This is a genomic window from Christiangramia aestuarii (genome assembly GCF_009735585.1).
GTDB classification, from domain to species: Bacteria; Bacteroidota; Bacteroidia; order Flavobacteriales; family Flavobacteriaceae; genus Christiangramia; species Christiangramia aestuarii.
Genome location: NZ_VJVW01000002.1, coordinates 461,190 through 518,860 on the forward strand (window position 1 = coordinate 461,190; position 57,671 = coordinate 518,860).

Genomic DNA, 57,671 nt, shown 5'->3' on the forward strand with positions numbered 1-57,671 from the left:
ATAACCAAGCTGGTCTACGGTCTTGGAATACATCTTATTGATACCCCCAATAACATTGGAGATATTTTCTGAAGTTTCAGAAGTGATCTCATTGATCGTGATGATGTCACTCTTTTTAAACCTCTTTTTGGTCTTCTCCTCTTTTTCTTTTCTTGAATGTAGTATGCTGCTTCTTACTACTAGCACCAAAGCAACGATTATTAATACTACAAGTGCGATGGTTCCGCCATAATAAATAATAGAGGCAAAAATAGCCGCGGCAGTAAAGGCTACGATCGCGGTCACGAACCAGCCTCCTACAACATTAAGCACCCCGGCTACACGGTAAACAGCACTTTCCCGATCCCAGGCACGGTCTGCGAGAGAAGTACCCATAGCCACCATAAAGGTGACATAGGTTGTGGAGAGCGGAAGTTTCATATTTGTACCGATAGAAATCAACACACTGGCAACTACGAGGTTTACCGAAGCTCTTACCATATCGAAGGCGGGAGCATCTATTCTTTTACTTCTGAAATGTTGCGAAGGCTTATCGAACTTATTTTCGATCCTATTTTTCATGCCTTCGGGAAGTACGGTCGTTATCGCATTTCCGAACAGGACTGAATATCTAACGATCCCACGGGAGAGCCAGTTAGGCTCAAAGCGCTCCACACCATCTCCCTGTCTGGCCAGGTTGATCCCGGTATCTACGACCGAGCGGGCTTTGCTGGAAAACCAAAGCGTAACTACCATGATTCCCCCAGCCCCTATCAGTAAGATTTCTGGAGTGGGTACACTACCCGACAGGCCGGTCATGGAAAATTCTGAAGGCAGCACCCCTGTAGCCGCATTGGCCGATTGCCAGAGGTCAAAAGACTGCCAGGCTGCGATTGGCACCCCGATGAAGTTCACCAGGTCATTGCCCGCGAAGGCGAGGGCTAGTGCGAAAGTTCCAATAATGATGATGGTCCTTAGAATATTCAGTTTTAATACACTCATCACGAACTGGGAAATCCCGGTAAAGACCACCAGGCCAATTAGCACGATGGTAAGTGTATGAGTATTGATATATTCCATCATCTCTGCCGAGATATAGGGAACAGATTTCATGCCTTTGATAAGGATGAAATAAAGAATGGCCGTTAGGGAGATCCCTCCAAAAACAGCCCCGAAATATTTTATTTTCTTTTCGAACTGAAAGGTAAAAACAAGTCGTGAAACATACTGCACTATCGTACCCACCAGGAAGGCGATGACCACCGCCATGAGTATACCCACAATTATTTCGGTCGCCTTTGCTGTATTGATATATCCTGAAAGGGATGCCAGGTCACCATCACCCTGTGTATAGATCTTGATCGCGGCCATACAAACCGCTGCACCTAAAAGTTCAAAAACTATGGAAACCGTGGTGGAGGTTGGAAGGCCAAGGGAGTTAAAAAAGTCCAGCAGGAGGACATCTGTGATCATGACGGCCATGAAAATGATCATGATCTCATCAAAATAGAACTGCCCGGGCATAAAGATACCTTTACGTGCAACCTCCATCAAACCACTTGAAAAGATTGCACCTACAGCTACACCCAGACTGGCAACTATCATAATGGTTCTCATGGAAACCGCTTTGGAGCCTATAGCAGAATTCAGAAAATTGATCGCGTCGTTACTAACTCCAACCACAAGATCTGTAATCGCCAGAGCAAAGAGCGCCACGAGCATTACGATATAAATATCCTCCATAAATGTTTAATTTTCAACCCGTAAAATTGGCTCTTTTTTGATTCTTTGGTCGACTTTTTAAGTTATTAAAAGATTAATAATACAAAATGCGGGGCAGTTTTATTTTGATATTATAGTAAATTTAGGCTTTAAGCTAATTTTCATCTCCCGCCAAACCTTTGAAGAACTCATATTTTGAAAGAAAACAAAACAGAAAAACATACCAACGAACTTATTAACGAGAGCAGCCCTTACCTTTTGCAGCATGCGCACAATCCGGTGGACTGGAAAGCCTGGAACGACCGGGTGCTGGATGAAGCCAGGGAGAAGAATAAACTTTTACTGATAAGTGTTGGATATTCTGCCTGTCACTGGTGCCACGTAATGGAACATGAAAGCTTTGAGGACGAAGCTGTGGCCGAGGTGATGAATTCCAACTATGTATGCATTAAGGTAGATCGTGAGGAAAGGCCAGATATAGACCATGTGTATATGAATGCCGTACAGGTAATGACAGGCATGGGTGGCTGGCCTATGAACGTAGTGGCCTTACCAGACGGCAGACCGGTCTGGGGCGGGACCTATTTTAAAAAGGAACAATGGAAAGACGCTCTTCAACAAATAGCCCATCTTAACGAACAGCAACCGGAAAAGCTACTTGAATATGCGGGTAAACTAGAAAAAGGCCTGCGGGATATCCAGATCATAGAACCAGTGAAAGAAGAGAAAAAATTTCACAGCGATTTTTTCATCCTCATACTCGAAAAATGGAAAAGCCAGTTCGACCATAAGAACGGAGGCTACCAAAGGGCACCAAAATTCATGCTGCCCAATAATTTTGAATTCCTTCTGAGATACGCTCATCAGAATTCAGATAAGGAGCTAATGGAACATTGCCTGCTCACCTTGGATAAGATCTCCTGGGGCGGAGTATTCGATCCTGTTGAGGGAGGTTTCTCAAGGTATTCTGTGGACGAAAAATGGCATGTGCCCCACTTCGAAAAAATGCTCTATGACAATGCGCAGCTGGTAGAATTATATTCGAATGCATTTAAGATAACCGGGAATGAATGGTACAGGGAGGTAGTTGAAAGAAGCCTGAGTTTTGTGGCCTCAGAACTTACCGACGAGACCGGCGCATTCTACTCTGCACTGGATGCCGACAGCGAGGATAAAAACGAAGAAAATAAGGAAGGTGCTTACTATACCTGGAGCAAAGAAGAACTACAGGAGCTTTTACAGGATAATTTTCCCGTTTTCGAAAGATTCTATAATATCAATAACTTCGGAAAATGGGAGGCTAACCAATATGTGCTTATTCGTTCTGAAACCAGGAAGAAGATCGCCAAAGACCTGGGGATTTCAGAAAATGATTTACATGATATCATAAATGACTGCCATAAAAAACTAAGGTCCGCGCGAGGTCAAAGAAAAAAACCGGGACTGGACAACAAATCCCTTACCTCCTGGAACGCCATGATGATAAGTGCCTACGTGAAAGCCTTTAATACTTTCGGCGAAGATTCCTATCTCAAGGCCGCTAGGAAAAATGCTGAATTCATTCTCAACTATCAATTGCAGGAAAATGGCAGACTTTTGCATTCTTATAAAAATGGAAAGACCAGCATCAACGGCTATCTTGAAGATTATGCCTTTGGTATAAAGGCATTCTTAGACCTGTACGAAGCAACCTTTGAAGAAAATTTCCTGAATAAAGCAGAAGATCTTATCAGTATTGTGGAGGAGGATTTCCTGGACACGGTCTCGGGCATGTTCAGCTTCACTTCAAAAAAAGACCGGCCCCTTATCACCAAGACCATAGAGATAAGCGATAATGTGATACCGGCTTCAAATTCAGTAATGGCTAAAAACCTGTTCCGATTTGGGAAACTAAGGGAAAACAGGCACCACCTGGAGATCGCCGGGCAAATGCTAAAAAGCATTCTGCCTAAGATTCAGGATTACCCTCAATCCTACTCCAATTGGCTGGACCTGCTGATGAATTTCACATTTCCGTTCTACGAAATAGCCATAACCGGTGAAAACTGCATGAAAAAAGCAGATAGTTTCAGAAGAAAATATCTCCCAAACACTGTCTTAGCAGGCACTTCGAGTGAATCCAGGCTTCCACTTTTGGAGCAGAGACTGGTTAAAGGAAAAGATCTCATCTATATTTGCGAGGAAGGTTCCTGCCAGCTTCCAACAGAAGCTGAAAGCGATGCCATGCAGCTCATATCGCAAGTTTAACATAAATTAAACAGGAAATAAAGTCTATTTTTTTACAATTAAACCAAATTAACAACTAAAAAAAAGTATGGAAAAGCTTAACAATTGGGGCGAAATCGCCAAAGAGTATTCTGAAAAATTCATTGATTACTTACCAACCCTAATCGGGGCGATTGTCCTCCTGATCGTAGGACTATGGGTAATTAAACTAATTGTAAAATATCTGAACAAACTATTCGAGAAGAAGGATTACGATCCTACACTGGAAAAATTCACCGTGAATGCTGCCAGCTGGGGATTAAAGATCATTCTTTTCGTATTGGTAATTACGCAACTGGGAGTAGAGAGTGCTTCACTTGTTGCCGCTATTGGTGCCGCTGGTTTGGCTATTGGTCTTGCTTTGCAAGGTTCCCTGGCTAATCTTGCTGGTGGGGTCCTTATCATCGTTCTAAAACCGTTTAAAGTCGGTGACTGGGTCGAAGCTCAGGGTGTTTCTGGTAGTGTAGTTGAAATTTCTCTTTTTTACACCAAGATCAATACTTTCGGAAATCAACGAGTAGTAGTTCCAAACGGCCAGTTAAGTAATGATAATATTACCAACTATAGCTATAATAATACCAGAAAGGAGAATCTCACCTTTGGGATTTCATATGATGATGATATCAAGAAAGCGAAGGAAGTACTTACCAATATGGTAATGGAACAGGAAAATGTATTAAAAGATCCAGCACCGCAGATTATTGTACATTCTCTTGGTGACAGTTCGGTAAATTTCTCTGTAAGGTACTTTGCTGAATTGGCTCATTTCTGGGATCTGCACTGGTATATGATCGAGGAAGGTAAGATTAGGCTGGAAGAAGCCGGAATGACCATCCCTTATCCACAAAGAGACGTTTATCTATACGATCAAACCAAAATGAAAGGTACGGTTAGAGATAAGCAGGCATAAATTGCAGCTTAACCGGCAATAAAATCCTTTAAGTAATAAGGTTCGAAATAAGCGACATCCTCGATGTCGCTTATTTTGTATTTATATTCAGCGATAGCTGCCATTTCTTTTGCTGAAGGAAACTTTTGAACATGAAAAACGGCATTTGGATGTTTGCAGATATCTTCAAATTTAGCAACGCCGTTGCCAATGAAATGGACCTTGGATTCTTCAAGATATTCGGCGAAAGAGTTCTCCTCAAGTATCTGGGCCCTGGTATCGCGCACCTGTTTGAAATCTGAATCATACACCGCAGAATAAACTTCCATCCTGCGTGCATCCAGCATGGATACAAAATAAGCTTGCTCACCTTTTAACTGAAGTGCCAGAAGGTCCAGCGTAGGCACAGAGATCATTGGGATATCCAGCGAATAACACAGGCCTTTGGCCGAAGAAACACCAATCCTAAGACCGGTGTACGAACCGGGACCTTTACTAATGGCTATGGCATCAAGATCTTTTGAAGTAACTCCCGCCTCTTCTAAAACTTCATTTATAAATACATGAAGCTTCTCTGCATGAGAATATCCCTTACTGTTATCTTCCCTAAGGGAAAGCAGCTTTCCATCTTTCGCTAGACCCACCGAGCAATTAGTGGTCGCGGTTTCAAGACATAAGATTAGTGCCAAATTGCCTGATATTTATTCTGTTTCTTTCTCTTCTTCCTCTTCCTTCTTCACCTCGATCTCATCGCCCGGATCTAGGCTTTTGGTAACGGTACTGTAGGGTCCGGTGATCACGACATCCCCATCTTTAAGACCTTTTTTGATCTCGATATGGGAGTCATCCTGTATCCCGGTTTCCACGACGCGAAGTTTAGCTTTTCCGCCATCTTTTACAAATACACACTCAAATTTTTCTTCGTCCTCATCTACTTTTTTAGCCGTAAAAGATTTTTTCGTGGCCGTAGTGTCGTTCTTAATTACGATAGAACTAATTGGCACCCCTATCACGTTCATTCTTTTATTGGTGATAATATCTACCGTAGCGGTCATTCCCGGTCTAAATGGCGAATAGTTCTCTGGTTTCCCTTCCATCAGGTCCTCATAAGAATCTTTCAGGATCCTCACCTTCACCTTGAAATTCGTTACCTGGTCTGTGGTTAGAGAATTATCTGCAGTATTGGAAATCTCGGTAACGATTCCCTTGAATTCCTTGCCCAAATATGCATCTACCTCAACGATGGTAGAGTCACCTACAGATACTTTAACAATATCATTTTCGTTCACATCTACCTCTACCTCCATATTCTCAAGATTAGCCACCCTCAAGATCTCGGTTCCTGCCATCTGCTGTGTTCCCACTACTCTCTCTCCAAGTTCAGCATCAAGTTTAGAGATAGTCCCGGTCATTGGAGCATAGATATTGGTACGGCCAAGGTTATCCTGTGCTTCTGTCACCGTTGCTGCGCTGCTTTGCATACTAAAATATGCCGATTCTTTATTGGCTTCGGCCATTTCATAATTAGATACTATGCCATCCCATTCGGCTTTAGAGATCACCCCTTTTTCGAAAAGGGTCTTGTTTCTTTCAAAATCTGCTTTGGCCTGTTTTAGGTTAGCCTGGGTTTGCGCGTAATTAGCCTTGGAATTCTGATAACTTGCCCGTGCTCTTTGTACGCTAGACTGGTAGATATCAGGATTAATACGAACTAAAAGATCACCTTTTTTTACCGCCTGACCTTCCACCACGGGTAGCTCAATGATCTCTCCGGAAACTTCCGAAGAAAGCTTTACCTCAACTTCAGGCTGTATCTTCCCGGTAGCTGAAACGGTTTCGGTAATATCTATAGGTTCAATTTCTGTGATCTCGACCTCCTTAACATTTGCCGAGCTTCCAAACCAACCTGCTTTTTTACCAATTACCAATACAATGATCAGGGCTACAACTACACCCAGGATAATAAAAAGTTTCTTTTTGTTCATTTACTTAGAATTTTAAATCCCTTACCGGAATTCCAAAATAGAGTTCTACTACTTTTATTTTAAATATATAATCGTACTTGGCTCTAAGAGCCTCTCTTTGCGTATTTTCATAACGAATCTTAGCCTGGCTAAAGTCGAAAGCATTGGTTAACCCGACATCATATCTTTCTGTAGCATATTCAAACGCTCTTTCCTGGGCATCTGCAGCGACCAGTGCAGCTTCATAAGCTTCGAAAGCCCCCTTGGCATCGGTATAGGCCTGGTAAACATTGGCTTCAAGATCAAGTTCTGCCTGCTTCAGTTCAAATTCGGCGCGCTTAACGTTCACCTCATTTCTCTTTACCTGGTTCCTGGTGGCAAAGCCATTTAGAATGGGAACATTCAATTGGAATCCATAGGTAAGACCGTCGTTGATATACAACTGGTCAAAAAACGGACGAGGCGACCCGAGTACCGGGATAATATTTTCTGCAAGCACCTCTTGATTGGTTCCTTGTACAAAACCAATTCTTTGAGTTGGGTTGTTAGGATCTATTTCTCTTCCAATGATCCTGTCCTGGCCAGTTTCCCTGGTATTATAGTTGAAAAATGCGCTTAATGTTGGCATATAGGCTCCTCTTGAGATCTCTACATCCATCTCGGCCAATTCTTTATTCGCTTCAGCGATCTTGATTTCTGAACGCTCTTCTTTGGCCTGCTCGATCACATCATACACCGAATTGGCGAGGATCTCGTTCCCAAAAATACCATAATCCCGGTCTACGATATCGAAATTTTGGTAGTCGCGAATTCCTAAAGTTTGTGCCAGGCTGATCAGTGAGATCTGGATCTGGTTTTCTGCCAGGATCATACGTTGTTTTTCATCGGCCATGGTCGCTTTTATTTCCAGCAGGTCTCCTTCGGGAAGCACCCCGGCATCTACCAGGTCCTGTGTTCTCTGGATCTGCTCTTGGGTCACCTGGTTTTGCGCTTTAAGCACTTCCAGGTTCTGCTTATTGAACAACACCTGTAGATAGGCGTCTGCGACAAATAAAGCGATATCATCCTGCATCTTGTCCAGAGAATATTCACTGGCAAGACGAGACATTTTCGCTCTCTGTAACTGGTTAAAATTTCTCAATCCGTCAAAAAGAGTGAGCGCAGCGGTCACATTTGCATCAAAGTTCCTAACGGTTTGATTCACCAGGATCCCGGTGGTCGCACTTTGAGTAAGACCCGTGTTCCATGAGTTTCTTGCCTGGGCATTCAGGCTTGGGATAAGGTTCCCGATAGCATCACGTTTTTCGATCTCGGCCAGCTCCAGGTCGAGCTCGGTGCGTTTCACCTGAAGGTTGTTTTCCAATGCGTAATTAACACATTCTTCTAGCGTCCATTCCTTCTGCTGAGCCGAAAGCAGGCTTGAAAAAAGCAAAAGGGTGACTATAAAACTAAAGTTCTTCATAATTTAATTCTGTAAGATATGTCTGTAAAAGGTGCAGGTTGTTACACCGGGAATAAATTTTCTAGTTCTGGGCAATGTTCATAGGTGCTTTTATCTGGTTCCATACCTTGATCTTGTCACCTTTCTCCACACCGCTAAGTACTTCTACATTGATCCCATCGCTAACGCCAAGCTCCACTTCCTGTCGCTCGAATTCCTGTTCGCCGGTCATGATCTCCACGAAAGGTTCCTTGGTTTCCGGATCGAACTGTACAAGTGCTTCCTTAATGGCCAGAACGCTATCGGCGCGGGCAAGTATTATCGAAGCATTGGCACTAAGCCCTGCACGAATAAAGGTGGTATCAGATTTGTTCAGGGTTCCCTTGATCTCGAACTGTATAGCTCCGTTATCTTCTACTCCCTTCGGGGCGATATAGTCAAGGACCGCATCGAAAGTTTTATTTTCTATGGCACCTACGGTAACTTCTAGAGGAAGGTCTTCCTTTATTTTTCCTACTTCGCTTTCGTCCACCTTTCCTTCAAAGATCATTTCGTTCACATCGGCCAGGGTGGCGATGGTGGTTCCATCATTAAAGTTATTACTTTCAATAACCTGGTTACCGGTTTTCACGGGTACATCCAGCACCATTCCTTGAACGGTAGAACGTATAAGGGTATTAGCAGCGCTTCCAATCCCGCTGGTAGTACCCGTCCTTACGATCTCGTAGTTCTGCTGGGCAGATTTAAAGTTCTGCTCCGCTCTTTTAAAAGAAACCTCTGCTGCATCATAATCGTTAGCAGAAATAACGCCTTTATCATAAAGTTCTTTTTGCCTTTGGTAAACCTTTCTTTCATTCTCAAGATTTATTCTTGCAGTAGCCACGGCATCTTTCGCGCTCTGCAGCGAAGAAACATTCGGGATGACCCTGATCTTGGCGATAAGGTCACCAGCCTCGATTCGGTCTCCAGCCTCGATATAGATCTCATCGATGATTCCGGAAATATTAGGTTTGATAAGCACCTCTTCCTTGGGCACTATCTTACCGGTAGCCACGGTCTTTTTGATGATGGTTTGCTCTGTGGGTTCTTCGGTTTCATAAACTACGGGATCCTCTTGGTTTTTCTGGTAGAGATAGTATAAAGCCCCGACAAATGTCACCGCTATGAATACTAAAATTCCGATGGTTACAAATTTTTTCATTTTTTGATTGTATTAGTGTTTAATATTATTCAGTTCTCAGGGCGTCTACAGGTTTCACTTTTATGGCCTGTTGCGCCGGAATTAACCCGGCCAAAAGACCAGAAATAATCAAAATGGATAATGCGATCATGACCACCCCCAGGTTTACCGAGGGATTTAAGAACATCATTTCTGAAGTATCCATTCCGCTAAGCTGCAGATTCACCAGCCAGATGACTCCTGTCGCCAGGATGATCCCGGCCATACCCGAAATTATGGTCAAAAAGATAGATTCCATAAGGATTTGGCCCCTTATAGACCAGGGCGTAGCCCCCAGCGCACGACGTACACCTATCTCATTGGTCCTTTCTTTCACCACGATAAGCATGATATTGCTGATACCGATGATCCCGGAAAGCAGCACTAGCACGCCTACAAAATAGGCTACAGCTTTAAGGGCCACGAAGAGTCCGTTTACCTTGCTGAATTCCTGGTAGAGATCAAAATTCCCGACAGCACGGTCATCTTCGGGATGAATGGTATGCCTGGTTTTTACGATATCGATTATATCTCCCTTTAAGTTGGTGATAGAGTTTCCATCTTTGGCCGTAATGGCCATCCAGCCTACCTCGTTTCCTTTGTTGAAGGCCTGGGAAAAGGAGGTAAAGGGAACATAGATCTGTTTCTGAGCTTCCTCAGCATCCCCTCCCTGGCTCTTTTTCTTATAAGTCCCAATGACCATAAAGTTTACCCCGTTGATCTTGATATAGGTACCAAGAGGATCTTCTCCAATGTCATAAAGCGCGGTTTTGACTCCCTCCCCAATGATGGCTACTTTTCTTTTTTCGTTGATATCGGAATAATTGATAAAGCGTCCCGAGGTAATATCCATGGGTTCCTGCTGAATGATCTCTGGATAATCGCCGTATACATTGAAAGCACCAGTATTAAGGCCACGAACCACATTATTCGCTCCACCAAATCCACCTAGTTGGTTTCTGGGGGATACAAATCGCAAGCCCGGCACCTGCTCCTTTATTGCCCTAACATCCTCTATTTCGAAATTATATCTTCTACCCTTAGGCATTCCTTTATAGGGTTTGGAAGCCACCTGGGTCCACATGAACATGGTATTGGTAGCTATTCCACTAAAACCCTGTTTAACGCCATTCTCCAGGCCTTTCCCGGCTGCAAGCAGGATCACCAGGATAAAGATCCCCCATAGTACTCCAAAAGCGGTTAGAACGGTTCTGAACCAGTTCGAGGTAAGTGCCTCTATAATTTCACTCCAGCGATCTCTACTAAACATACTATTCGTCTCTTAAAGCAATTATCGGTTTTATCCTCGCGGCTCTCCAGGCCGGAAAAAAGCCAGCAATGGCGCCGGCCAGGACTAATATTACCACTGTATTGATAGCTACAGTAAAGTTCACGGTGGGGTTATATATGTACTGGGTTTCAATGAGCGGACCCACAAATTCAAGCAGGGCCAGGCTAAAGATTAGCCCCAGGAATCCGGCAATTGCCGTAACAAAGATCGATTCATGGAGTATCATAGCTATAATTGAAAGCGGTTGAGCACCAAGGGCCTTCCTGATCCCGATCTCACGGGTTCTTTCCTTTACGATAATTAGCATGATATTACTTACTCCTACTACCCCGGCGATAATGGTACAAATTCCCACTCCCCAGAAGAACAATCTTATCATGTCCATCAGGGTAAAGAAGCGCTTTGCATTCTCAAGGGTATTGTTAATATGGATCGCACTATTATCATCTGGAGCAATGGTATGTCTTGACTTCAGGAACTCGTCCAGTTCTTTAGAAAACTGGGTAGAGGCTGCCACTGAAGCATCAAAGCTATCCTCAGGTTTTAAGGTGATGTACAGCCTGTCTACATTTGTGCCACCTCCAAATGCTTTCTGAGCCGTGGTAATAGGGATCACCACCCTGCTCTCTTCCCTTTCCCCACCGGGATCTGTATAAACTCCAACTACCTTAAAATTCACTCCAGATACCTGAACCATTTTACCAATAGGGTCCTCATCCTTAAAAAGGTCTAGTTTCACCCGGTGACCAATGACCATAGTCTTTTCAGAATTTTTAAGGTCGTTAAGATCTATGAACCTTCCTGAGGTAAGCGATATATTTTCAAGTTCCTGATATGCGGGAAAGGATCCTCTTACATCATAAGAACCATTTTCTTTGCCATAGGTTAAAACCATTCCCCAGTTCTGAAAGGTACCTGCAGTTTTATCTATTCTATCCCCGAACAATAACAGCAGCTGATTATAATCCTCATTTTTCATCTGTATACGTCGGCCTGGATTAAGGCCTTTGTATTCTTTTGAGGTCACCCCGGGCCAGACAAAGATAAGATTAGAAGCATCCTGCTCGAATTCCCTGGCGATACCATTGCGCATTCCTTCACCTATCCCAAGTAGAACCACAAGAATAAAAATCCCGGAAGCTACAGAAAGGCCGGTAAGAAAGGTCCTTAATTTATTTTTTCTGATGGTTTCGAAGATCTCGTTCCATCTGTCAAGATCAAACATTTTCTAAAGCTCTAACCTGTGAAACTACGGTATCCTCTATTATAACGCCATCCTTAAGGTTAACGATCCTTTTGGTCATTTGGGCGATATCATGTTCGTGCGTAACCACAAGAATGGTACGGCCTTCGTCATTGATCTCCTGAATAAGATCCATCACCTCGTAAGAGGTTTTGGTGTCCAGGGCTCCGGTGGGCTCATCTGCCAGCAGCACCTTGGGGTCGCTGGCCAGCGCCCTCGCTATGGCAACTCTTTGTTTTTGACCGCCAGAAAGTTCATTTGGCAGGTGCCCGGCCCAATCAGCAAGGCCAACCTTTTCCAGGTAGCTCATGGCTCTGTCCATCCTTTCTCCGCGGGCAAGTCCCTGATAATATAGCGGCAGGGCTACGTTATCCAGGGCAGATTTATAGCCTATAAGATTAAAGGACTGGAAAATAAAGCCAAGAAATTTATTACGATACTTTGCCGCCTGTTTTTCGCTGAGATTTTTGATGGGCACCCCATCCAGCACGTACGAGCCTTCGTCTGCCTCGTCCAGCATTCCAAGGATATTTAGCAGGGTAGATTTTCCCGATCCTGAAGATCCCATAATGGAAAGCAGTTCCCCTTCAGCGACACTAAAGTTGATCCCCTTTAAAACGTGCAACGAGTTCGCGCCCATTTTATAGGATTTGTGAAGATTTGAAATTTCAATCATGATTGATGGTTATTAAACAGGGAAAATGACTCCCTATTTAATAAGACTGCAGAAAAAAGGAAATGTTACAGTCTTCGACTAAAAACCACGATTTCTTTACCTAAACTTTACAAAAATCAAGGATTTTATGAGTTTTTAGGTTTGCTTTTTCTGGATCTGTAAATAAAGTAGCCAAGTCCTCCAATCAATAAATAAGGGAAAATCATAAGATAAAGAATACCATCATTAATACCTTCCGCAGTGCTTTGATCGGCTTCACTTTCCAGTACCGCACGGCACATGGAACACTGGGCTTCAGCAAAATCGGGCAAAAACAGAAGGATCAATAAGATAAATCCTGTGAATCTAATATTCCTCATCTTCATTTTCATCTGACTTAATCTTTTTAAAATTAATCAATTATATCCAAACCTAATAATAAGGCAGCATAAATAGAAAAACCAAAACTCCGGTGACCGCTACATAAAGCCAGATAGGAAAGGTCCAGCGTGCGATCTTCGCATGTTTGTTATACTGTCCGCTAAGTCCGCGGTACATGGTGAACAGCACCAAAGGCACAATAATCCCTGAAAGTACGATATGGGTAATAAGAATAAAGAAGTACAGGTATCTTAATAAGCCCTCTCCACCGTAAGGAACCGGCTCATTACTGATCTTGGAAAGCACATAGCTTACCAGAAAAATTACCGAAAGTCCGAAGGCCGCGATCATCGTATTCCTATGTTCCAGGTATTTTTCAGCCTTCATAAAAAAGTAACCAATGATCAATAGAATGGCGGTTAGAAAATTCAGGATACCATGGAATAAAGGGAAGGTAAGTGCGTCTGTTCCGAAAATATTATATCGTTCGGGTAACAGCATGAGCACAAGTACGATCACAGGCACGGCAATAGACAGGCCGATAATTACCGGCACCGCTACTTTATCTGAACTTTTTATGGTCGTCTTCACAGTAATTTATTTATATCTTCAATTAATATATCTATTTGTGGCTCTTCCTCACCACGAGCTACGCTTTTGTTTCTTTCCACAGACCCTCGATAAAATATCAAAGGATTCCCGAACTGGTCTTCCCTGGACCTGATATATCCTTCCTGGTCTACCAGGATGAACATTCCCTGATGGGCAAATCCTCCTGGAACGCTAGCATCTTCCCCAGCATAAACGCCAAACTCCTTATTGGCCAGGTGATATATCTTCTCCCTGTCTCCCGTTAAAAGGTTCCAGTTGGGATGGTCTATCCCATATTTTTCTGCATACTGGCTAAGCACTACAGGGGTATCGTGAGAAGGATCTATTGAAAAAGAGGCGATCCCAAAGTCATCCTCGTCCTCAAATTCATTCTGTATCTCTACCAGATTCTTATTCATGATGGGGCAAATGGTAGGGCAGGTAGTAAAGAAAAATTCTACCAGATAGGCCTTGCCTTTATAATCTTCATTAGAAATGGTATCCCCGTCCTGATTTACAAGTTCGAACTCAGGAGCTTTCTTCCGCTCCCCGTTAATTTCGATATAAGAAAGAGGCTTACCGTCGTCCTTGATCTTCTTCTGTCTTCTCTGGTTAAGCCTGTCTGAAGAAACCACCTCATCATCATTAATCCTGTCCACGATCTTCGGAATAAAGATGATTCCGAAGATAAGGATCACCAGTGAGATTCCTACGTATGAATAATTCTTCATCTTATTAATTTCTATTGGCCTTATTCCTTTTTAATGCAAGACGATACTCGGCCAGAATCACCTTTACATCATCGTTCATTTTATTGCTAAGTTCGGCCACATCCCGGGAGTCGTAGCCATAAAGTTTACCATAATCCTCGTCATCATCCCTTCCACGAAGATTAGCCTCCTTATCTACGATGAAAACATAAGGCGTATGACCACTTTCGTCCAGTTTATGAGGAGTTTTAAAACTTTTAAAGACTTCTTTTATATTTTCCTGGCTGGCATAGACGATCTTCCACTTGGATGACTCCGTGATCTTTTTGAATTCTTCAACGTACTCATCGGTTTCGGTCCTTGCCTCCTTCGGAAGCACGATCACGAATTGAAAGTCATTAAAACCATAATATTTTTCAAGGATCTTCTGGTCCAGGTTGAAGGTATTTCCCTTGATGTTCTCAAGGTCTGAACCGAAGAATGCAACCACGTTAATGTGGTCTTTAAAGCTTACCAGGCTGTCTGAATTAGTTTCGAATCCAGTAACATCTTTCACATTTTCAGTAAGAACCGGAAGCCTGGCAAAATTGTTCTTTCCGGAAGCAAAAAACAAGTATGCGGTAATAGGCAGGGCAAAGAGAATTCCAAGTACCAGAAACTTTTTCATCTGTCTTAAATATTCATTTTATGGTCAGATGCAATTTGCGATTAAGGTTTTAATATACTTTAAGCGCTAGCAGCACTGTTCATTTCATAAGTAGAAAATCCTATTTTACAAGGGGCTACAAAAATAAAAAGACGGTTTAACAAAACCGCCTTTTCCATTGTTTTTAACTTTTTTAGAAGTCCCAGGCAACATAACCTGATTTATAGACATCGTAAATATAACCTCCCTCGGTTAAAAGAATAAATATCAAATAAGAGATGAGGAATATCGAAGTCCAGACGATCGCCCTTCTAAGACCCTTGGTCTCATGCTCAAGGTGCATGAACGCCCAGGCAATATAATATGCTTTATAAATAGTTAGGATAATGAAGATCCAGTTAAGCAATCTCATTCCTAACAGGAAGGTATCGGTAAGGAAAACGGGTTTTATAATCCCCAGTATAACTTCAACAATTGTTACTACTGAAAGTATTCCGAAAACCGTCCAGATCCTTTTAGATGCCGATCCGTGTTGATGTGTAGTATCGTGAGCCATAATAGTTTATTTCAGAATTATACCAGGTAAAAGAATGTAAATACAAATACCCATACAAGGTCTACAAAGTGCCAGTAAAGACCAACTTTTTCAACCATCTCATAACTTCCTCTTCTCTCGTAGGTACCAATGATCACATTAAAGAAAATAATGATATTGATGATCACTCCAGAGAATACGTGGAATCCGTGGAAACCGGTGATAAAGAAGAAGAAATCTGCGAAAAGTGGAGACCCGTACTCGTTCTGTACCAGGTTTGCTCCTTCTACAGTTCCTACCGCTTCGTTATTAAGCTTAAGCAAGGATTCTTCCCTGCTTAGAATGGTTTTATCACCATCTTCGGTAAGTTGCTGAGTTCTAATTAAAAGATCCTCGTTCTGGATAAAACCTGCTTTCACCTCTTCAAGACTATACGTAGGAAGGTCTTTTCCTTCATCGAACCAGATGCCGTTATTGGCTTCATGTTCCACCCTGTCTCCAGCAATTGGAACAGCGATATCTGCAAGTCCAACTCGGTGACCTTCACCATCTACGAATTGAAGCACATTACCACCTTTAGTAGTAACGGCACCATATTCCCCGCTAATGAAATTTTTCCACTCCCATGCCTGGGATCCAACGAAAACAAGACCTCCAATAATGGTTAGGAACATATAGGTAGTCACCTTTCCCTTTTTCATGTGATGTCCCGCATCTACGGCAAGAACCATAGTTACAGAAGAGAAAATAAGGATAAAGGTCATCAGGGCCACGTAGTACATTGGAGCATCCACTCCGTGTAAGAACGGGAAGTGATTGAACACCTCATCGGCAATTGGCCATGAATCGATGAATTTAAATCTTGAAAAACCGTAAGCGGCAAGGAATCCTGAAAATGTTAAAGCATCGGAAAGGATGAAAAACCACATCATCATTTTTCCGTAACTAGCTTTTAGTGGTTCATTACCACCACCCCAGGTTTTTCCTTCTGTGCCTGTTCTAACGACAGTAGCCTCCATAGAAGTATTTTAATGTTAAAGGATGCGCAAAAATACGCATTTTTATTATCTATAGAAATAGAAAAACAAAATCAAAAATATCCAAAGCACATCCACGAAGTGCCAGAACGTTTCACCAAGCTCGAAACCAAGCATTTGCCCCGGTTTATAGCGTTGTTTAAAATGGTTATAAATTAAGACCAGGAGTACGATGATACCCGCGATTAAATGGGCCAAATGCACACATACTAGGATATAAATGAACGAAGTGGTCACCGAACTTTCGGCACCGGTGAACCAGTATCCCTGGCTAAGTATCTCGCTGAACCCATAAAACTGGAAAACGATGAACAGAATTGAAAGTATAAGCGTCCCGATCATTAAAGCGCTCGCGTTTTTCCTGTTTCCGTTCAGGATCATTCTTTTACTCAACCAAAGCGTGACACTGCTGGCAATGATCACTATGGTACTCCATAGAAATGCCAGGGGTAGCTCAAAATCGTTCAGCCAGTCTGGCCTGCTTTTACTAACCACGTAAGCACTGGTAAGACCGGCAAAGGTCATCGCCATACTCACAATACCAAACCAGAGCATCATCTTTTTTGCTCTTTCGTGTTTCTTTTTGTCTGATCCCTGAGTTAAATCCATTCTCTGATAAATTTATCTAATACGTATACAATTTGCAGCAATGTGATATAAGATACACTGGCAAACATTAATTTTTTAGCAGCCTCGGCTGTTTTTTCCTTGAATAGTCTTACCGCATAGTATAACATCCCGATGCCCAGCAAAAGAATGATCGCACCTGATACAGGCGTTAGGTAAAGTTTCCCGGTTACCCCGAAAACAGGGATAAGCGAAACAAGTATGGTCCAGCAGGTATAAAGAATGATCTGTATGGCCGTACCTCGATCCCTTTTTCCTGTAGGCAGCATAAAGAAACCGCCTTTTTTATAATCATCGAACAACCACCAGCCAATTGCCCAGAAATGCGGGAATTGCCAGAAAAACTGTATCATAAATAAAGTGCCCGGCTCTATACTGAAATTACCTGTAGCGGCAACCCAGCCTAACATAAAAGGGATAGCTCCCGGAAACGCACCAACAAAAACTGAAAGCGGCGTCTTGGTCTTTAAAGGAGTATAGATGCTTACGTACAAAAAGATACTTATCGCCCCGAACATTGCCGTTTTAGGATTTATTACATAAAGCACGATAAGGCCTAAAACTGTGAAAATACTGGCTATGGTGAACGCGACCGGAATACTCATTCTCCCTGCAGGCAATGGCCTGTTCTTTGTCCTGTCCATCAACGCATCAAGGTTCCTCTCAATGATCTGATTATAGGCGTTGGAAGCCCCTACCATTAAATAACCACCTATCGCCAGCAAGGTTACCACTACAAAATCTATATTATCGGCACCAAGAAAATAACCAGCAACAGAAGAGAAGACCACGCTAATAGCCAGCCTCATTTTGGTTATCTCCTTAAAATCTGACAGAATGGAAGCGTTGGAAGTATGTACGCGCGTGTTGCTCAAAAAAAGCTTTTTTTTTAACTGGCGCAAAGATACTCCTTAATTAGGTTTTGGCAAGGAAGGCAATATGTTAATTTTCAGACCCGGAAATCACTAATAATCAAAATACCAGTTAAAAATATCTGTTCTTAAACCAAAGTTGATCCAGGTAGTGGAATTATCAAAATTCGCTGGCGTATCTACCTGAGTATTAAAATCCCGGTAAATAAAACTAGCGAACAATTTCAGGTTGGTGGTCGGGTTTACGATATACCCGGCTTCGAGTTCAGTAAAAAAGGAACTGGTAGTATTTCCCTGCCCTATTTCTACCCCGGTATCGAATGGTCGATCTTCTTCGTTCCGGTAAATATCCTGCCCGTAATAATCTCCCTTTTCATTAAAATCGAAACCTCGCTTACCGTAGATAAGTTTAGCCATCCCGTACCAGCGATCTCTTTTATACCTGGCAATACCAATGAATTCCCGGAAATTCGCTCCCCATAGATGCGCCATCCCCTGGTTATTGTGGGCGTAGTTCAGGGTAATTGAGTTATGCGAATAGGTATAGGGCCTCACCTGGTTATATTCTGCCTGCAGGTAAAGATTATTTACTTTGAACGCATTAAAATACTTAAGCCCTAACTGGAAACCCAGCTTGTTCTTCCAGCTGCCTTCTCCACCGAACACATCTCCAGAAGAGAACTCATCTATAAGCCACTGCCCATAGGCATACATCTGGTTGGAAAACTTATATTTCCCGGTAAGACCTATGATGGCATTTCCGCCATCTGCCCCAGTAGCAAATTCTATCGCACGATAAAAGATCACCGGGTTCAGGTAATTCAGATCGAAGCCGCGATCATTATCGTTTTCCCACATCACAGACTCAAAAAACCCAAGATTCAAACGATTTGAAACGTTCCAGCTCAGGTAATGATTGGCGATATATTTAGTTCGATAAGAACCACTGTTCACCACTTCAGGTCTAACGTCCCTGAGGGACATCCAGGTATTGGTATATTTCAGTTTCCAGAAAGTGGTATTCAGTTTAAGGTATGGATATGGCGAGGGATTATCACTCAGCAATAACGATCGGTAGCCATCTCCTATAAAATTATCTCCATGCCCGAATTGGATATTAATAAACTTTGCCGGAGTAAAGGAAAGGTACCCTTCAGCAACTGGGTAATCATAACCATCGTTCATAAAGGTTTTGGCAACTCCACGACCGGGAATTATTGCCGGGTCTCCCCCATCTGGCTTAATAGATTCAGCAAACCTGTTGTAATATTCAGCGAACCTTCCCTGGCTCTCGTAGACCACCGAGTAGAAATTAAATTTCTTCCCCAGGCCTCCCTGAACAATGAATTGCCTCCCGTTGTTATAGGTAAATTCATGATCGGTCTGATCAAAATCCTTTCCTATTTGCAGGTCGAACCCAGGATCCAGGGTAAACCAGTAATCCTCTGTCTGGAATCTCACCAGGTGCTCGTTCCATAATTTCCTGCCTGCGTAGGTAGACCTGTCCTGAAGCATATCCCTGCGCTGCTCCTTGAAATCATAATATTTATTCACTTCACTAAACCTTAAAGGCTTGGAAGCTGAATGTGAATTATTCCCTACCTCGTTTAGCTCAGCATCGAACCTACTATAAAATTCATGAGATAACGGAATATTGATCTCACTGGAATATCTAGGGTTGGTAAATTTTTCAGATTTTATCTGCTCCAGCTCGGTAAGCTCATTAGAATCTTCCAGGACCTCTGGAGAAACTTCGGATTCGGATTTTAGGCTAATTTCATTTTCCTCTTCTACCTGATGAACCACCGTGTTACTGGAAAGCGGTATTCTTAGAGGCATCTTGAACTGCATATGTATAGCACGGCCGTTATAAGTAGCCGGCTTTAACCTGGGAAGAGCATCAAAAACCCTCCTGGTTTCCTCTTTCAATTCATCGTAAGCGGCATCCAGATAAATTAACTGAAATTCACCTTCTTCGTCCACCTCGAAAATAATGGTAAGCTGGCCCTTGTAATTTTCCTGCTGAACGATCTCGGGCACCTGAAAATTCTGCCTTATATGATTTATCAGGCTTGTATTAAAACAACTAGCCTGGTTCGAGAAATCTACATTTTCGCATTCAGGGAATTCAGGATAAACTTCAGAAGAGAGATTAGCATCCTGAGCAGTGATCTTAAAACTAATAACTATAAAAGAGAGAAGTAAAATATACTTCATACACTAGGGGGGCTATGGTTTTAGGCCTGTAATATACAGTTTTTCCGAAAGTGAATTTACATAAAATAAAAAATCCCCCGCTAAAAGCGAGGGATTTGAATATTATTCAAGCAACTATTAGTCCTGAACCTTGAACGCAATAGGAAGGGAGTACATTACCCCTACTGGCTTACCACGTTGCTTACCTGGCTTCATCTTAGGCAAGCTATTAATAACCCTTGCTGCTTCCTGCTCAAGTCTTGGGTGTGGAGCACGAGCTCTCACCTGACCAATGTTTCCTTTCTCATCAATTCTAAACTGGACGATCACACGGTTAATACCAGTTAGTCCAAGTTCTGCTCCAAGATCTGTATCGAACTCCTTGTTCACATACTTAGAGATCTTTTCACTCATACATTTCTTACGCTCGTCGTTATTCCTAAGGTTCTCACAACCTGGGAAGATTGGCACATCTTCAATAACCGCAAATGGAACATCTTCTACCTCTTCCTCTACAGGAGCCTCAACAACTTCTTCCACTTCTACGATCTCATCCAGATTGGTTTCAGTAGACTGGATCTCATCCTCTTCTACTTCTTCCTCATCTTCCACAACCTCGATCACTTCCGGTGCCGGAGGTGGTGGTGGCGGTGGTGGCGGAGTATTTTGCATTTCAGTAATCGGCACATCCTCTTCATCAAGGGCGTCCATGTTTACCTGTCCTATATCTATATTTTCAGGGTCATAAGTTTTCCACTCAATCGCCCTCCAGGTTATAAATAGAACTACAACAAGACCAAGCTGAAGAAACAGGGTCCTGTTTCTGTTCAAATTAGCCTTTGGATTTTTCTTAGGTTCCATAATGCGTTATATTGTTAAGGGTTGCTAAAATAAAGATTTTTTCTAAAAAACTAAATTTATCTGGAATAATAAGTCAATTAAAATAGGCTATTTCCCTAAACTACTCAGAATCATTCCTGAACTCTGAATCTAATCGGGATCGTGTAAGAGACGGGTACGGGTTTTCCTGCCTGCCTGCCCGGTCTCATTTGAGGTAATTTGGCTATTACTCTCCTGCCTTCTTTTTCCAGTTCCGGATGTGGGGCCCTGACTTGAATTTGCTCTACCAGGCCATCCTTGTTCACTACAAACATTACCACCACAAGTTTTGTACCACTGAGCCCAAGCTCAGCGCCTAATCTCGTGTCGAATTCCTTATTTACAAAGTTACTGATTTTTGAACTCATGCATTCTTTTCTTTCCGGGTTGGCTGTTAGCTCTTCACAACCCGGAAAAACAGGCACCTCTTCTATAAAGTCGAAAGGTACTTTCACCGGCTCCTCGTCATCGTCTGGCTCAACTATATCTGCCGGTTCCGGGAGGTCTTCCAGGTCCAGGTTTGGATCTACCACCGCATCTTCGGTGACATCCTTATCATCAGGGACGGTTTCTACCTTATCTATGATGGTTTTTGGAGGCGGCGGCGGGGTGATTTCGGGCACTATAGTAACCGGCGGAGTTTCCTCGACGGGATCATCGATTTCTACCTTAGTTTTTTCCTTCGGAATCACTTCATAGCTTTTCCAGTTGAAGGCCTGCAGGGTTAAAAAAAGTACTAGTACGAGTCCAATCTGAAGAAATAGGACCCACTTCCGACGAAGGTCGGCTTTCGGGTTTTTCTTTGGTTTCATAATAAGAGTGGTTAATAAAGGTTATAATTTAGCTAAGCTACTTTCTGCTTCAGCTTCTTTACCGTCGGCGCCATGACCGTAAAGAAAATAACAGCAAGTACTACCCCAGTTGAATTGGCCAGAACATCCCACCAATCGGGCGTTCTGTAACTGGTTAGGGTTCCCTGCAAAACCTCAATTAACATACCAAATAAAAAACAAGCGAGAGCAACCCATAATAAATTGGATGTATATCGCTTAAAATCAGCCTTATGAAAAACAAAGAACAATTTCCACAAAAAGGCTAAAAACAAATATGCTCCGGCATGGAGCATTTTGTCTGTGGGATCAAATCCCGCCACGCTGACTTTAAAGTCCATTACTATCAAAGAGAAGTAGGTAATGGCACCGGTATAAAGCAGCGCAAAAAATAATGTTATTCTAGCTACCAACAACTTCCTTATATTCATCTGCAGATAAAAGATCGTCTACCTCTGAAGCATCGCTAAGCTTGATCTTTATCATCCATCCGTCACCGTAAGGATCTTCATTTACTTTTTCAGGCTCATCTTCCAGGCTGTCATTAAATTCAATGATCTCTCCAGAAAGTGGCATATAAAGGTCTGAAACTGTTTTCACCGCCTCAACGGTACCGAAAACCTCTTCTTTTTCAAGGGTCTCATCCAGAGTTTCAACCTCAACATATACGATATCCCCAAGCTCGCCCTGGGCAAAATCTGTAACTCCAATAATTGCGGTGTCGCCTTCAATCTTAACCCACTCGTGGTCTTTAGTGTACTTTAGTTCTTGTGGAATATTCATAATAATGGTTTATAAGACCGCAAAGTTAGTTTTTTAGACGAATTGTTCAAACAAGGGGTCGTTAATTTCCGAAATTATATATAAGCGTAAACCCAGACCTGATGGTTGTTTGCGGGAACGCGGTAGAAACTGCATATTCAGAGAAAGTATGATCGTAATAGAACCTGGCCGTTAAATTCCTGGTAAAGGCGTAATCTGCTTTGAAATTGATAGACCAGATATCCTGTCCTGAAATGGTTTGAGCATTCGCCAGGTCAAGGTATCTCACGATTGTGCGGTTCTTCCTGTAAGAAACATCGGCCCTGAAGTTTAGGTCACTGCTCAATATCCTCCTTCTTCCGCCAATTGCCGTGGCGATCTTAAGGTCCTTGATACGGTACCCTGCGCCTAAGGTATATTCATTCCCACTGTATTCGGTTAATAGGTTATTATCGAAACTAAAGGCCAGGGAACGATCTTTCGCCACCTCAGCCAGGATCTGTATACTTCCCTTGGTCTCGAAATCTACCCTCGCCAGCGGGGTGAACAGTTCGGTTAGAACCAGGTTAGAATAAAGGATAGGATTCTTAAAATCTCCCGCCTGGTTCAGTTCTTCCGGGTTCGCGGGATCGTAATCCAGGTTGGTCTGGAACTGGTTGAGCGTATAATCTGCACGGTAACCGTGTAGAATGGAGAACCTCCTGAACTTTTCCTTGAACCAGTCAAGGCGCATTAGCCCGGTATATTTCACGTTCCAGTTAGGAAGTGGAAAATCCCTGAATGCTCCAAGGCGCACATTTCCAACATCTTTACCCGAATAGGCCGCGATGAAAGCAGGAAGCAATACCGCCTGATTGGTTTTGCCGATTCCGCGAGGATAGCCCTCTTCATCCACATCATTAGGATCTAGGCCTCTTTCGGCCGCCACCCTCCTGGCCACCTCCAGCCTGTTACTTCTAAAGGTCTCAAAGGTTTCTGAACTGGCCTCGCTGGAGTTACTGAAAGCTGTTTTCAGCAGGATCGTGGAAATTCCAAAATTACCATAGGTGTAAGGCGTAAGCGACTGATATTCGAGGTCTACCGGATCTATCCGGTAATTTTCTGAATAGTTCTCAGAAAAGTTCTTTCTACCTGTAAGCTCGATGGTTAGATCTGGAAGAAAATCCAGCCCGGCCTGGTAATCCAATTGTTCGTTTTTCAGGGCAGAATACTGCTGGTTAAAATTCTGGAACAGGGTTAACCAGCCTCTTTCGGCAGCCATATTCCTTATGTCGCTCTGGGAACCAAAAGTGAATCCAGCGGTAGGCCTGAAAGTACCCATAAAACCAATACTTTCAGTATAACCTGGCAGGAAGATCCCGCGGCTATTGCGGTAGTTCACCTGTACGGTCTTGACCCCGGTCACTATATTCACAAAAGTATTATACCCTTTATTTCCTTTTGGCTCGGGTTCTGCCTTTTGCTCCTCCTCATTTTCTTTAGGTCCCAAAGTAGGCACGCCACGACTTCTTTCCTGTATGCTCTTACCGGCACTTTGAGGTTTCTTTTCTACCAGCCCAATATAATCATACAGGTCCTGCATATTAAGATTGGCATTTATCTGGTGGGTATTAGAGTTCTGAACCGAATTCCCGATATCTGGAATTCCTTCTAATTGCTGGAAGATCCTGGAACCTCGCTGCCACTGGAAATCACCGGTATAGGAATAGGTGGCTTTCAGGAACCTAAGCGCAGGTATCTTTTCCAACGGTAACTGGTAATTCACCTGCAGGGTCTGGAAATGCAGGTTTGGCTCTCCAACATTGAAGAAATCATCCCACAGGCCAATACTGTTATCGGCAAACCCCTCCTCGTCTATATAATTACGAATAATCCGGTTGTTGCTGGCATTAAAGGAGAAATTCAGGGAACGGGTAAGATTATAGTTCACCCCGTATTGCCAGTCGAACAAATAATTTCTTTGATAAAGTGTTGGTATACCTATATCATTTTCGGAAAGCTCCAGCGATCGGAACTTCTGCTCGTTATACTGCCTGAAAATGTTCGAACTCGCATTGATATTCGTTGGCAGGTAATTAAAATTGAAATCCCTCAGGATCGCAAAATAATCACTGCTATCCAGCACGGCGATATTTTTTAAGGGCTCCACAGATTTTTCACCGAAATTGTACTCATAGGTACCTCCAACCCTAACACTTTGATCCAGGCTCTCTTCGATCTCGAAATCACGGTGATCTACCTGGTTGTAAGAGGTTGAAAAAGCAAAATTCTCAATATCGTATGGCATAGGTTTTTTCTCACCCACCCGTTCTTTCCGCAAGCCAATCACATTTATGCTCTGTCGCTTGGTATAAGACTGGGATTGTTTTTCTACCCGGTCCCTTTCTTCGGCATCCTGGATATTCTCCAGCCTGGTGTCCAGTTCAACATCCAGGAATTCCTGGTCGTATTTCGGGGTAATAAGCTCTTCCCCCCTGCTGTAGTTCACGGGCACTTTTACCCCCCATTTCTGCGGAAGCAGCTGCCCCATGTTGACGTTGGTTACCACTTCATATTGCTGAAGGTCTTCCAGGCTACGCTGGTTAGGTCCCTGGTCCAGACTACCAAATCCTGTGGTACTTCTTCTTCCCGTGGCTGAAACATTCGCGAAATCTGCCAGGTTAGAGTCCATGCTCAGCACCCCGGCCCATCCGCCTTCATTTTTAAGATCGGAAAGCCTAAGCTCATTGAACCATACTTCCCCGCAAAGATCGGTCACCCCATCTATACGGGTACCGTTCTTTACCCCAAGCATCAGCAACCTGATATTTCCAAAACTTGGATTTCCCTTTACCCCGATTCTCTGCCTACCCATTTCGTATGGAGCTTCGGCATCTATTTGCTGTAATTCTTCCGTAAAAAAGTTAAGTTCTGTAGAGTTAAGTGTAGGATCTCCAAGTACGGCCGTCTTGATCTGCTGAAGCAGTTCCAGGTCGATATTCAGCCTGTTAACTTCTGGCCATATCTCCTCCGGGGTCGTAGCTCCGAACATGGTTGGCGAAAGCGGGATCTCGATCTGGTAATAGTTATCACTGAAGTCTATACCCATTCTAACAAAGGCCACCAACTGGCCATCCTTCAACGGCTGACGGTTCACAAATGACTCGGCATGTACGAACATTTCCAGGTTCTTATACTGTCGCATATCTATCTGGAAATTCTTATATACCGCACGGGCATCCTGCGGCTGGAGGTCACACACCCTTAATGAGAGGGACTGCTCGTTCTGCCTGATATTCGAATTATTTTCATAAAGTTCTTCCCGGGTCACTCCTGGTGGAAGCACATAAGGTATAGGCTGACGATTCTCATTTTCTTCAATATTAACCGCGTTCACCTCGAAAAGCGTGTTCGGGTTCTCAATCTGCCCTTCGTCTTCAAAAAGGCTTTGGTTATACCTCCTGTAATCCCCTCTAACCAGGTCCATGGTACCAAACCTTAAAATGGTAGGATCCTGAAAGTCTGAAAGGAACATCCTTACGAACCTTATCGACCTGAAATCGGCAATCCCACCAATAGCCTCGGTAGGTTCAAAGATCGGGATCTTGAACTGAATCCATCTTACCGGCAGCTCCTGACCGTTCCTGAGCGTGGTAGTAAGTTCCTTGACATCGGTGATATACCGGTTATTATCAATATTCATCCCCTGGAAGAACGGGATCTCATACTGGAAATAACTATTAATAGTGTTCATGGTATTGTCACGGTTCATATCCTCCGCAGTAGGCAAGGTAGAATTCCCGCGATTGGTATCGGTAACCTGTGTAGGGGAGTTCCCCTCGGTACCGTTATAATTGCGGTAACGCTGCACGATATCCCCGTCTGTATTCAGAAAGTACTGGTAATTATCTGCAGATGGATCTGGAAGCCCAGCAAAATTTGGGAATTTAACGGCCTCATCTCCGTCAAGCAATCCGTCGAAACCGGCATCCTGCAATGTCCTGGCCGCACCTTCCGAATCGAAGGCGTATACCAGTGAATTATCTGCAGGCACCGCACCAAAAGCAGTATTTATCACGTTGGCTTCTCCTTCACCCTCTGGCAAGCCATTCTCATATTGTTTTCTACCATCCTTCAATACATCTTCAGAAATATTCCCCAGGTTGAAGTTGATGGTTCCGGCAGAATTTCCGGAGTTTTCTGGATAGATATACGGGTCCATCACCCAGAACTGGATGTACTCTACGTTAGACTGTTCAAAATTGGTGGTATTGATAGATCGCATGATGCCACCGAAATTCCCCTGCGGATTAGGCAGGCTGTTGCCGCCATTGGCTGCAGGGTTATAATTATAAGGGCCTCGCTCTTCAGGGTTATAGACCACATCCATGGTATAAACCACCTGCGGCTGACCGGTTACTATATCTACATTAGGAAAGATCTCGTCTATGGCTACCCTTCTCGCCGCATAGGTTGAAATATCTGAATCTGTGATCCCCGCCGGGCGGTTATTGCTATAGAAAATAGGATCTATGGTATACCAGGACATTTTCGCCCTTTTATATCCTGCGGCCAGGTCACCGTTACCAAGCTCTCCACCATAACCAATCGGTACACTGGAAAGCTCCCAGCTAAGCGGGTTATTGATATCTATGGCGGTTTGGGCCGCCTCAAAATCGTCTATATAGGTAGTGGCCTTACCATCGAAATCATCTGATGCCGGGGTTCCCGGAAGTAAGTATGCGAATTCTCCCCTTACCGAAACATTAGATTTAACATCTGTATCTATGTTAGGCAGTTTGTTCACCAGCCTGGTAAGAAAAGGAACTTCTGTGCTGTAATTGAAATTCAGACCAAGAATGGTATTGTTTATCGGCTCATAGCCGTAATTCGCTTTTTGGGTGAGCGGTCTTTCCTTAAGGTTAAGAAAGGTACCACCAATCAGGAAATTCTCATTGAACTGGTGCTCTACATTGATACCTGTAAAACGTTTGGTCTGCTGGCCAAATAAAGCATTGTTCTCGGTATTCACCTGGATGGGAATATCTGAAGCCAGCAAAGCTTCATCCAGGATCTGCACCCGGCCCAGCTCATAGTTCACCACATAATCTACACCTTCCTGCAGGATCCTTCCACCGGCAGTCACGGTCACGGAGCCTGGCGGAAGGTTAAACCCGATAGGGATACCTTCAACCTCAGCAGATTTATATCGCCCCTTTAACTGGAACTTGTTCTTATCTGCTTCTTCCTGTTCTGCCTGTATCTTGGTGGTGCGATAAAGCGCCCTGAACACGTACCTCTCCTGGTTCTCGTTCCAGGTTTCGGGAATATTATAATCTTCTGGCCCGCTATTGGGCGTATTGTCAAGTTTATCGAATAAGTGACTACCAAATGGCTCTACCGTGGTAAAGATGATATTCCCGTTCTGCGGATCTATGGTTATCTGCGGGACATAATCAAAAAACCCATCCCCGCCATTAATGGGGTCCCCGTTATTATTCAGTTTATCAACGCTGAAAACACGCAAAAGGGGAGTTTCGGTAACATCATCAGGAAAAGTGGTACCCTCGACAGGCCTGATATAGTTTAAAGGCTGTGGATCTGTATAAAGAATGTTCATTCTGAAATCATCCCTTTCCAGCTGGTAGGCACCCAGGCTGTAAATATTCTTCATCATCAGGTCCCAGATAGGCTCATTTACGTTGATGATGGTACTTTTCAGCATTTTCACCACCAGGTTCTGGCTGGCGCGCGGGTTTGTACCCGTATCTGGTATCTCACCGGAAACATCATTATTGGCATTTACCCCGTCATTGGCAAACTCCCCCACCTGGTATACTTCTCCGTTGATGGTATACTGAAAAGCAACCCCAAGCACCTCATCGTTGGCCAGGCGCTGGTTCAGGGAAATATATCCCAGCTGGGTATTCACGGTATATTCTGAAGGCCTTAACTGTCGTGCATTTTCCAGAATCCCGTAATCGATACCTTCAGAAACCGGGATCCCTCCAAAGCCCTGCTCTACGGTAGCGATATCGCGAATGGCAGGAGTAAGAACCGATTGCCCGTTGCCGGTAATTCCGAAGGGGTTAAAATCGTTCACCGTGTTATCGGGGAAAGCACCGGCAGGCTGGTTGAAAAAACCTCCCGGAGGGTTGTCCAGACCTATATTCCCGGGAACGTTCGTTTCCCCCAAATCCTGAATCGCCACGATATTTCTGGTATCCTGGATATTCTGAATATTGTTGGTACGGTTGGTCACCCAAACCTGTATCCTTTTAATCTGGATATTAGTATTGATGAAAGGATAATTTTCCAGGGCCTCGTCGTAGGTATCCCGGAAATAATGCGCAAGGAAGAAGTGCCTGTCCTGGTCATAATCCAGGGCGAACTTTTCAAAATCCTCCACGGTAGCACCTCCCTCAACATTCACAGTCCTTCTTTCAGATTTCTGCTCAGAAAAGACACCGGTGATTCGGGTTTTACCAAACTGAAGCTCGGTCTTAAAACCAAAAAGGGCCTGCGCCCCCTGGATTAGGGCATTGTTCAGAGGCATATTGATGTTACCAATCTCGATCTTCTGAACAATATCATCTTCGTTTGGAGTATATTCAAGTTTTAACTGGTTCTGGAAGTCGAAGGTGGACTCGGTATCGTAATTGGCGGTTATCTGCAGTCTTTCACCCACCTGCCCTAACAGACTCAGGCTGATCCTCTGGTCAAAATCGAAGGAAAGGTTCCGCCGGTTCCTGGGAGAAAAAGCCGGGTTATCCTGCTTGGTATAAAGCAAACCGAGGTCCAGCTCTACAGATCCCTGAGGCACTACATTAATCTCTGTGCCTCCAAAGATGGTCTCAAAGAAATTACTGTTCACATAGAAATCTGGAAGCAGGTCTTTCTGAATCTCTTCTGAACCTTCCTTTCTCCCGGAAAGCGCATCATTTTTCAGTTTAAAATAATCACGCATCTCCTCGGCGAGGACCAGCTCTTCGAATTCCTCCGGGGTAAGCACTAAAGGCAGACCAAGATTGAGATCGCCCAGATTTTCTTTATAGAAATAACGATCCAGGACAGGATCGTATTCGTATTTGGAAACAATACTTTCAGGATCGGGAAGGCTGATCTCCCCCATCGAATAGCCAGTAGCCGTGGTATCCTGCGGCGTCTCCTGAGCCGCTGAATCCACTGAAAACACCAGTATGAACAGGATGCATAGGTATACCGGTACAGACAATTTAGAGTAATTGTTCCTCAAAGTAACTTAAAGCTTTTTAAGAGCAAGTTTAATAATAGATTCTACGGTGGATTCAGGATCTTCCTTCAGGATCTTATCTACAACTTTCCCGGCCTGTCGCCTGCTATAACCTAAAGTCTCTAAAGCAGATAACGCTTCTTCCTTGTTAGTATTGTTCTGAGAGACAAAAACTTCATCGTCTCCAAGCACTTTCAGCACTTTATCTTTCAGGTCCAGGATCACTCTCTGCGCGGTCTTAGCTCCTATTCCCTTCACGCTTTGTACCGTAGGCACATCTCCCGTGGCTATTGCTTCGCTCACCTCTTTTGGTTGAAGAGAGGAAAGCATAGTCCTGGCCGTGCTTGTTCCTACTCCCGAAACAGAAATTAGCAGTTTGAAGATCTCCCTTTCAGATTTTTCCATAAAACCATAAAGCGTATGAGAATCTTCCTTTACCTGAAGGTAAGTATACAGACTAATAGCTTCAGAATCTGGGATTAGCGAAAAAGTGTGCAGCGAAATATTTACGGTGTATCCAATTCCGTTGCATTCTATTACAACGTAGGTTGGATTTTTTTCAATTAATTGGCCCTTTAAGTGATGGATCATGAAAAAAACTTGTGTTCAGTCTCAAATGTAGTAAAATAAACTAAAGGCAGAAATCGTGTTTCTGCCTTGCATCTAAAACCTGATATGTTATTATTTTTTGAGTCTCTTCTCTTTTTCCTGTGCATCTACCACGGCAACGGCGGCCATATTCACCATCTCCTCCACACTCGCTCCCAGCTGCAGTATATGTACAGGTTTTTTCATTCCCATCATGATTGGCCCTATGGAATCTACATCGTTCAACTCCTTGATAAGCTTATAGGTACTGTTCGCCGAGTCCAGGTCTGGGTAAATTAACGTATTTACCTTCTTACCTGCCAGTTTTGAAAACGGGAACTTATTCTGAAGCATTTCACGGTTGAGGGCAAAATCTGCCTGCAGCTCTCCGTCCACACTAAGCTCAGGATGAAACCTATGCAGATAGGAAACCGCTTCTTTTACTTTTTTCGCTCTCGGGTCTTTTGAAGATCCAAAGTTCGCATAAGAGACCATAGCCATTACCGGCTCCATACCGAATAATTGCACCACCCTTGCGGTCATCTGGGCGATCTTGGCCAGGTCTTTCGCCGGCGGATCTATATTTATGGAAGTATCACTTATAAAAAGTGGTCCTCTTGAGGTATTCATTACATTGGTGGCAGCCACCCTGGTAACTCCCTTAGCCATCCCAATTACTTCCAGCATTGGCTTTACCACCGTAGGGTACGCCCTGGAATAACCAGAAAGCAAAGCATCGGCATCACCCTCGTTCACCATCATGGCTGCGAAATAATTGCGTTCGCGCATCAGCTTTTCGGCGTCGTATTTAGTAACCCCGTTCCTGTGCCTGGTTTCCCAGTATTTATGAGCATAGTTATTACGGTGATCCTCTTCTTCATCAGATTTTGAATCGATGATCAATACATCATCCTCCTCAAAATCTATCTCCAGCATCAGTTCCTTGATCACTTCCCTTCTTCCTAAAAGAATCGGGAAACCGATTCCTTCGTCCCTAACGATCTGGGCAGCCTTTAACACATCCAGGTGATCTGCTTCAGCAAAAACGATTCGCTTGGGATTGGTCTTTGCGCGGTTAATGAGCATTCGGGTAATCTTATTCTCATTACCCATTCTCTCCAGTAATTCTTCTTCGTATTTATCCCAGTCCTGAATATCCTGACGGGCAACACCACTTTCCATAGCAGCTTTGGCCACGGCTGGCGGAACCTTAGCGATTAGCCTTGGATCGAATGGTTTCGGGATGATATAGTCCGGACCAAAATTAAGTCGGGTTTCCCCGTAAGCGATATTTACCTGTTCCGGCACTGCTTCCTTGGCAAGTTCAGCAAGGGCCTTTACCGCCGCCTTTTTCATTTCCTCATTGATCTTGGTCGCCCTAACATCAAGTGCGCCCCTAAAGATGAACGGAAATCCCAGCACGTTGTTCACCTGGTTAGGATGGTCACTACGGCCGGTTGCCATGATAATATCCTTTCGGGTCTTCATGGCCAGTTCGTAATCTATTTCTGGATTCGGATTCGCCATTGCAAAGACAATGGGCCTCTTAGCCATGCTTTTCAGCATTTCGGGAGACACTATATCTGCGATAGAAAGACCCACGAACACATCGGCATTCTTCATGGCCTCTTCCAGGGTATCTATCTTCCTGGCAGTCGCGAATTCCTCTTTCTCGCCGGAAAGGTTCTCGCGATCCTTACGGATCACTCCTTTACTGTCCAGCATCACGATATTCTCTGCCTTGGCACCAAATGCCTTATATAATTTTGTACAGGAAACGGCTGCCGCCCCTGCACCACTTATCACGATCTTTACTTTTTCGATCTTCTTTTTGGCCAGCTCCAGCGCATTCAACAATGCTGCTGCCGAAATGATGGCTGTACCATGCTGGTCATCGTGCATCACCGGAATATCCAGTTCTGCCTTTAAGCGCTGTTCGATCTCAAAAGCCTCGGGAGCCTTGATATCTTCCAGGTTGATCCCTCCAAAGGTTGGAGCAATATTCTTTACGGTCTCAATGAACTTATCAACATCCTTGGTATCTACTTCGATATCAAAAACATCTATATCGGCGAAGATCTTGAACAAAAGGCCTTTCCCTTCCATTACCGGCTTGGAGGCTTCGGGACCAATATCTCCTAAGCCCAGCACCGCGGTTCCGTTAGAAATTACGGCTACAAGATTTCCTTTGGTAGTATATTTATATGCGTTCTCCTTATCCTTTTCAATTTCGAGACAGGGTTCGGCCACACCTGGCGAATAAGCGAGAGATAAATCTCTTTGGGTCGCGTATTTTTTGGTAGGTACAATCTGAATTTTTCCCGGCTTTGGTTTCGCGTGGTAAACCAGTGCCTCTCTTCTCTTCCTGGAAGTGTTACTCATAATTCAATTTTTTGGCTGAAAGCAAAGGTAGTAAGGCTAAGGTTAAATAGAAATCTATTCTTTCAGAAAACTAATATTTCTTTTCAAACCCTCGTACTTCGTCCTTTTCACGGCCGATTTCCTGAATATCTCGTTGAAGGTTTCCCGGGTGATCTCTTCCCAATCCTTTTTATCATTTTCCAGCAGGTTTGGAAGCGGATTGAAAAGAGGTTCGTTATGAGGTTTTGAAAAGCGGTTCCAGGGACATACATCCTGACAAACATCACATCCAAACATCCAGTCATCAAATTTATCTTTATATGAAGAAGGTAATTCATCCTTTAACTCGATCGTAAAATAGGAAATACATTTACTGCCATCAACCTTATATGGTTCTACGATGGCATTAGTAGGACAGGCATCAATACAGGCAGTACAACTTCCACAGTGATCTGTTACCGGGGTATCATATTCCAGGTCCAGATCAACGATAAGTTCAGCTATAAAATAAAAGGAGCCGGTTTGTTTTGATAACAAATTGGAATGCTTTCCTATCCAACCCAATCCGCTTTTAGCTGCCCAAGCTTTATCCAGAACAGGAGCTGAATCTACGAAAGCCCGCCCATGGAAATCTCCAATTTCATCCTGAAGGGTCGAAAGCATCTCCTTCAATTTATCTTTTATCACAAAGTGATAATCACGCCCATAAGCATATTTACTGATCTTATAAGAATCTTCATTCTGAAATTCATGGGGATAATAATTAAAAAGAAGGGAGATCACACTTTTGGAGCCGGGCACCAGCCTGGTTGGATCGAGTCGTTTATCGAAATAGTTTTCCATATAACGCATCTCCCCATGCATATTATTAGTCAGCCAGTTTTCCAGCCTGGGAGCTTCCTGCTCTAGAAACTCCGCTTTCGAGATTCCGCAGGAAAGAAAACCAAGGCGCTTGGCTTCAGCTTTAATTAAATCTGTATACTGCCGTGTTTTTTCCACGACTCAAATCTAAGATTTTTTAAATGGAATCTATTCTTGATTAATCGGAGCCAAATGCTCATGCACAATTTTCCACCCTTGGTCTGTTTTTACAAATAATAGTGTTCCCTGCATTTGCATATTATAATCTTCCTTATCTCTCGAAAATTTAAAATCGGAATGGAAAGTCACATTCGCCACATCACCCCCAAAAACATTAATTTGAAGGTCATCCCAATTCCATTTCTCAACTTCGGTGATGGTACCGAGAAAATTTCTTTCAAAATCTTCATTTTCCTTTGACCCCTGTCTCATTCCTCCCACTTCAAATTCTGTGAATTTAGGTCCGTATGCGTGCATTGCTATGAGGTTATCTGTTTCATTGTTCCGAATGTAGTTCTCAATATCGTCTAAGGCCTGCTTCACTTCCTTTTTAGCTTCAGGATATTCCTTAAAGGCTTCTGATTGATTGTTGTTTTGCCCCAGACCGATACCTACCTGGAAAAAACAAAACATGATAACTCCTACTATCGTTTTCATAATGTATGATTTAATGGTTATACATTATAATAGCGATTATTGCTCATTTTTATAATAGAGGAAATCCCTTGAATTTATTTAGGTAATGCTATAACCACTTTAATTTCACATAACAAGCTCTAGTTATGGGAATCAAGATTTAGCATCAGTACTGAACCGGAAACCAAATTGGATGCAAGTCGTTTATTGAATTAGTTTTTGTCTAAAGGGGAAATTAATTCAGACTTACTGGTCTATACATCCAAGATCTTCCATTGATTGAGGATCGGCATTCGGAAAACAATTTCCGCTAGGTAAGCTTTCCGGAACAAACCTGGATAAACGATCATCATAAAGCGAATTTTCAATAAAATAGGTAAGCTTATCTATTTCAGAATCGGTTAGATCAAGAGGCTCAAATAAAGGTGAAAGATTATCGACAGGAACCGCAGCATTCTCTGGAACTGCTTTATTCTTATATTCTATAATTTCACGCAAAGTTCTGAAGCTTCCTCCATGACCATAAAACTGCACATCTTTTAAATTATATAATTGCGGAGTCTTAAATTTAAAATCGTCTTCCGGATCAAGAGTAAATCCTCCTCTACCCTTTTTGGTAATTTCATCTATTGGCTTATGAACATTCGCCCCCTGGAGATCTTTCATCCCCAGCGCATGAAATCCCATTCCATTCATCCCTGGTCCTGAATGGCAGGTATAGCATTTACCTTTAGTATAGAAAAGCAGGGCTCCTTCTTTTTCTACCGTACTCATGGCGTTCTTATTCCCTTTCAGCCATTTTTGAAAAGGAGCTTCATTGGGCAATAAAGTTCTTTCGTAAGCAGCAATAGCCAAACCCGCGGTAATCTTAGTATATCTTTTATCCTGAGGAATCTCAGGAAAAGCTTTATCAAACAGCTTCTTGTAGGTCTTATTAAATACCAGATCTGATTCTATCACCTGTCGGTGCACAGTTAATGCCGCTATAGCCTGGGTTTCCACACCTGAGAAACCGAGATGATTATTCTCTTTAGGAGTGCCTGATGTCCATGATCCTTCTGTTCCCTGATTTATACCCAAAGCACCAAACTGACCATTCCAAAGCATTACTTCCTGAAAAGCCACATTTAAGGCACTAGGTGTTTTAATAGGTTGCACATCCAGCAATTCCTCAGGATAATCACTACTGGCATGCCTAGACTCGCCTTTTATTCCAAATCCTACCCCGCCTTCTCCTATACCCTGAATAATTCCGCTTTGAAAACCAGCTTTGAAATGGTGACAACTTGCACAGGAATAGGTTTCTTTTCCAATTTCCATTTCCGGAGCAAGTCCGAAACCTGTTTCATGAAATAGCAACTGACCTAATAAGACTTTATCCTTGGTTAAAGGATTTCCTGGATCTGCCGGTATATTTTCAAGATCTGAAGAAGAAGGAAGAAGCAGTTGTTTCCTGGCTCCATGTAGTTCCTTAATCCTAAGCTCCAGAATTTCATCAGGAAGATCTGTATAATAAGACTCTTCCCCCAGGGAGCAGCTGAATAAAATTAGTAATATGACTAAACCCAAACTGTATTTTAAGGATCTTGGTTTCATGATTTAAAAATGGAATGGTTGAAGTGAAGGAAATCATCTTATTATATGATTAGTAATCCCCGAATTCTCCCTTCAAAAATTCGGGGATCACTTTCATCTACCTTTAGAAACTGGAGGATGAATAAAGCTCATTAAGATTTGAAAAAAGCGACTCTGCTTACTTCAGTTATCTTAAGTGCGTATTAAAATGGTTAAGCTGAATTTGAGCGGTGTGTTTATTAGAATCCCTGAACTCCCCTTCAGTAATCCAGGGATTTAATAATTACATCTCTACTGGAGCAAATATTGCCGCTTCAATTTCGCCACATTCTCCAATTTCATCTGGAATCTCGCTAAATGGAGGAAATGCGAATGGAGCATCACAACCTCCTACATACGTGCTTATCTGCTCGCTAACCTCTCCAGGAATGGCGGGGCCATGGCTTCTTACTACAAGATGCACTTCGGCACCAAAAGAATTCCCTTCCTGCAATCCTCCGGCTGGGGGTAAACCCAGAAGCTCATTCACAGATCCGGAATCGTCTCCTTCATTAATATGGCCACCAAAGTAACCTTTGCCGCTTTTACCTACTACATGTCCTCCCGCAGCCATTATGGAAACCTCCACGTCTGGATTCGCAACATCTGGATCGAGACAGGCTCCCGGGGTAGCACAATTCTCAGGTTTATTCCAGATCACCCACCACATGGTATAAGCATAACCAGGGGTCAGTCCGTCTGACTTATAGCTAAAGGATAATCCATTTTGATTTCTCAGTAAAGTTGCTTCACCAACCACTTCTCCAAGGATTGGATTAAAAACATCTGAGGTAGTTTTCACTGTATTGGATTTTCCCTTACCAATAATCAATTCTTCTGAATGAATATTAATTCCTTCTATATCTGAATCCACATAAGATGAATCCTTTTCACAGGAAGTAAATATAAATGCCAGTATTGCCAATAGTTTGATTAGATTTTTCATCGTTCTTCATTTTTAATTAATAATTCAGTTATTAACACCTACTTCATGAAGGAATAGCAAAACATAAATTTCGATGGTATGCGATCTAAGGCGCAAAGATTTTCCTGCTGAAACATTTTTTAATTGCTTCAGCTTAAATGGTCTGTTAAATACAGGATAAATTAGATTTCTATTATTGACGTATCCTACGCCAGAATGAAGGGAAGTAAGAAATCCAGAGTTTGTAATTACATAGTGAAGTTAACTCAAGAGCTGAATATTCTGTATAACAAAAAGTTCAAAGATTTGCACAAAATGACCATGCAAAGCCCCGGTAAGGTTTCACGGTTAAAATTAAAGAAAAACAGAAATTTTATTTTTCTGGTTTTAAACCGTAGCTTCCATAAATACCTGTGGCCTTAATCCGAATTTTTTCTGAAAACATTTAGTGAAGTAAGACGGGCTGTTATAGCCACACTCGAAAGCGGTCTGCGCAACATTCAGATCTTTTTCCTTTAGCATTTGCTTCGCCTTATTGAGTCGGAAATCTCTGAGCAACCTGTTTGCTGAAGTTCCGGTTGCTTCCACACATCTTCTATAGAACTGGGATTTACTCATAGACATCGCCTTATAACAATCTTCAATTTCAAAATCTGAATTTTGCCAGTTGGAGTGTAGAATTTTTAATAGATCTGTGAGAAACTCCTCATCGTTTTTGGATAGGCTTTTTACCTGTTCATTTACCAAAAGAGATTTTTCATTGGCGCATTCAAGTAAATTTTTTACCGAATTCGAGATGTAAATTTTATTTCCATCTGAAATCTTGCATAAAAATCTTGAGAGTTTTAGAGTTGATCCGAAAAGCTCTTCTCCCTTTTCCACAGGATTCCCAGCATGAATCCCCGTTCTCAAGCCTAAACTATCAATATCAGACTTTAGAAAATTTTGTATATCTATTGCACATAAAAGAGCCTGGATAGCAGAAGTAAATGTAGCAACGATCTCATCACCTTCATCTTCAGAATCTACTCCCTGGTTCCTATTAATTAGATTCCGGATAATTCCTTCAGCTTTTGTAATTAGATCATTGGCTTTCTTTACACCAAGTTCGTGAATCAAATTAATTCTATCCTTAAACTGAACTATCAGAATCACTCTGAACGCCGGGTCATTTATTACCTTAATTTTCTGATCTATGATATAATCGACCACTTCAGGATCATGTATCCTCCCCAAGAAGGCTTTTATAACTCTACGGTCCACCTCTATGATCTCATCTGGCATTTGTTCGTGGGCTTTTTTATGAAGTTCATATACCGCGTTCTTGTCAGGTGCTTCGATCAAGCAATACGCATTCCCCCTTGGCTCGTCCACCCAGTAGGTAAGACACTTACAGTTAAATTTATCCTGATGTTTTAGGTCGAGCTGATGAGCCATAGCCACATCTTCTGCAGTAAGACCCTGACCAATGTGAAGATCCATATATACCGGCATAACTTTAATTTTAGTTTAAAAAAGAAAGCACCAGTAGTTTAAACAGGTAGGGCGGAAATTTTATAAAAATAAGTATTAAAGTTTACTTACGGCAATGGGTTCTACCCCTTATTTTATACAAGAAATATAAAGATGATTATTGAGGTAAGACCAATTCTGCTAACGCTTTTCAAATTTCAGAAAGGCATCCTTAGGTTTTAAGGTGATAAGCGGCTTAATTTCGATCTTATCTGAAACAGGTTGAATTTTGAAACCTGCGACAAGTTCAGAAGCCGCGATGATCATTTCGAACATGGCAAAATTATTTCCTATACATTTTCTAGGACCTGCCCCAAAAGGAAAATATTGTGATGAGAACTTCCTTCCACCATCTGCAAAACGTTCCGGAAGAAAATCATCCGGGTTTTCCCATAGATCGGGATGCCTGTGGATCTCATGTACAGAAAATAACAAGTTTTCCCGTGGCTCCAGTTTCATACCATTAAAATCATCTTTTTCCACATTCACCCTGTCTATAAAGTAAGCAGGAGGATATAGCCTCATCCCCTCTTCGATCACCTGCTGAGTCACCTTAGCTTTGGAAACAAAATTCATAAGGTCATCTGATTCTGCGTACAAAGCCTTTCTTTCTTCAAGTATCTTTTCCTGCCATTCAGGATGTAAGGCCAGCAACTGAGCAATAAAGGTAAGTGCATTCGAGGTAGTCTCATGCCCGGCGGTGAAGAGGATCAGGATCTCATCTATCAGCTGCTCTTCATCCATAAAACTACCATCGTCATATTTGGCTTCCAGCAGCATATCCAGTAGATCATCATATTTCTCACCGGCAGCTCGGCGTTCTTTCACGATAGCTTTTAAGATCTGTCGCGCCTCCCGGGTAAGCTTAAGGTAACTCCCTATTTTTCCGCTTGCTTTAAACCACCAGCCTAAATAAGGTTGACGTAGTTCTTTAACCAGCATCTTTTGAGTTTCTTCGGTAATAAATTGCAGCCTGTTGATCTCCTCCTGATTCGCTGCGCTGCTAAAGAGTGATTTTACCACTGTTTGAAAAGCCAGGTCATTAAAGATCGGGAAGATATCTATTTTCTCTTCGGTAGTAATTCTTTGGTATTCTGAAAGTATAGCCTGTTTTATCGCTCCCATTAGATTGGCAAGCTGCTTTTTATGAAAAGCGGGCTGAATGAGCTTTCGTTGCTTTTTCCAGTGTTCCCCTTCTGAGGTCAGCAGACCTTCTCCAACATATTTCACAAGGTCCTTGGTCTGAATTTCAGACTTCACATAGTTTCTCTGGTTCTTCTGAAGAACATACTCCAATAAACCAGCGTCCCTGGAGAAAATAACCGATTTATTTAAACCTATATTCAGGCGGAAGGTATCCCCTTTCTGTTCAAAATTATTATGATGAAAAGGCAGCGGATTTTTAAGGATATTCATGGAATGCCTCAGAAAACGGAGTAAAGAAACTTCAGGTATATTCTTATTCTTACTCATGTTGCTTTTTCTTTTTTTCTGTTTTCCTGGGCTTATACCGGCGGTTATATTTTAATATTTAATCAGAAATTAAAATCAGGATTTTCAATAAATATCTGAAATCTTAGAATTTACCATTGTCACACTAAGCGCAGTCGAAGTGTCTATTTATCCGGCTTGTATTTAAAATGGGTAGCATTTCTGCATTCTGATAAAATTTTCAACCTATCAAAATCATCATTGATCAATGCTTCTTTCTTGGATCTGGACCATCCTTTTAACTTCTTTTCAAAATATATAGCCTGCAATACATTGTTGAATTCCTGACTAAATTTTAATTCAACGGGTCTTCGCCGGAATGTATAACATTCTTTATTAAATCCTCTGAGATGCTCGCGCACTCTTCTTTCCAAATCATTGGTTATTCCCACGTAGTAGGAATTGTCTGAGCATTTAAGAATATATACAAAATAAAAAAACATAGTCCGCTTTTATGGGCTTCGACTGCGCTCAGCCGGACATCCCTTTCAAATCAAACTCAAAATTGTGCCTGGAATATCTTTGCCGATTTAAAGCTTCGACTGCGCTCAGCCTGACATTTTTTTAGCGATGAATTTTAAGAATAGTCCCTATCAAAATTTCCGATGATAATATCATTGAGATCCTGAGACATGGCCAAACCAAAATTTAGAATACTAATCGGAATCTCTCCAAAAACAAAACTTAAAACAATCCGCCCTGAGTGCTGCCTTTGATCCTTCCCAGGTGCTTATAGGCATGTTCGGTCACTTCTCTACCTCGCGGAGTTCTGTAAATGAATCCCTGTTGGATAAGGAATGGCTCGTAAACTTCTTCAATGGTTTCAGCACTTTCGCTCACTGCCGTGGCCAGGGTAGTAATCCCAACAGGACCACCTTTAAATTTATCGATAATGGTTTCCAGGATCTTGTTATCCATTTCATCAAGCCCATGGGCATCCACATTCAAGGCTTTCAATCCGAATTTAGCGATCTCTATATCTATCTTTCCGTTTCCTTTAATCTGGGCAAAATCACGCACTCTCCTAAGAAGCGCATTGGCGATCCTTGGTGTCCCACGGCTACGACCGGCAATTTCGATGGCCGCCTCCTGGGTGATAGGAACTTTAAGTATCTCAGAACTCCTTTCCACAATGCCTGAAAGCAATTCGGTCGAGTAATACTGTAGTCTGCTGGAAATACCAAAACGCGCTCTCATAGGCGCTGTAAGTAAGCCTGAGCGTGTGGTAGCCCCAATAAGCGTAAAAGGGTTCAAATTGATCTGCACGGTCCTGGCATTTGGTCCAGTTTCGATCATGATATCTATACGATAATCTTCCATGGCAGAATACAAGTACTCTTCCACTATAGGGCTCAGCCTGTGTATCTCGTCTATAAAAAGTATATCACGTTCATCCAGATTGGTCAGAAGACCGGCCAGGTCACCGGGTTTATCCAGAACCGGTCCAGAAGTAACCTTTATACCGACATTAAGTTCGTTGGCCAGTATATGAGCAAGGGTGGTTTTTCCCAAACCCGGTGGGCCATGAAACAAGGCGTGGTCTAAAGCGTCACCCCTTAAGTTCGCCGCCTGAACGAAGACCTGAAGATTCTCAAGCACCTGTTCCTGACCGGCAAAATCGTCAAAACTAAGCGGCCTTAAAGCTCTTTCTATATCAAATTCTTCGGGAGAAAAATTATCTCCACTAGCATCGAGGTTTTCGTTCATTTTGAATTTTGATTATCCGGTTGAATATAAGAAAAATCAGGGCAAATACCCGGAAGATATTTCAGCAGTAAAGATAATTAAAAAAGCCCCTTCCGGTGAGGGAAAAGGCTTTTCAAAAATTTTATCTAAATGGGAAACTAGTGATTCAGCTCCTCTTCATTTTCCTGTAATGGAACGGTCTGCGGAACGAAATCCTGACCCGGGATCACATACTCTCCGTCCTCACGGGTCTTAGAGTAATCGTAAGCCCAACGGTATACAGACGGGATCTTTCCTGGCCAGTTTCCGTGGATGTGTTCTACCGGAGTAGTCCACTCTAAAGTATTCGATTTCCAAGGGTTCTGAACAGCTTTCTTCCCGAAGAAAATAGAGCTGAAGAAGTTGTAGATGAATACCAACTGTACAAGAGCAGTGATGATCGCAGCAACGGTAATGATAACGTTCACATCTGCATAATCATCGAAATACGGGAAATTCGTGTTTGTATAATAACGTCTTGGAAGACCTGCGATACCAATAAAGTGCATTGGGAAGAATACCCCGTAAGCACCAACCGCGGTTACCCAGAAGTGGATATAACCAAGGTTCTTGTTCATCATTCTACCAAACATCTTAGGGAACCAGTGGTACACCCCGGCGAAAAGACCGTAAAGTGCAGAGATACCCATTACCAGGTGGAAGTGAGCAACCACGAAGTAAGTATCGTGAACGTTGATATCAAGAGTTGAATCCCCAAGGATAATACCTGTAAGACCACCAGTAATGAAAGTAGATACCAGACCTATCGAGAACAGCATTCCCGGGTTCATCTGTAAATTTCCTTTCCAAAGAGTGGTGATATAGTTAAATGCTTTTACTGCGGAAGGGATCGCGATCAACAGCGTTGTAAAGGTAAATACCGATCCAAGGAACGGGTTCATACCAGATACGAACATATGGTGCCCCCATACAATAGTTGAAAGGAATGCGATCGCAAGGATCGAAGCAACCATCGCACGGTATCCGAAAATAGGTTTACGTGAGTTCGTCGCAATTATCTCCGAAGTGATCCCCAGTGCCGGAAGTAATACGATGTATACCTCTGGGTGACCAAGGAACCAGAAAAGGTGCTCGAACAATACCGGAGAACCACCTTGATGACTTAATACTTCTCCCTGGATAAAAATATCACTTAGGAAGAAAGAAGTACCAAAACTTCTGTCCATGATCAATAGCAATGCAGCCGATAAAAGAACAGGGAAAGATACCACCCCGATAATAGCAGTTACAAAGAAAGCCCAGATAGTAAGCGGAAGCCTGGTCATAGACATTCCGGCTGTTCTTAAGTTAAGTACGGTTACGATATAATTAAGTGATCCAAGCAAAGAAGATGCAATAAAGATCGCCATAGACACTAACCATAACGTCATCCCTGTTCCTGAACCGCTGATCGCCTGTGGCAATGCACTAAGCGGAGGATAGATGGTCCATCCAGCCATGGCAGGTCCAGATTCAACGAATAAAGAACTTAGCATGATCACAGAAGAAAGGAAGAACAACCAGTAAGAAACCATGTTAAGGAATCCTGAGGCCATATCCCTCGCACCAATCTGCAACGGAATTAATAAGTTTGAGAATGTACCACTTAGCCCGGCAGTAAGTACAAAGAATACCATGATGGTACCGTGAATTGTAACCAGGGCCAGGTACATACTTGGAGTCATTACTCCGTCTGGAGCCCATTTATCTCCTAATAGGGCTTCAAATACCCAGAAGGACTGCTCTGGCCAGGCAAGCTGGATACGGAACAGGATCGACATCGCGATACCAACGATCCCCATGATAAGCCCGGTGATAAGATATTGCTTGGCAATCATCTTATGATCCGTACTAAAAATATACTTTGTTATAAAAGTTTCCTTATGATGATGTCCGTGATCATCGTGGTGATCGTGTGCCGGTGCGTTTGCAATTGCTGACATATCTTTAATTCTTTATCTTAATTTGTTCTTTATCTAACTAATCTACTGCTGCCACTGCGTCATCTTCTTGCGGCGCATTTTCCGTCTCCTGCTCTCCTTCTCCAGATGCCGGTTCCTGGGCATCTGCAGGCTCTTCTGCATCCTTGTTCTGATCTTCCATAGTAGAACCGAAGGTTGGCTGCTCCTCTAACCATGCATTAAAATCTTCTTCAGACTCTACAATGATCTTCATCTGCATATTGTAGTGCGCCTGTCCGCAGATCTTGTTACATAGAAGGAAATAGTCAAATTCGTAAGTATCCAGGGTTGGTTCCCCCTGAGCTATAAGTTCTTTATTTCTCTCGTTTCTCTCTTCGTTCACGCTCTTCACCTTGTCTACCATATACTCGCTTTCACGCATCTCTTCAGTAGTGATGGTTGGAGTAAAGCCAAACTGGGTGATCATACCTGGCACAACGTTCATTTGTGCTCTAAAGAACGGGAAGTAAGCTGAGTGCAATACATCCTGAGATCTTAATTTAAAGACCACTGGTCTTCCTACTGGAAGGTGAAGCTCTGTAACCACTTTATCGTCCATGGCGTAAGAATCTGATTCGTCTACACCCAACTGGTTCACACCTTCGATAAAACGAACATTGGCTTTTCCAAGAGTGTTGTCCTCTCCAGAATATCTTGCTCTCCAGTCGAACTGGTATGCGTATAGTTCAATAACCATAGGATCTTCCTCCTCGTTGATATTCATGATATCACTCCAGGTGAACAATCCGTAGATGATTAGACCTGCAAGAACGATCACCGGGATAATGGTCCAGATGAATTCCAGCTTGTCATTATCTGCGTAGAAAAGGGCTTTATTGGTTTTCTTTCCCTTGTATTTAAAGGCAAAGAAGTGTAGCAGTCCCTGGGTGATGATCTGTACCACCATGATAAGGGCGATAGAGATGAACATCAAAGTATCATATTCTCCACCGTGCTCTGAAGCCGCTTCAGGAAGATAGAACCTTCCATATTCCCAGAAGCAATAGATAGTTATTACATAAAGGAAAATAACAAAAGCCAACATCAGGATACCATTCAGGCGGTTATCCTTATCATTTGCAACCTGAGAAGTATCGGCATCGGGTCTCTGGGATAACTGAAATATCTTAGAGATCTGCCAACCAGTTACGGCCAGAAGTGCTAGTACTATGATTACTAAAAATACGGTCATTTTATAAGTTCTTCTTTAAACAATCAATCTTTATTAATAATGGTAGTGCTTACTCTCCTTGATGAAAGGATTTCCTTTCACTAGAAGTGGCGCTTTGGTCAGGGAGTTGAATACTATAAAAGTAAACAATCCGGCGAACAACAACACAGCACTAATCTCAGGAATTCCGATGAACCAGGATTCTCCTACCGTCGCAGGCATTACCAGAACATATACATTAAGATAGTGACCAATCAGGATCACGATACCGGTCATTATTACGAACCAGTTCACTCGCTTATAATCACTATTCATCAACAGCAACACAGGGAAGATAAAGTTGGTTACCAGCATTCCGAAGAACAGGATCGGGTAATCTTCCATTCTCTGGATAAAGTAAACAACCTCTTCAGGGATGTTAGAATACCAGATCAACATGAACTGAGAGAACCAAAGGTAGGTCCAGAAGATGCTGATCCCGAACATGAACTTAGCAAGGTCATGGATATGACTGTCGTTCACAAATTCAAGGTATCCTCGTTTTTTAAGATATATACTCATTATGGCAATGGTAGTAATTCCAGATACAAAAAGACTGGCAAATACGAACCATCCAAATAAGGTACTAAACCAGTGCGGATCTAAACTCATGATCCAGTCCCAAGACATCATAGACTCGGTAACGATAAAGAACACAAGGAATCCTGCCGCCAGTTTAAAGTTCTTTTTAAAGTAAGTTAGATCTGTAGCGTCATCCATCTTGATAGAGTTCTTTCTAAGCAAGTGTCTGAAGAATGCCCATCCTCCAAGGTAGATCGCAGCCCTGATAAGGAAGAAAGGAACGTTAAGATAAGCAGTCTTAGCCTGGATAATCTCGTCATGAGCTACAACTTCAGGATCCATCCACACGAAAAGGTGGTTCAGGTGAAGACCTGAAAGCACTAATAATACAAATACAATGATCCCACCTGGTAACAGGTAAGCGGTAATAGCTTCCATTACCCTGAAAAGTACCGGAGACCATCCTGCCTGGGCAGCGTATTGTATCGCATAGAACGCAAGCACACCCAAAGAGATCATAAAGAAAAAGAACGCAGCTACATAAAGAGCAGCCCATGGCTTGTTCTGCAACTGGTGCAGAATATGTTCGTAATGTTCATTTTCATGAGAAGCTTCTTCACCGTGACCAGCCTCAGCATGCTGTTCTCCTTCGGTGTGAGCTACTTCGCTTTCGTATCCCTGAACATCTTCCACTTCTACAGTTTCTCCGGGAAGCTGCTCAACGTGAATTTCAGCGGCATCATCTGCAGCGTGCCCTTCACCGTGATGTTCAGAAGCCATCATTTCCTTAACCTCTTCTACGGTATCTGGTGCAGCGATGAATCCATAAATGAGACCTATTGCGCCAACAACCATAAAAATGATTGCTGTTAATTTTAATTTACTGGATAGCGTATACATATCGATAGATCTAAATCTTTATTCTTGAGTTTCGGTTTGGTTGTTCTGGTTTTCCTGCTCAGAGTTAATGTCACCGGCATCATCGTATAGATTAGCATCGGCTCTGGAAGGAAGGAGCTGTGTTGGCTGCTCGGTCTCTTCTTCAAATTCTCTTTCAGGTTTACCCTCCAACTTATCTTTCAGGCTCATCACATAGTGATCTATCTGCCAACGTTCCTTGATGGTCGTCTGGGCAGCATAAGAACCCATGTTATTGATTCCGTAGTACATCACGTGGTATACACTACCTTCGGTGATCGCACGTCCTGCATCATCGTAAGACGGAACCCCTAATATCTTTTCTCTCTCTACAAGAATACCTTTACCAGCTCCTTTATCACCGTGACAAACGGCGCAATAAATAGTGTAAAGAGCCCTACCTTCAGCTAGGTTATCTTCAGTATAAGGAATCGGGTTATTAAGATTTGCTTTGGCAGCTTCATAACCCTGGGCGTTATTTTCATAATCGTAAGGCAACCACCCGCGAGGCACAGAACCTTCTACCGGTAATTTGGCTTCCTGACCATTCTCAAACACCTCGTACTCACCATAAGTTTCATAACCTACAGATTCATACATATCTGGCATGTACTGATAGTTTGGATCTTCCTTGTCCTGGCAGGATATTACTGCAACGCCAAGCAAACAAAATCCTATAGTTTTATGGAATAAACTTCTCATTATCACTATTTATTATTCTATTAATTTAATTTCAGATGCACCTGTTTTATATAAAAAGTCGGTCAGGTCATCGATATTATGATTTGCTGCATCTACTTCCATCAGGAATACATCATCTGTAGTTCTTACATCAGGATTTTCTGCACTCTTAAAAGGCCACAATCTACTTCTCATGTAGAAAGTGATCACCATAAGGTGAGCGGCAAAGAATACAGTTAATTCGAACATAATAGGCACGAAAGCCGGCATGTTCTGGAAGAAACTGAAACTTGGTTTACCACCAATATCCTGAGGCCAGTCCTCGATCATGATAAAATTCATCATAGCGATTGCTACAGAAAGTCCAACCAATCCGTAAAGGAATGAAGTAATGGCCAGTCTTGTTGGAGCAAGACCCATTGCCTTATCAAGCCCGTGAACCGGGAATGGGCAGTAGATCTCACCTATATGATAGCGTGCCTCACGAATCTGCTTTACGGCCTGTAGAAGCAGATCGTCATCTCTGTAAATAGCGTGTAAAACTTTAGATGCCATCCTGATTATTTATTTTTTAGTTTGTTTGCCTGAGCTACCCATCCTTCTCTATTCTCGTGGATAGGGAAGTTCTCGATCACCTCGTCCAGCAAATCAAAATCTTTTTCTGTTAATTTACTTACCTGATCGAATAGATAGATCCCTACCTGGTGCAGGTGCTGCTGTAATAGCGGCCCAACATTCTTAAGTTTGGTAAGATCATCTGCTTCCTGGGTCTTTGGATCGTAAGTACCAATTCTTGAAAGCATTTCGTCGATACGGTCTTTCATCACTTCTGAAACAACCATTCCATCAGCATTAACCGTATCCTCATGTGGATGGTCTGCCTCTTTTTTCTTGGTATGCTCGGTATCCTCGATCTTATGGTGAACTCCCTCTTCTTCGTTACGAACAGGGTTTCTTCCTATTGTTTCTGGATTATAATGCAATACATCATCACCATGCTTTTCTCTTAGTTTCTTGTACTTTTCTCCGGAAGCCTTTAGGATTGTCTTTACCTCTGCCTGAGCGATCACTGGGAACGAACGTGCATAAAGAAGGAACAATACAAAGAAGAACCCGATTGTACCAATGAAGATCCCGATATCTACAAATGTTGGAGAGAACATGGTCCATGAAGACGGAAGGTAATCACGGTGAAGCGAGGTCACGATAATCACGAAACGCTCGAACCACATCCCGATGTTCACAACAATAGAGATAAAGAAAGAGAACATAATGCTGGTACGCAGTTTCTTGAACCACATGAACTGTGGAGAGAACACGTTACAGGTCATCATACTCCAGTATGCCCACCAGTAAGGTCCGGTAGCCCTGTTAAGGAATGCATACTGTTCGTATTCAACCCCTGAATACCATGCGATCACTAACTCGGTAATATATGCAGTACCAACGATAGAACCTGTGATCATGATCACGATGTTCATCAATTCGATATGCTGAATAGTAATATAATCTTCCAGATTAGAAACCTTTCTCATGATGATAAGCAGGGTGTTTACCATGGCAAATCCAGAGAAGATCGCACCCGCAACGAAGTAAGGAGGGAAAATGGTGGTGTGCCATCCCGGGATTACCGAAGTTGCGAAGTCAAAAGATACGATGGTGTGTACAGAAAGTACCAGTGGTGTTGCCAAACCGGCAAGTACCAGGGATACTTCTTCAAAACGCTGCCAGTCTTTGGCACGTCCACTCCATCCAAATGATAATATTCCGTAAACTCTTTTAGTGAAAGGCGTGATAGCCCTGTCACGTATCATCGCGAAATCAGGTAACAATCCAGTCCACCAGAAAACAAGTGAAACCGAAAGGTAAGTAGAGATCGCAAATACATCCCAAAGAAGCGGTGAGTTAAAGTTCACCCAAAGAGAACCAAACTGGTTAGGGATTGGAAGTACCCAGTATGCCAGCCATGGACGACCCATGTGGATTAAAGGGAAAAGACCCGCCTGCATTACAGAGAAGATGGTCATCGCCTCTGCAGACCTGTTAATCGCCATTCTCCACTTCTGGCGGAATAAAAGTAATACGGCAGAGATCAAAGTACCGGCGTGACCAATACCTACCCACCATACGAAGTTGGTAATATCCCAGGCCCAACCTACTGTTTTGTTTAATCCCCAGGTACCTATACCTGTAGAAATTGTGTATACTATACATCCAACACCCCAAAGAAAGGCAACAAGGGAAATAGCAAAAACTATCCACCAGGTTTTATTAGCCCTTCCTTCAACCGGAGCAGCAACATCAACAGTCACATCGTGATAGCTTTTGTTCCCGGTAACTAGAGGCTTTCGTATAGGTGCTTCGTAATGAGACATATCCTTATCTGATTGATTCTTAGTTATTCGTTATATTAAGCTTCGGTTGTATTTCTAACTTTAGTCTGGTACATCACGTTTGGTTTTGTACCTACATACTCAAGCAGATGATACATCCTGTCATCATTTTTCTTTTCAAGAATTTTTGAGTCCTCGTTATTCACATCTCCAAAGACCATCGCTCCTTTATCACAAGCCGCAGAACAAGCAGTCTGGAATTCACCATCCTTGATCGTTCTTCCTTCACGCTTAGCATCAAGGATCGTCTTTTGAGTTTTTTGAATACACATAGAACATTTTTCCATAACCCCTCTGGAACGTACGGTAACATCTGGGTTAAGCACCATTCTACCAAGGTCGTTGTTCATGTGGTAATCGAACTCATCATTCTGAGCATAGTTGAACCAGTTGAAACGACGCACTTTGTAAGGACAGTTGTTCGCACAGTATCTCGTACCAACACACCTGTTATAGATCATTTGGTTCTGACCCTGTCTACCGTGTGAAGTTGCCGCAACTGGACATACAGTTTCACAAGGCGCATGGTTACAGTGCTGACACATTACCGGCTGGAATACAACCTGAGGATTGTCTGCAGCCTGCTCAAGCTCTCCAAATTCTGAAAGAGAACTTCCCAGCCCACCAATATTTTCTTTCTTCTCAAGGTCTTCGGTAAAGCTTTCTTCAGAAGAGAAATAACGGTCGATACGCAACCAGTGCATATCCCTGGATTTCCTAACTTCTTCCCTTCCAACAACAGGAACGTTGTTTTCTGAATGACAAGCGATCACACAGGCACCACAACCAGTACAGGCATTAAGGTCTATACTTAGGTTAAAGTGCGGCCCGGTAGACCTGTCAAAGCTTTCCCAGATATCAACTTCTGGAGAAGTTACCGGAGTCTCCTGGTGATCAAGAGATACTTCCGGAGTTTTGTTCCAAACATGGGCATCTTTACTATTGAACACCTCCAAGGTAGTTTCCTTGATGATGTCCCCTCTACCCATTAAGGTATTATGCAACTGCACACATGCAAATTCATGCATTCCCGCAGCCTTTTCAATTTTCACTTTCTGAACAGAACTGAAGTTCTTATACAACGGATAAGCGTTCACTCCTGTCTGCATTTCAGACTGGATCCCCGCTTTTCTACCATAACCAAGCGCAAGACCTACAGATCCTTTCGCCTGACCTGGCATAATGTATACAGGTACGTTCTGAACCACCGCGTCACCAACACTGATGTTCACATAACTTCCGTTAAGACCACCATTGGCAATATGCTCGTTCACAAGACCAAGCGCTTCGGCATCGGCCTTAGAAACTGTAAGGTAGTTATCCCAGCTCGCTCTGGTTAGCGGGTCTGGCATCTCCTGCAACCATGGGTTGTTGGCCTGCTGACCATCACCTATAGCTGTATTGGTATAAAGACTTAATTCGAATCCGTCACCTTCGATCTCATCCACATTGTAAGAGATCTTAGAAGAGGATGTAGAAGCAGTCGCAGCTACCGGAGAAGTAGCCTCGAATACTCCGTCATGAAGTACTTCACTCCAGTTTCTGTCACCCAGTCCGGCAGACCAGGTGTCTTTGATATATTCGTAATAAGACTTATTGTTACCGGACCATCTTAGGATCACATCCTGGAATTGTCTGGTATCAAATAAAGGTCTTATGGTTGGCTGCATCAGGCTGAAAGACTTCTCACTGAATTGGATATCTCCCCAGCTCTCCAGGTAATGCGGAGTTGCAGCTACGTATTTACTTAATTTCGTGGTCTCATCGGTCCTGGTAGAGAAATCTACTACCGTTTCTACCTTCTTAAGACCTTCGGTGAATTCTTTTCCATTAGGAAGCGTATGAACCGGGTTAAGGCCGGCGATCAAAAGAGCACCAACACTACCATTGTTCATATCTTTAACTAACTGGGCTACTTCCCCACCGCTACCCTGACGGATCATTCTGGCATTAGAAGTATCCATCACGCGGCTTCCAAGAGCCTCGTTGATCTCCAGCGCCCATTTTTGAGCTTCATCATCTGGAAGACCACAAACCACCACAGCACCGCTTCCGGCTTTTCTTAACTGACTCGCAGCTTTCACTACCGCGTCGTCTATATTAGAAGGAAGGTCACTGGTAGAAGAACCACCGGCAACATATCCTCTAAGCGCAGACATTACAGCTTTCTGTTGAGAAGGTTTTAAAGGCACACGCTTATCTGCGTTTGCCCCGGTAAGAGACATATTAGATTCGAACTGAATATGACGGGACATTTTTCCGTTTTCAGGAATTCTGGTCTTGGCATAAGCAGCATCGAAGCCACCTCCCTGCCAGTCTGCAAGGAAGTCTGCACCTACCCCAACCACGGTCTTAACTTTCGAGAAGTCGTAGTTTGGCAGGGCACGTTTACCATACTTAGCTTCAAAAGCGTTCAAAGCAGCATCTTCAGAAACCGTATCGTACACTACGTGACGAACGTTCCCGAACTTCTCTGAAAACTCCTGAATAAGTTTAGTTGTAGAAGGACTGGCAAATGTTTGCGTTAGAAGAACGATCTCTCCGTTCGCATTTTCCAGTTTAGATTTAACCTCGCGGTCAAATTCTTCCCAGGAAACATTTCTTCCTTCGATCATAGGGCGTTTTACCCTTTTTGTATCGTATAAAGAAAGTACCGAAGCATGGACACGGGCATTCACCCCACCCTTGAACTTCGATAGATCATTATTTTCAATTTTAATTGGTCGACCCTCACGAGTTTTTACCAGTACGCTTGCGAAGTCGAAACCATCGGCAATCGTAGACGCGTAATAATTCGCGATTCCAGGCACAATCCTTTCAGGTTGCACCACGTAAGGAATGGATTTTACCACAGGGCCCTCGCAGGCAGCCAGTGATGCCGCTGCTGTACTGAATCCAACATACTTAAGGAAATCTCTTCTTGAAGTTTTTGAATCCCCAAGACTTTCTTTATCCCCAAGGAAGTCCTCTACCGGGATCTCCTCAGTAAATTCCTTTTGTTGGAGCGTCTCAACAACAGAGCTGTTTTCATTTAGCTCTTCAACACTTTTCCAGTATTTCTTGTTTGATGACATATTATATCTAGATATTAGCTTCTTAAATTATACCTGAATTCCAGGATTTTAATAGTGACACTTACCGCATTCCAATCCGCCCATCTGAGCAGCAGTAAGCTCTTCTACACCATATTTTTTAGACAACTCCTCGTGGATCTTCTCGTAATATTCGTTACCCTCGATCCTGATATTGGTTTCACGGTGACAGTTGATACACCATCCCATGGTTAAAGGAGCATTTTGATACACGATCTCCATCTCTTCGATAGGTCCGTGACATTTCTGACACTCGATTCCAGCAACACTTACGTGCTGAGAGTGGTTGAAATATGCGAAATCCGGAAGGTTATGAATACGAACCCACTTCACCGGTTTCTCGTCTCCAGAATAAGTTCTGGAAGCAGGATCCCAGCCAGCAGCATCGTACAGCTTCTGAATTTCCTTGTCATAAAATTCTTTGGAGTATTCCTCAGTTGCGGTTTCAGGAGCAACTTCAGCGATCGCCTTGTGACAGTTCATACAAACATTTAGAGAAGGGATCCCCGAATGCTTAGAAGTCCTTGCAGAAGAGTGACAGTACTTACACTCGATCTGGTTGTCACCAGCGTGAATTCTGTGAGAGTAGTGGATTGGCTGGATTGGCTGGTAACCTTTATCTACACCAACCTGCATTAACCAACCGTAAGCGAAGTACCCAACCGCCAAAAGAACAACGATCGAACTTACCAGCATTAGGAACTGGTTCTCAACAAAAGCTTTATGGATAGGTTTTCTTTTTGGCTTTTCCGGGATCACGATCCCTGAAGCGTCAGCAAAATTCCTTAGAGTCTTGTTCACCAGGAACAATACCACCAACAGGATAGCCAATACAAAAACAAGGATCCCAAGAATTACGTTAGTAGAAACACCACCAGCACCTCCGGAAGTTCCAGCTTCACCACCTGCAGCAGCACTAGCTGCCTGCGGCTCAGGTTTTGGCTGCTCTACATAAGCCAGGATATTATCGATGTCTCCGTTGCTCAACTGCGGGAAAGCCGGCATCGCCGTCTGATTCCACTCATTATAAATCTCGTTAGCCTGAGCATCCCCACTCGCGATAAGAGCAGAAGAATTCTTCACCCACTCATGGATCCAATCCATTTCACGCCTTTCTGTCACCCCATGCAGGGCAGGCCCAATGGAATTAGAATAGGGTTTGTGACAGGCAGCACATAAAGAATTAAATAATTCTTTACCTGCAGCAGGATCACCTAATGAAGACCCGCCAGCATCTGCAGCAGCCTCCTGCCCGGCCTCAGCCTGAGCGGTTGTATCTTGCGCCTGGGCTTGCGAGAACCCTGAAAGAGTAAATGTAAATAAGAATGCTACGCTTAAGAGTAGTTGTCGCGAAGTTGAATGGCGGAAATTCACCTTTTTCATATTATAAGTTCGATTAACGTCTAAACTTTGGTACGGTTTTTACACTCAGTATTTTAGGGCTAAAAACCTAAAAAGGTACCTTTAAATTCAGGCACAAAAGTAATACATACAGACGATTTTAGGAATGTTACATAAGTGTTAATGACTAATTTATATTAGTTCTAAATAATAAATTATAACCTGTTTAAGTTATTTAATTTTACATTTGTCAAAAAGTTAAAATACTATGAGAAAACCAAATGCCTTCCATCTTTTTGCTATCGCGGGATTTATATTTTTTTCAAGTTTGCAGGCCACTGCTCAACAAGGAAATGTGAACATTGAACAAGATCAAAAAATCGAGAAATTGATGGAAGTCAAGCGGGAGCTGAACAAGAATAACGAGATAAGAGACCGCTTCGTGATACAGTTATTTTACGGTGATAATGGAGAGGCCAATGAAGTGATACAGAAATACCGCGCCATCTACTCCTATCCTTCTCAAATCACCTATGAGGCACCAAATTACAAGGTTTGGGTAGGCAATTTCAGAAACCGCCTGGAAGCAGACAGAGCGCTTATTAAAGTAAAGGAGAACTTCCCAAACGCTTTTATCCCAAAACCACAGAGAAAATAGATCTAAAATAAAGAAGTATTGAACTAGACCTCACAGGTTTCACCAACCCGTGAGGTTTTTTTAAGACCTTAAACGAGTATTTAAGGCCTCATTCCTAAAACAATGAGATCCTTAAAATTGCTTTTATTCAGCCTTTCAGAAGGCTGTAAAATAAAAAAGCGGCTGTTCTCACAGCCGCTTTTTAACTTATTGAAATAGATCTTATTTCAGGGTTTTCTTAACCTCTACCTCTCTAAAGGCTTCGATCACATCCCCTTCTCTAATATCGTTGTAGTTCTTGACCTGCATACCACAGTCGTAACCTTTCTTCACTTCTTTCACGTCATCTTTAAAACGCTTAAGCGAAGCAAGTTCTCCAGTGTACACTACCACACCATCACGGATAAGTCTAACTCCGGCACTTCTGTAAATAGTTCCTGAAGTAACCATACAACCTGCAATGGTTCCGATCTTGGAGATCTTGAAGGTCTCTCTGATCTCGGCAGTACCTGTGATCTCTTCTTTCAATTCTGGAGACAACATTCCTTCCATCGCATCCTTAAGGTCGTTGATCGCGTCGTAGATGATCGAGTAAGTTCTGATATCGATCTCTTCCTTATCGGCCACCATTCTGGCATTTCCTGCCGGACGAACGTTAAATCCGATAATGATCGCATCTGAAGCTGAAGCAAGCAACACATCACTTTCAGTGATCGCACCTACTCCTTTGTGGATGATGTTTACCTGAATCTCTTCAGTAGACAGTTTCTGGAAGGAATCTGTAAGCGCCTCCACAGAACCATCCACATCCCCTTTAAGAATAATATTTAGCTCTTTAAAGTCTCCTAGAGCAATACGTCTACCAATCTCATCTAGCGTAATGTGACGCTGAGTTCTAACATTCTGCTCACGTTGCAACTGAGTACGTCTTGCGGCGATATCCTTGGCTTCACGCTCATCTTCCATCACCTTGAAGGTATCACCGGCCTGCGGCGCACCATCAAGACCAAGGATAGATACCGGCGTTGAAGGACCAGCCTCCTTAACCTCTTTTCCTCGCTCATCGTGCATGGCTTTCACCTTACCACTATGGCGACCTGCAAGTACATAATCACCCACTTTCAGGGTACCGGCCTGAACCAAGATAGTAGCTACATAACCTCGTCCCTTATCAAGGAAGGCCTCCACTACTGTACCTTTAGCCAGTTTATTTGGGTTTGCCTTTAATTCCAGGATCTCGGCCTCAAGAAGTACTTTTTCAAGCAATTCTTTAACACCCATTCCTGTTTTGGCAGAAATATCATGTGATTGGATCTTACCACCCCAGTCTTCTACAAGAAGGTCCATGGCAGCAAGTTTTTCTTTAATTTTTTCAGGGTTCGCCGTTGGAAGATCAGATTTGTTGATCGCGAAGATGATAGGTACTCCCGCCGCCTGAGCGTGAGAAATGGCCTCTTTTGTTTGAGGCATCACATCATCATCTGCAGCGATCACGATAATCGCGATATCGGTAACCTGAGCACCACGAGCACGCATGGCCGTAAAGGCTTCGTGACCCGGTGTATCCAGGAAGGCGATCTTTTGCCCGTTATCAAGTTTCACCCCGTAAGCCCCGATGTGCTGGGTAATACCCCCACTCTCACCGGCAATTACATTCTCTTTACGAACGTAGTCAAGAAGCGATGTCTTACCGTGGTCAACGTGACCCATTACGGTAACGATAGGCGCTCTTGTTTCAAGATCTTCAGGATTTTCCTGCACCTCTTCTACGGTCTCTTCAACATCGGCCGTAGTGAATTCTACTTCATAACCAAATTCTTCAGCAACGATACTTAAGGTCTCGGCATCCAGTCTCTGGTTCATGGTCACCATCATACCCAGTGACATACATGCAGAGATGACCTGGGTTACAGAGACATCCATCATGGTAGCCACCTCACTTACGGTAACGAACTCGGTCACCTTTAAGATCTTTTCGTCAGATTCCTGCTGTGCAAGATCCTGCTCAGATCTTTGACGGTGTTGATCCCTTTTCTCTCTTCTATATTTCGCACCTTTACCTTTAGAAGATTTACCCTGAAGTTTTTCAAGTGTTTCACGCACCTGCTTTTGTACTTCTTCCTCGGTAGGCTCCTCCTTGGTAATTGGTTTACTTCTTCTTTTTCCGCCTTTCTGGCCACCACGCTGGTTACCGCCTCCGCCTTTTACATCTTTACTGATGCGGCGACGACGCTTCTTGCGCTTATCCTTATCATCCTTCTTATCGTCTTTCTTCTCATCCTTCTTCTTAGTAGGCTTCTTGAATTGGGAAAGGTCGATCTTTTTTCCGGTGAAATTAGGACCGCTAAGCTTGGTATACTTGGTTTCTATAGTACTGGACTCTTCCTTGGCCTCCTCTTTAGTGGCTTCGGCAGTTTCCTTTTTAGATTCCTCTTTCTTAGGCTCCTCTTTTTTGGCTTGAGGAGTTTCGGCCTTCTGCTCCGGCTTTTTCTCTTCAGCTTTGGCAGCAGGCTTCTCAGGTTGCTTGGTCTCTTCAGCTTCTTTGACAGGTTTTTCGGCTGGAGTTTCCTTGGCGTCTTCTTTAGAGTCGGCTTTTTCTTCTTCTTTAGGTTTTTCGCCTGGTTTCTTATCCAGGTCGATCTTACCTACGGTCTTAGGACCTTCAAGTTTAGCTCTGGCCGAGATCGCTTCTTCTTTCTCCTTCTTCTCCACTTCTTCAGCCTTGCGCTTCTCTTCGATCTCTTTGCGCAGCTCTTCCTTCTCTTTCTTACGCTCTTCACCAACTTCCTTAGAAGCCCTCTTCTTACTCTTGTCGGTTTCGAACTCGTCAGAAAGCACCTCGTAGATTTCTCCCGAGATCTTGGTAGTTGGACGTGCGTCTATCTCGTAGCCTTTGGAATTAAGAAATTCCACAGCCCTGTCTAACGAGATATTGAACTCACGTAGAACCTTATTTAATCGCGTTGTTTTCGCTTCTGCCATAAATTGCCCTCTAAATTACTCTCTTTAATTGTATTCTGTACTCTAAATAATATTATTCTTCAAATTCTGAACGAAGCACGGCCATCACATCTTTAATGGTCTCTTCTTCCAGATCTGTACGGCGAACAAGATCATCTACATCCTGCTCTAAAACAGCTTTCGCTGTATCCAGACCAATCTTTGAAAATTCGGCGATCACCCAATCTTCAATCTCGTCTGTAAATTCTTTTAACTCAACATCTTCCTCTACACCTTC

General features: G+C 43.0%; 45 protein-coding genes (2 of these 45 cut by a window edge). 3 read left to right on the forward strand and 42 right to left on the reverse strand.

The window, feature by feature from the left end; translation table 11 throughout:
* Window positions 1–1,722 carry the 5' portion of an inorganic phosphate transporter gene (locus FLP08_RS06065; protein WP_156275044.1) on the reverse strand. The gene continues 549 nt to the left of window position 1, outside the view, so only the first 1,722 of its 2,271 coding nucleotides appear in the window; its start codon is at window positions 1,720–1,722; the stop codon falls past the left edge of the window.
* Window positions 1,723–1,896: 174 nt separating this feature from the next.
* Here FLP08_RS06065 and FLP08_RS06070 point away from each other — a divergent pair, with 174 nt between their 5' ends.
* Window positions 1,897–3,948, forward strand: a complete 2,052-nt coding sequence (locus FLP08_RS06070) for a thioredoxin domain-containing protein (protein WP_156275045.1) — start codon at window positions 1,897–1,899, stop codon at window positions 3,946–3,948.
* A 67-nt stretch (window positions 3,949–4,015) separates the two neighbouring features.
* Window positions 4,016–4,876 carry a mechanosensitive ion channel family protein gene (locus tag FLP08_RS06075; protein ID WP_156275046.1) on the forward strand — a complete coding sequence of 287 codons (861 nt, stop codon included), beginning with the start codon at window positions 4,016–4,018 and terminating at the stop codon, window positions 4,874–4,876.
* A gap of 8 nt (window positions 4,877–4,884) precedes the next feature.
* Here the strand turns inward: FLP08_RS06075 and tsaB are convergent, their stop codons facing one another.
* The 39 genes from tsaB to FLP08_RS06270 all read right to left on the reverse strand — a co-directional run bounded on the left by tsaB (window position 4,885) and on the right by FLP08_RS06270 (window position 53,838).
* Window positions 4,885–5,544, reverse strand: a complete 660-nt coding sequence (gene tsaB, locus FLP08_RS06080) for a tRNA (adenosine(37)-N6)-threonylcarbamoyltransferase complex dimerization subunit type 1 TsaB (protein ID WP_156275047.1) — start codon at window positions 5,542–5,544, stop codon at window positions 4,885–4,887.
* 12 nt (window positions 5,545–5,556) lie between these two features.
* Entirely contained in the window at window positions 5,557–6,840 is a 1,284-nt protein-coding gene (locus FLP08_RS06085) for an efflux RND transporter periplasmic adaptor subunit (RefSeq protein ID WP_156275049.1), read from the reverse strand.
* Window positions 6,841–6,844: 4 nt separating this feature from the next.
* The gene (locus FLP08_RS06090; RefSeq protein ID WP_156275051.1) at window positions 6,845–8,281 is read right to left on the reverse strand and encodes a TolC family protein; all 1,437 of its coding nucleotides are present in this window, start codon (window positions 8,279–8,281) and stop codon (window positions 6,845–6,847) included.
* Window positions 8,282–8,342: 61 nt separating this feature from the next.
* Window positions 8,343–9,461 (reverse strand): efflux RND transporter periplasmic adaptor subunit, encoded by a 1,119-nt coding sequence (locus FLP08_RS06095; RefSeq protein ID WP_156275053.1) that lies wholly within the window; start codon window positions 9,459–9,461, stop codon window positions 8,343–8,345.
* Window positions 9,462–9,486: 25 nt separating this feature from the next.
* Window positions 9,487–10,749: an ABC transporter permease gene (locus FLP08_RS06100; RefSeq protein WP_156275055.1), complete on the reverse strand. Its 1,263-nt coding sequence runs from the start codon at window positions 10,747–10,749 to the stop codon at window positions 9,487–9,489.
* A 1-nt stretch (window position 10,750) separates the two neighbouring features.
* Window positions 10,751–11,995: an ABC transporter permease gene (locus FLP08_RS06105; RefSeq protein ID WP_156275057.1), complete on the reverse strand. Its 1,245-nt coding sequence runs from the start codon at window positions 11,993–11,995 to the stop codon at window positions 10,751–10,753.
* Entirely contained in the window at window positions 11,988–12,689 is a 702-nt protein-coding gene (locus FLP08_RS06110; protein ID WP_156275059.1) for an ABC transporter ATP-binding protein, read from the reverse strand. Before FLP08_RS06110 ends, FLP08_RS06105 begins: the two co-directional genes overlap by 8 nt.
* Before the next feature lie 125 nt (window positions 12,690–12,814).
* On the reverse strand, window positions 12,815–13,054 hold the full coding sequence (locus FLP08_RS06115; protein WP_156275680.1) for a hypothetical protein: 240 nt from the start codon (window positions 13,052–13,054) through the stop codon (window positions 12,815–12,817).
* A gap of 46 nt (window positions 13,055–13,100) precedes the next feature.
* Complete coding sequence (locus FLP08_RS06120; RefSeq protein ID WP_162430950.1) at window positions 13,101–13,640, reverse strand: DUF420 domain-containing protein; 540 nt, start codon at window positions 13,638–13,640, stop codon at window positions 13,101–13,103.
* Window positions 13,637–14,371: an SCO family protein gene (locus tag FLP08_RS06125; RefSeq protein WP_156275061.1), complete on the reverse strand. Its 735-nt coding sequence runs from the start codon at window positions 14,369–14,371 to the stop codon at window positions 13,637–13,639. Before FLP08_RS06125 ends, FLP08_RS06120 begins: the two co-directional genes overlap by 4 nt.
* A 4-nt stretch (window positions 14,372–14,375) precedes the next feature.
* The gene (locus tag FLP08_RS06130; protein WP_156275063.1) at window positions 14,376–15,017 is read right to left on the reverse strand and encodes a hypothetical protein; all 642 of its coding nucleotides are present in this window, start codon (window positions 15,015–15,017) and stop codon (window positions 14,376–14,378) included.
* Between the two features lie 172 nt (window positions 15,018–15,189).
* Window positions 15,190–15,552 carry a cytochrome C oxidase subunit IV family protein gene (locus FLP08_RS06135; RefSeq protein ID WP_156275064.1) on the reverse strand — a complete coding sequence of 121 codons (363 nt, stop codon included), beginning with the start codon at window positions 15,550–15,552 and terminating at the stop codon, window positions 15,190–15,192.
* A gap of 17 nt (window positions 15,553–15,569) precedes the next feature.
* Window positions 15,570–16,550, reverse strand: a complete 981-nt coding sequence (locus FLP08_RS06140) for a cytochrome c oxidase subunit 3 (RefSeq protein WP_156275066.1) — start codon at window positions 16,548–16,550, stop codon at window positions 15,570–15,572.
* A gap of 45 nt (window positions 16,551–16,595) precedes the next feature.
* Window positions 16,596–17,177, reverse strand: a complete 582-nt coding sequence (locus tag FLP08_RS06145; RefSeq protein ID WP_156275068.1) for a cytochrome c oxidase subunit 3 — start codon at window positions 17,175–17,177, stop codon at window positions 16,596–16,598.
* A complete protein-coding gene (gene cyoE / locus FLP08_RS06150) occupies window positions 17,168–18,070 on the reverse strand; it encodes a heme o synthase (protein ID WP_156275070.1) in 903 nt (300 codons plus the stop codon). The genes FLP08_RS06145 and cyoE overlap by 10 nt, the downstream gene beginning before the upstream one ends.
* Window positions 18,071–18,160: 90 nt before the next feature.
* Window positions 18,161–20,284, reverse strand: coding sequence for a gliding motility outer membrane protein RemB (locus FLP08_RS06155; protein WP_156275072.1), 2,124 nt, complete (start codon window positions 20,282–20,284; stop codon window positions 18,161–18,163).
* A 117-nt stretch (window positions 20,285–20,401) separates the two neighbouring features.
* Complete coding sequence (locus tag FLP08_RS06160; RefSeq protein ID WP_156275074.1) at window positions 20,402–21,124, reverse strand: energy transducer TonB; 723 nt, start codon at window positions 21,122–21,124, stop codon at window positions 20,402–20,404.
* A 110-nt stretch (window positions 21,125–21,234) separates the two neighbouring features.
* Window positions 21,235–21,954 (reverse strand): energy transducer TonB, encoded by a 720-nt coding sequence (locus tag FLP08_RS06165; protein ID WP_156275076.1) that lies wholly within the window; start codon window positions 21,952–21,954, stop codon window positions 21,235–21,237.
* Between the two features lie 32 nt (window positions 21,955–21,986).
* On the reverse strand, window positions 21,987–22,388 hold the full coding sequence (locus tag FLP08_RS06170) for a VanZ family protein (RefSeq protein WP_238388454.1): 402 nt from the start codon (window positions 22,386–22,388) through the stop codon (window positions 21,987–21,989).
* On the reverse strand, window positions 22,375–22,755 hold the full coding sequence (gene gcvH, locus FLP08_RS06175; RefSeq protein WP_156275078.1) for a glycine cleavage system protein GcvH: 381 nt from the start codon (window positions 22,753–22,755) through the stop codon (window positions 22,375–22,377). Before gcvH ends, FLP08_RS06170 begins: the two co-directional genes overlap by 14 nt.
* A gap of 61 nt (window positions 22,756–22,816) precedes the next feature.
* Complete coding sequence (gene sov / locus FLP08_RS06180; protein WP_500681171.1) at window positions 22,817–29,923, reverse strand: T9SS outer membrane translocon Sov/SprA; 7,107 nt, start codon at window positions 29,921–29,923, stop codon at window positions 22,817–22,819.
* 51 nt (window positions 29,924–29,974) lie between these two features.
* Window positions 29,975–30,556 (reverse strand): Holliday junction branch migration protein RuvA, encoded by a 582-nt coding sequence (gene ruvA, locus FLP08_RS06185; protein ID WP_156275082.1) that lies wholly within the window; start codon window positions 30,554–30,556, stop codon window positions 29,975–29,977.
* 90 nt (window positions 30,557–30,646) lie between these two features.
* Window positions 30,647–32,935: an NADP-dependent malic enzyme gene (locus tag FLP08_RS06190; protein WP_156275083.1), complete on the reverse strand. Its 2,289-nt coding sequence runs from the start codon at window positions 32,933–32,935 to the stop codon at window positions 30,647–30,649.
* Between the two features lie 54 nt (window positions 32,936–32,989).
* Entirely contained in the window at window positions 32,990–33,913 is a 924-nt protein-coding gene (gene queG, locus FLP08_RS06195) for a tRNA epoxyqueuosine(34) reductase QueG (RefSeq protein WP_162430952.1), read from the reverse strand.
* 30 nt (window positions 33,914–33,943) lie between these two features.
* Entirely contained in the window at window positions 33,944–34,432 is a 489-nt protein-coding gene (locus FLP08_RS06200) for an AtzH-like domain-containing protein (protein ID WP_156275084.1), read from the reverse strand.
* Window positions 34,433–34,657: 225 nt separating this feature from the next.
* The gene (locus tag FLP08_RS06205) at window positions 34,658–36,007 is read right to left on the reverse strand and encodes a cytochrome-c peroxidase (protein WP_156275086.1); all 1,350 of its coding nucleotides are present in this window, start codon (window positions 36,005–36,007) and stop codon (window positions 34,658–34,660) included.
* 262 nt (window positions 36,008–36,269) lie between these two features.
* Window positions 36,270–36,971, reverse strand: a complete 702-nt coding sequence (locus tag FLP08_RS06210; RefSeq protein ID WP_156275088.1) for a hypothetical protein — start codon at window positions 36,969–36,971, stop codon at window positions 36,270–36,272.
* A 366-nt stretch (window positions 36,972–37,337) separates the two neighbouring features.
* Complete coding sequence (locus tag FLP08_RS06215; protein ID WP_156275090.1) at window positions 37,338–38,444, reverse strand: nickel-binding protein; 1,107 nt, start codon at window positions 38,442–38,444, stop codon at window positions 37,338–37,340.
* A gap of 159 nt (window positions 38,445–38,603) precedes the next feature.
* Window positions 38,604–39,935, reverse strand: coding sequence for a cytochrome P450 (locus FLP08_RS06220; RefSeq protein ID WP_156275092.1), 1,332 nt, complete (start codon window positions 39,933–39,935; stop codon window positions 38,604–38,606).
* Between the two features lie 143 nt (window positions 39,936–40,078).
* Window positions 40,079–40,396 (reverse strand): GIY-YIG nuclease family protein, encoded by a 318-nt coding sequence (locus FLP08_RS06225; protein WP_156275094.1) that lies wholly within the window; start codon window positions 40,394–40,396, stop codon window positions 40,079–40,081.
* 241 nt (window positions 40,397–40,637) lie between these two features.
* Window positions 40,638–41,660, reverse strand: a complete 1,023-nt coding sequence (gene ruvB / locus FLP08_RS06230) for a Holliday junction branch migration DNA helicase RuvB (protein ID WP_156275096.1) — start codon at window positions 41,658–41,660, stop codon at window positions 40,638–40,640.
* A 137-nt stretch (window positions 41,661–41,797) separates the two neighbouring features.
* Window positions 41,798–43,621 (reverse strand): cytochrome c oxidase subunit I, encoded by a 1,824-nt coding sequence (locus tag FLP08_RS06235; protein ID WP_156275098.1) that lies wholly within the window; start codon window positions 43,619–43,621, stop codon window positions 41,798–41,800.
* A gap of 37 nt (window positions 43,622–43,658) precedes the next feature.
* Entirely contained in the window at window positions 43,659–44,831 is a 1,173-nt protein-coding gene (locus tag FLP08_RS06240) for a cytochrome c oxidase subunit II (RefSeq protein WP_156275100.1), read from the reverse strand.
* A 33-nt stretch (window positions 44,832–44,864) separates the two neighbouring features.
* On the reverse strand, window positions 44,865–46,271 hold the full coding sequence (locus FLP08_RS06245; RefSeq protein WP_156275101.1) for a quinol:cytochrome C oxidoreductase: 1,407 nt from the start codon (window positions 46,269–46,271) through the stop codon (window positions 44,865–44,867).
* An 18-nt stretch (window positions 46,272–46,289) separates the two neighbouring features.
* A complete protein-coding gene (locus tag FLP08_RS06250; RefSeq protein ID WP_156275102.1) occupies window positions 46,290–46,991 on the reverse strand; it encodes a c-type cytochrome in 702 nt (233 codons plus the stop codon).
* Window positions 46,992–47,003: 12 nt separating this feature from the next.
* Window positions 47,004–47,525, reverse strand: coding sequence for a DUF3341 domain-containing protein (locus tag FLP08_RS06255; protein WP_156275104.1), 522 nt, complete (start codon window positions 47,523–47,525; stop codon window positions 47,004–47,006).
* 5 nt (window positions 47,526–47,530) lie between these two features.
* The gene (nrfD, locus tag FLP08_RS06260; RefSeq protein WP_156275106.1) at window positions 47,531–49,345 is read right to left on the reverse strand and encodes an NrfD/PsrC family molybdoenzyme membrane anchor subunit; all 1,815 of its coding nucleotides are present in this window, start codon (window positions 49,343–49,345) and stop codon (window positions 47,531–47,533) included.
* Window positions 49,346–49,380: 35 nt separating this feature from the next.
* Window positions 49,381–52,437: a TAT-variant-translocated molybdopterin oxidoreductase gene (locus FLP08_RS06265; RefSeq protein ID WP_156275108.1), complete on the reverse strand. Its 3,057-nt coding sequence runs from the start codon at window positions 52,435–52,437 to the stop codon at window positions 49,381–49,383.
* Between the two features lie 48 nt (window positions 52,438–52,485).
* Entirely contained in the window at window positions 52,486–53,838 is a 1,353-nt protein-coding gene (locus FLP08_RS06270) for a c-type cytochrome (RefSeq protein WP_156275110.1), read from the reverse strand.
* 226 nt (window positions 53,839–54,064) lie between these two features.
* On the opposite strand from FLP08_RS06270, the gene FLP08_RS06275 reads away from it, so the two are divergent.
* Complete coding sequence (locus FLP08_RS06275) at window positions 54,065–54,454, forward strand: SPOR domain-containing protein (RefSeq protein WP_156275111.1); 390 nt, start codon at window positions 54,065–54,067, stop codon at window positions 54,452–54,454.
* A gap of 201 nt (window positions 54,455–54,655) precedes the next feature.
* Here FLP08_RS06275 and infB read toward each other — a convergent pair whose 3' ends face one another.
* On the reverse strand, window positions 54,656–57,415 hold the full coding sequence (gene infB, locus FLP08_RS06280) for a translation initiation factor IF-2 (protein WP_156275112.1): 2,760 nt from the start codon (window positions 57,413–57,415) through the stop codon (window positions 54,656–54,658).
* A gap of 52 nt (window positions 57,416–57,467) precedes the next feature.
* Window positions 57,468–57,671, reverse strand: the 3' end of a protein-coding gene (gene nusA / locus FLP08_RS06285; RefSeq protein ID WP_156275113.1) for a transcription termination factor NusA. 1,029 nt of this gene lie beyond the right edge of the window; 204 of the gene's 1,233 nt are visible here — the last part of the coding sequence; its start codon lies off the right edge, out of view; its stop codon occupies window positions 57,468–57,470.

Coding starts and splice junctions, on each gene's coding strand:
- FLP08_RS06075 (WP_156275046.1), top strand. CDS start 4,016: ATGGAAAAGCTTAACAATTGGGGCGAAATCGCCAAAGAGTATTCTGAA.
- FLP08_RS06085 (WP_156275049.1), bottom strand. CDS start 6,840: ATGAACAAAAAGAAACTTTTTATTATCCTGGGTGTAGTTGTAGCCCTG.
- FLP08_RS06090 (WP_156275051.1), bottom strand. CDS start 8,281: ATGAAGAACTTTAGTTTTATAGTCACCCTTTTGCTTTTTTCAAGCCTG.
- FLP08_RS06095 (WP_156275053.1), bottom strand. CDS start 9,461: ATGAAAAAATTTGTAACCATCGGAATTTTAGTATTCATAGCGGTGACA.
- FLP08_RS06100 (WP_156275055.1), bottom strand. CDS start 10,749: ATGTTTAGTAGAGATCGCTGGAGTGAAATTATAGAGGCACTTACCTCG.
- FLP08_RS06105 (WP_156275057.1), bottom strand. CDS start 11,995: ATGTTTGATCTTGACAGATGGAACGAGATCTTCGAAACCATCAGAAAA.
- FLP08_RS06110 (WP_156275059.1), bottom strand. CDS start 12,689: ATGATTGAAATTTCAAATCTTCACAAATCCTATAAAATGGGCGCGAAC.
- FLP08_RS06115 (WP_156275680.1), bottom strand. CDS start 13,054: ATGAAGATGAGGAATATTAGATTCACAGGATTTATCTTATTGATCCTT.
- FLP08_RS06125 (WP_156275061.1), bottom strand. CDS start 14,371: ATGAAGAATTATTCATACGTAGGAATCTCACTGGTGATCCTTATCTTC.
- FLP08_RS06130 (WP_156275063.1), bottom strand. CDS start 15,017: ATGAAAAAGTTTCTGGTACTTGGAATTCTCTTTGCCCTGCCTATTACC.
- FLP08_RS06135 (WP_156275064.1), bottom strand. CDS start 15,552: ATGGCTCACGATACTACACATCAACACGGATCGGCATCTAAAAGGATC.
- FLP08_RS06140 (WP_156275066.1), bottom strand. CDS start 16,550: ATGGAGGCTACTGTCGTTAGAACAGGCACAGAAGGAAAAACCTGGGGT.
- FLP08_RS06145 (WP_156275068.1), bottom strand. CDS start 17,177: ATGGATTTAACTCAGGGATCAGACAAAAAGAAACACGAAAGAGCAAAA.
- FLP08_RS06155 (WP_156275072.1), bottom strand. CDS start 20,284: ATGAAGTATATTTTACTTCTCTCTTTTATAGTTATTAGTTTTAAGATC.
- FLP08_RS06160 (WP_156275074.1), bottom strand. CDS start 21,124: ATGGAACCTAAGAAAAATCCAAAGGCTAATTTGAACAGAAACAGGACC.
- FLP08_RS06165 (WP_156275076.1), bottom strand. CDS start 21,954: ATGAAACCAAAGAAAAACCCGAAAGCCGACCTTCGTCGGAAGTGGGTC.
- gcvH (WP_156275078.1), bottom strand. CDS start 22,755: ATGAATATTCCACAAGAACTAAAGTACACTAAAGACCACGAGTGGGTT.
- ruvA (WP_156275082.1), bottom strand. CDS start 30,556: ATGATCCATCACTTAAAGGGCCAATTAATTGAAAAAAATCCAACCTAC.
- FLP08_RS06190 (WP_156275083.1), bottom strand. CDS start 32,935: ATGAGTAACACTTCCAGGAAGAGAAGAGAGGCACTGGTTTACCACGCG.
- FLP08_RS06200 (WP_156275084.1), bottom strand. CDS start 34,432: ATGAAAACGATAGTAGGAGTTATCATGTTTTGTTTTTTCCAGGTAGGT.
- FLP08_RS06205 (WP_156275086.1), bottom strand. CDS start 36,007: ATGAAACCAAGATCCTTAAAATACAGTTTGGGTTTAGTCATATTACTA.
- FLP08_RS06210 (WP_156275088.1), bottom strand. CDS start 36,971: ATGAAAAATCTAATCAAACTATTGGCAATACTGGCATTTATATTTACT.
- FLP08_RS06215 (WP_156275090.1), bottom strand. CDS start 38,444: ATGCCGGTATATATGGATCTTCACATTGGTCAGGGTCTTACTGCAGAA.
- FLP08_RS06220 (WP_156275092.1), bottom strand. CDS start 39,935: ATGAGTAAGAATAAGAATATACCTGAAGTTTCTTTACTCCGTTTTCTG.
- FLP08_RS06225 (WP_156275094.1), bottom strand. CDS start 40,396: ATGTTTTTTTATTTTGTATATATTCTTAAATGCTCAGACAATTCCTAC.
- ruvB (WP_156275096.1), bottom strand. CDS start 41,660: ATGAACGAAAACCTCGATGCTAGTGGAGATAATTTTTCTCCCGAAGAA.
- FLP08_RS06235 (WP_156275098.1), bottom strand. CDS start 43,621: ATGTCAGCAATTGCAAACGCACCGGCACACGATCACCACGATGATCAC.
- FLP08_RS06240 (WP_156275100.1), bottom strand. CDS start 44,831: ATGACCGTATTTTTAGTAATCATAGTACTAGCACTTCTGGCCGTAACT.
- FLP08_RS06245 (WP_156275101.1), bottom strand. CDS start 46,271: ATGTATACGCTATCCAGTAAATTAAAATTAACAGCAATCATTTTTATG.
- FLP08_RS06250 (WP_156275102.1), bottom strand. CDS start 46,991: ATGAGAAGTTTATTCCATAAAACTATAGGATTTTGTTTGCTTGGCGTT.
- FLP08_RS06255 (WP_156275104.1), bottom strand. CDS start 47,525: ATGGCATCTAAAGTTTTACACGCTATTTACAGAGATGACGATCTGCTT.
- nrfD (WP_156275106.1), bottom strand. CDS start 49,345: ATGTCTCATTACGAAGCACCTATACGAAAGCCTCTAGTTACCGGGAAC.
- FLP08_RS06265 (WP_156275108.1), bottom strand. CDS start 52,437: ATGTCATCAAACAAGAAATACTGGAAAAGTGTTGAAGAGCTAAATGAA.
- FLP08_RS06270 (WP_156275110.1), bottom strand. CDS start 53,838: ATGAAAAAGGTGAATTTCCGCCATTCAACTTCGCGACAACTACTCTTA.
- FLP08_RS06275 (WP_156275111.1), top strand. CDS start 54,065: ATGAGAAAACCAAATGCCTTCCATCTTTTTGCTATCGCGGGATTTATA.
- infB (WP_156275112.1), bottom strand. CDS start 57,415: ATGGCAGAAGCGAAAACAACGCGATTAAATAAGGTTCTACGTGAGTTC.